The organism is Bartonella florencae, assembly GCF_000312525.1.
GTDB classification, from domain to species: domain Bacteria; phylum Pseudomonadota; class Alphaproteobacteria; order Rhizobiales; family Rhizobiaceae; genus Bartonella; species Bartonella florencae.
Genome location: NZ_HE997452.1, coordinates 104,519 through 162,189, shown reverse-complemented (window position 1 = coordinate 162,189; position 57,671 = coordinate 104,519). Strand labels below are relative to the sequence as shown.

General features: G+C 41.5%; 59 protein-coding genes, 1 tRNA gene and 2 pseudogenes. 49 read left to right on the top strand and 13 right to left on the bottom strand.

Annotated elements, in window-relative coordinates:
* The first annotated feature begins 271 nt into the window (after nt 1–271).
* The gene (locus BN202_RS03540; RefSeq protein WP_019219155.1) at nt 272–802 is read left to right on the top strand and encodes a GcrA family cell cycle regulator; all 531 of its coding nucleotides are present in this window, start codon (nt 272–274) and stop codon (nt 800–802) included.
* 496 nt (nt 803–1,298) lie between these two features.
* On the opposite strand, the gene BN202_RS03535 is transcribed toward BN202_RS03540, so the two are convergent.
* From BN202_RS03535 to ccmA, 5 genes are read right to left on the bottom strand one after another with little or no spacing between them, the layout of a single operon-like run.
* Nucleotides 1,299–1,817 (bottom strand): DsbE family thiol:disulfide interchange protein, encoded by a 519-nt coding sequence (locus BN202_RS03535; RefSeq protein WP_083859154.1) that lies wholly within the window; start codon nt 1,815–1,817, stop codon nt 1,299–1,301.
* 45 nt (nt 1,818–1,862) lie between these two features.
* Nucleotides 1,863–2,114: a heme exporter protein CcmD gene (locus BN202_RS10250; RefSeq protein ID WP_019219153.1), complete on the bottom strand. Its 252-nt coding sequence runs from the start codon at nt 2,112–2,114 to the stop codon at nt 1,863–1,865.
* 11 nt (nt 2,115–2,125) lie between these two features.
* Nucleotides 2,126–2,881 (bottom strand): heme ABC transporter permease, encoded by a 756-nt coding sequence (locus BN202_RS03525; RefSeq protein ID WP_083859158.1) that lies wholly within the window; start codon nt 2,879–2,881, stop codon nt 2,126–2,128.
* Between the two features lie 43 nt (nt 2,882–2,924).
* Complete coding sequence (gene ccmB, locus BN202_RS03520; protein WP_019219151.1) at nt 2,925–3,593, bottom strand: heme exporter protein CcmB; 669 nt, start codon at nt 3,591–3,593, stop codon at nt 2,925–2,927.
* Nucleotides 3,571–4,218: a heme ABC exporter ATP-binding protein CcmA gene (ccmA, locus tag BN202_RS03515; RefSeq protein ID WP_034987203.1), complete on the bottom strand. Its 648-nt coding sequence runs from the start codon at nt 4,216–4,218 to the stop codon at nt 3,571–3,573. Before ccmA ends, ccmB begins: the two co-directional genes overlap by 23 nt.
* 296 nt (nt 4,219–4,514) lie before the next feature.
* Here ccmA and acnA point away from each other — a divergent pair, with 296 nt between their 5' ends.
* From acnA to gpsA, 11 genes are all read left to right on the top strand, one after another.
* Nucleotides 4,515–7,202: an aconitate hydratase AcnA gene (acnA, locus tag BN202_RS03510; RefSeq protein ID WP_019219149.1), complete on the top strand. Its 2,688-nt coding sequence runs from the start codon at nt 4,515–4,517 to the stop codon at nt 7,200–7,202.
* Between the two features lie 218 nt (nt 7,203–7,420).
* On the top strand, nt 7,421–7,687 hold the full coding sequence (gene rpsT, locus BN202_RS03505) for a 30S ribosomal protein S20 (protein WP_019219148.1): 267 nt from the start codon (nt 7,421–7,423) through the stop codon (nt 7,685–7,687).
* Nucleotides 7,688–8,388: 701 nt separating this feature from the next.
* Nucleotides 8,389–9,960, top strand: a complete 1,572-nt coding sequence (dnaA, locus tag BN202_RS03495) for a chromosomal replication initiator protein DnaA (protein WP_034987199.1) — start codon at nt 8,389–8,391, stop codon at nt 9,958–9,960.
* A gap of 184 nt (nt 9,961–10,144) precedes the next feature.
* Nucleotides 10,145–11,266: a DNA polymerase III subunit beta gene (gene dnaN, locus BN202_RS03490; protein ID WP_019219145.1), complete on the top strand. Its 1,122-nt coding sequence runs from the start codon at nt 10,145–10,147 to the stop codon at nt 11,264–11,266.
* Between the two features lie 20 nt (nt 11,267–11,286).
* On the top strand, nt 11,287–12,420 hold the full coding sequence (gene recF / locus BN202_RS03485) for a DNA replication/repair protein RecF (protein ID WP_019219144.1): 1,134 nt from the start codon (nt 11,287–11,289) through the stop codon (nt 12,418–12,420).
* A gap of 50 nt (nt 12,421–12,470) precedes the next feature.
* On the top strand, nt 12,471–12,935 hold the full coding sequence (aroQ, locus tag BN202_RS03480; RefSeq protein WP_019219143.1) for a type II 3-dehydroquinate dehydratase: 465 nt from the start codon (nt 12,471–12,473) through the stop codon (nt 12,933–12,935).
* Between the two features lie 114 nt (nt 12,936–13,049).
* Nucleotides 13,050–14,021 (top strand): ubiquinol oxidase subunit II, encoded by a 972-nt coding sequence (gene cyoA / locus BN202_RS03475; RefSeq protein ID WP_019219142.1) that lies wholly within the window; start codon nt 13,050–13,052, stop codon nt 14,019–14,021.
* Between the two features lie 73 nt (nt 14,022–14,094).
* A complete protein-coding gene (gene cyoB, locus BN202_RS03470; RefSeq protein WP_019219141.1) occupies nt 14,095–16,113 on the top strand; it encodes a cytochrome o ubiquinol oxidase subunit I in 2,019 nt (672 codons plus the stop codon).
* On the top strand, nt 16,110–16,775 hold the full coding sequence (locus BN202_RS03465) for a cytochrome (ubi)quinol oxidase subunit III (protein WP_019219140.1): 666 nt from the start codon (nt 16,110–16,112) through the stop codon (nt 16,773–16,775). Before cyoB ends, BN202_RS03465 begins: the two co-directional genes overlap by 4 nt.
* A complete protein-coding gene (gene cyoD, locus BN202_RS03460) occupies nt 16,775–17,311 on the top strand; it encodes a cytochrome o ubiquinol oxidase subunit IV (RefSeq protein WP_019219139.1) in 537 nt (178 codons plus the stop codon). The genes BN202_RS03465 and cyoD overlap by 1 nt, the downstream gene beginning before the upstream one ends.
* Nucleotides 17,312–17,651: 340 nt before the next feature.
* Nucleotides 17,652–18,674, top strand: coding sequence for an NAD(P)H-dependent glycerol-3-phosphate dehydrogenase (gpsA, locus tag BN202_RS03455; protein ID WP_034987195.1), 1,023 nt, complete (start codon nt 17,652–17,654; stop codon nt 18,672–18,674).
* A 292-nt stretch (nt 18,675–18,966) separates the two neighbouring features.
* Here gpsA and fabI read toward each other — a convergent pair whose 3' ends face one another.
* From fabI to fabA, 3 genes are read right to left on the bottom strand one after another with little or no spacing between them, the layout of a single operon-like run.
* A complete protein-coding gene (gene fabI / locus BN202_RS03450) occupies nt 18,967–19,785 on the bottom strand; it encodes an enoyl-ACP reductase FabI (RefSeq protein ID WP_019219137.1) in 819 nt (272 codons plus the stop codon).
* Between the two features lie 49 nt (nt 19,786–19,834).
* Nucleotides 19,835–21,055: a beta-ketoacyl-ACP synthase I gene (gene fabB, locus BN202_RS03445; RefSeq protein ID WP_019219136.1), complete on the bottom strand. Its 1,221-nt coding sequence runs from the start codon at nt 21,053–21,055 to the stop codon at nt 19,835–19,837.
* A gap of 56 nt (nt 21,056–21,111) precedes the next feature.
* Nucleotides 21,112–21,621: a 3-hydroxyacyl-[acyl-carrier-protein] dehydratase FabA gene (gene fabA, locus BN202_RS03440; RefSeq protein WP_019219135.1), complete on the bottom strand. Its 510-nt coding sequence runs from the start codon at nt 21,619–21,621 to the stop codon at nt 21,112–21,114.
* A 228-nt stretch (nt 21,622–21,849) separates the two neighbouring features.
* On the opposite strand from fabA, the gene irrA reads away from it, so the two are divergent.
* A complete protein-coding gene (gene irrA, locus BN202_RS03435) occupies nt 21,850–22,344 on the top strand; it encodes an iron response transcriptional regulator IrrA (RefSeq protein ID WP_034987403.1) in 495 nt (164 codons plus the stop codon).
* A gap of 740 nt (nt 22,345–23,084) precedes the next feature.
* Here irrA and BN202_RS03430 read toward each other — a convergent pair.
* The 4 genes and pseudogenes from BN202_RS03430 to BN202_RS03415 form a co-directional block, all read right to left on the bottom strand.
* Nucleotides 23,085–23,654 carry an SH3 domain-containing protein gene (locus tag BN202_RS03430; RefSeq protein ID WP_019219133.1) on the bottom strand — a complete coding sequence of 190 codons (570 nt, stop codon included), beginning with the start codon at nt 23,652–23,654 and terminating at the stop codon, nt 23,085–23,087.
* Nucleotides 23,655–24,901: 1,247 nt separating this feature from the next.
* Nucleotides 24,902–25,135, bottom strand: a complete 234-nt coding sequence (gene rpsU, locus BN202_RS03425; RefSeq protein WP_019219132.1) for a 30S ribosomal protein S21 — start codon at nt 25,133–25,135, stop codon at nt 24,902–24,904.
* 220 nt (nt 25,136–25,355) lie between these two features.
* Nucleotides 25,356–27,028: pseudogene (locus BN202_RS03420) on the bottom strand (formate--tetrahydrofolate ligase).
* Nucleotides 27,029–27,651: 623 nt separating this feature from the next.
* Nucleotides 27,652–27,728 (bottom strand) — tRNA-Arg (locus BN202_RS03415).
* 363 nt (nt 27,729–28,091) lie between these two features.
* Here BN202_RS03415 and BN202_RS03410 point away from each other — a divergent pair.
* The 3 genes from BN202_RS03410 (at nt 28,092) to pgi (ending at nt 34,225) form a co-directional block, all read left to right on the top strand.
* The gene (locus tag BN202_RS03410) at nt 28,092–29,231 is read left to right on the top strand and encodes an efflux RND transporter periplasmic adaptor subunit (RefSeq protein ID WP_019219131.1); all 1,140 of its coding nucleotides are present in this window, start codon (nt 28,092–28,094) and stop codon (nt 29,229–29,231) included.
* Nucleotides 29,231–32,365 (top strand): efflux RND transporter permease subunit, encoded by a 3,135-nt coding sequence (locus BN202_RS03405; RefSeq protein ID WP_019219130.1) that lies wholly within the window; start codon nt 29,231–29,233, stop codon nt 32,363–32,365. The genes BN202_RS03410 and BN202_RS03405 overlap by 1 nt, the downstream gene beginning before the upstream one ends.
* Before the next feature lie 195 nt (nt 32,366–32,560).
* On the top strand, nt 32,561–34,225 hold the full coding sequence (gene pgi / locus BN202_RS03400; RefSeq protein WP_019219129.1) for a glucose-6-phosphate isomerase: 1,665 nt from the start codon (nt 32,561–32,563) through the stop codon (nt 34,223–34,225).
* Between the two features lie 897 nt (nt 34,226–35,122).
* On the opposite strand, the gene BN202_RS03395 is transcribed toward pgi, so the two are convergent.
* Complete coding sequence (locus BN202_RS03395) at nt 35,123–35,653, bottom strand: helix-turn-helix domain-containing protein (protein ID WP_034987401.1); 531 nt, start codon at nt 35,651–35,653, stop codon at nt 35,123–35,125.
* Between the two features lie 153 nt (nt 35,654–35,806).
* On the opposite strand from BN202_RS03395, the gene BN202_RS03390 reads away from it, so the two are divergent.
* The 33 genes and pseudogenes from BN202_RS03390 to BN202_RS03235 all read left to right on the top strand — a co-directional run.
* Nucleotides 35,807–36,112 carry a helix-turn-helix domain-containing protein gene (locus BN202_RS03390; protein WP_005864619.1) on the top strand — a complete coding sequence of 102 codons (306 nt, stop codon included), beginning with the start codon at nt 35,807–35,809 and terminating at the stop codon, nt 36,110–36,112.
* Nucleotides 36,113–36,185: 73 nt separating this feature from the next.
* A complete protein-coding gene (locus tag BN202_RS09905; RefSeq protein WP_019219127.1) occupies nt 36,186–36,323 on the top strand; it encodes a hypothetical protein in 138 nt (45 codons plus the stop codon).
* Entirely contained in the window at nt 36,307–36,705 is a 399-nt protein-coding gene (locus BN202_RS03385) for a hypothetical protein (RefSeq protein ID WP_019219126.1), read from the top strand. Before BN202_RS09905 ends, BN202_RS03385 begins: the two co-directional genes overlap by 17 nt.
* Nucleotides 36,705–37,679 carry a ParB/RepB/Spo0J family partition protein gene (locus tag BN202_RS03380; protein ID WP_019219125.1) on the top strand — a complete coding sequence of 325 codons (975 nt, stop codon included), beginning with the start codon at nt 36,705–36,707 and terminating at the stop codon, nt 37,677–37,679. The genes BN202_RS03385 and BN202_RS03380 overlap by 1 nt, the downstream gene beginning before the upstream one ends.
* The gene (locus tag BN202_RS03375) at nt 37,676–38,134 is read left to right on the top strand and encodes a hypothetical protein (RefSeq protein ID WP_019219124.1); all 459 of its coding nucleotides are present in this window, start codon (nt 37,676–37,678) and stop codon (nt 38,132–38,134) included. The genes BN202_RS03380 and BN202_RS03375 overlap by 4 nt, the downstream gene beginning before the upstream one ends.
* Nucleotides 38,131–40,128, top strand: a complete 1,998-nt coding sequence (locus tag BN202_RS03370) for a transposase domain-containing protein (protein ID WP_019219123.1) — start codon at nt 38,131–38,133, stop codon at nt 40,126–40,128. Before BN202_RS03375 ends, BN202_RS03370 begins: the two co-directional genes overlap by 4 nt.
* 343 nt (nt 40,129–40,471) lie before the next feature.
* A pseudogene (locus BN202_RS03365) lies at nt 40,472–41,502 on the top strand (AAA family ATPase).
* Nucleotides 41,499–41,762, top strand: coding sequence for a hypothetical protein (locus BN202_RS03360; RefSeq protein WP_019219122.1), 264 nt, complete (start codon nt 41,499–41,501; stop codon nt 41,760–41,762). Before BN202_RS03365 ends, BN202_RS03360 begins: the two are co-directional and overlap by 4 nt.
* Nucleotides 41,762–42,031, top strand: coding sequence for a hypothetical protein (locus BN202_RS03355; RefSeq protein ID WP_034987188.1), 270 nt, complete (start codon nt 41,762–41,764; stop codon nt 42,029–42,031). Before BN202_RS03360 ends, BN202_RS03355 begins: the two co-directional genes overlap by 1 nt.
* The gene (locus BN202_RS03350; RefSeq protein ID WP_019219120.1) at nt 42,024–42,647 is read left to right on the top strand and encodes a DUF3164 family protein; all 624 of its coding nucleotides are present in this window, start codon (nt 42,024–42,026) and stop codon (nt 42,645–42,647) included. Before BN202_RS03355 ends, BN202_RS03350 begins: the two co-directional genes overlap by 8 nt.
* Nucleotides 42,648–42,655: 8 nt before the next feature.
* Nucleotides 42,656–43,273 carry a phage protein GemA/Gp16 family protein gene (locus BN202_RS03345; protein WP_019219119.1) on the top strand — a complete coding sequence of 206 codons (618 nt, stop codon included), beginning with the start codon at nt 42,656–42,658 and terminating at the stop codon, nt 43,271–43,273.
* Between the two features lie 6 nt (nt 43,274–43,279).
* Nucleotides 43,280–43,696: a helix-turn-helix domain-containing protein gene (locus tag BN202_RS03340; RefSeq protein ID WP_019219118.1), complete on the top strand. Its 417-nt coding sequence runs from the start codon at nt 43,280–43,282 to the stop codon at nt 43,694–43,696.
* Between the two features lie 78 nt (nt 43,697–43,774).
* Entirely contained in the window at nt 43,775–44,356 is a 582-nt protein-coding gene (locus BN202_RS03335; protein WP_019219117.1) for a glycoside hydrolase family 19 protein, read from the top strand.
* On the top strand, nt 44,353–44,625 hold the full coding sequence (locus tag BN202_RS03330; RefSeq protein WP_019219116.1) for a hypothetical protein: 273 nt from the start codon (nt 44,353–44,355) through the stop codon (nt 44,623–44,625). The genes BN202_RS03335 and BN202_RS03330 overlap by 4 nt, the downstream gene beginning before the upstream one ends.
* Nucleotides 44,626–44,631: 6 nt before the next feature.
* Entirely contained in the window at nt 44,632–44,970 is a 339-nt protein-coding gene (locus BN202_RS03325; protein WP_019219115.1) for a hypothetical protein, read from the top strand.
* On the top strand, nt 44,936–45,175 hold the full coding sequence (locus BN202_RS03320; protein WP_034987182.1) for a hypothetical protein: 240 nt from the start codon (nt 44,936–44,938) through the stop codon (nt 45,173–45,175). Before BN202_RS03325 ends, BN202_RS03320 begins: the two co-directional genes overlap by 35 nt.
* Nucleotides 45,172–45,486, top strand: a complete 315-nt coding sequence (locus BN202_RS03315) for a DUF2730 family protein (protein WP_019219113.1) — start codon at nt 45,172–45,174, stop codon at nt 45,484–45,486. The genes BN202_RS03320 and BN202_RS03315 overlap by 4 nt, the downstream gene beginning before the upstream one ends.
* Nucleotides 45,483–45,839: a VpaChn25_0724 family phage protein gene (locus tag BN202_RS03310; protein ID WP_019219112.1), complete on the top strand. Its 357-nt coding sequence runs from the start codon at nt 45,483–45,485 to the stop codon at nt 45,837–45,839. The genes BN202_RS03315 and BN202_RS03310 overlap by 4 nt, the downstream gene beginning before the upstream one ends.
* A complete protein-coding gene (locus BN202_RS03305) occupies nt 45,802–46,383 on the top strand; it encodes a phage protein Gp27 family protein (RefSeq protein WP_019219111.1) in 582 nt (193 codons plus the stop codon). The genes BN202_RS03310 and BN202_RS03305 overlap by 38 nt, the downstream gene beginning before the upstream one ends.
* On the top strand, nt 46,376–48,016 hold the full coding sequence (locus tag BN202_RS03300) for a hypothetical protein (protein WP_019219110.1): 1,641 nt from the start codon (nt 46,376–46,378) through the stop codon (nt 48,014–48,016). Before BN202_RS03305 ends, BN202_RS03300 begins: the two co-directional genes overlap by 8 nt.
* A 12-nt stretch (nt 48,017–48,028) precedes the next feature.
* The gene (locus tag BN202_RS03295) at nt 48,029–49,630 is read left to right on the top strand and encodes a DUF935 domain-containing protein (protein ID WP_019219109.1); all 1,602 of its coding nucleotides are present in this window, start codon (nt 48,029–48,031) and stop codon (nt 49,628–49,630) included.
* Nucleotides 49,623–50,828, top strand: coding sequence for a phage minor head protein (locus BN202_RS03290; RefSeq protein WP_019219108.1), 1,206 nt, complete (start codon nt 49,623–49,625; stop codon nt 50,826–50,828). Before BN202_RS03295 ends, BN202_RS03290 begins: the two co-directional genes overlap by 8 nt.
* A gap of 435 nt (nt 50,829–51,263) precedes the next feature.
* The gene (locus tag BN202_RS03285) at nt 51,264–52,322 is read left to right on the top strand and encodes a phage protease (RefSeq protein ID WP_019219107.1); all 1,059 of its coding nucleotides are present in this window, start codon (nt 51,264–51,266) and stop codon (nt 52,320–52,322) included.
* Nucleotides 52,319–52,660: a DUF2190 family protein gene (locus BN202_RS03280; RefSeq protein WP_019219106.1), complete on the top strand. Its 342-nt coding sequence runs from the start codon at nt 52,319–52,321 to the stop codon at nt 52,658–52,660. The genes BN202_RS03285 and BN202_RS03280 overlap by 4 nt, the downstream gene beginning before the upstream one ends.
* A 12-nt stretch (nt 52,661–52,672) precedes the next feature.
* The gene (locus BN202_RS03275; RefSeq protein WP_034987178.1) at nt 52,673–53,638 is read left to right on the top strand and encodes a major capsid protein; all 966 of its coding nucleotides are present in this window, start codon (nt 52,673–52,675) and stop codon (nt 53,636–53,638) included.
* Nucleotides 53,639–53,649: 11 nt separating this feature from the next.
* Nucleotides 53,650–54,072: a gp436 family protein gene (locus tag BN202_RS03270; RefSeq protein WP_019219104.1), complete on the top strand. Its 423-nt coding sequence runs from the start codon at nt 53,650–53,652 to the stop codon at nt 54,070–54,072.
* 1 nt (nt 54,073) lies between these two features.
* Nucleotides 54,074–54,568, top strand: a complete 495-nt coding sequence (locus BN202_RS03265; RefSeq protein ID WP_019219103.1) for a phage virion morphogenesis protein — start codon at nt 54,074–54,076, stop codon at nt 54,566–54,568.
* Complete coding sequence (locus BN202_RS03260; RefSeq protein ID WP_019219102.1) at nt 54,565–55,092, top strand: hypothetical protein; 528 nt, start codon at nt 54,565–54,567, stop codon at nt 55,090–55,092. Before BN202_RS03265 ends, BN202_RS03260 begins: the two co-directional genes overlap by 4 nt.
* A complete protein-coding gene (locus BN202_RS03255; protein ID WP_019219101.1) occupies nt 55,089–55,682 on the top strand; it encodes a phage baseplate assembly protein V in 594 nt (197 codons plus the stop codon). Before BN202_RS03260 ends, BN202_RS03255 begins: the two co-directional genes overlap by 4 nt.
* Nucleotides 55,683–55,694: 12 nt before the next feature.
* Nucleotides 55,695–55,877 carry a hypothetical protein gene (locus BN202_RS03250; protein ID WP_019219100.1) on the top strand — a complete coding sequence of 61 codons (183 nt, stop codon included), beginning with the start codon at nt 55,695–55,697 and terminating at the stop codon, nt 55,875–55,877.
* 3 nt (nt 55,878–55,880) lie between these two features.
* Nucleotides 55,881–56,267, top strand: coding sequence for a GPW/gp25 family protein (locus BN202_RS03245; protein WP_019219099.1), 387 nt, complete (start codon nt 55,881–55,883; stop codon nt 56,265–56,267).
* Nucleotides 56,254–57,120, top strand: a complete 867-nt coding sequence (locus BN202_RS03240; RefSeq protein ID WP_019219098.1) for a baseplate J/gp47 family protein — start codon at nt 56,254–56,256, stop codon at nt 57,118–57,120. Before BN202_RS03245 ends, BN202_RS03240 begins: the two co-directional genes overlap by 14 nt.
* Nucleotides 57,120–57,671 (top strand): phage tail protein (locus tag BN202_RS03235; protein WP_019219097.1); only part of this gene is annotated, 552 nt, incomplete at its 3' end. The genes BN202_RS03240 and BN202_RS03235, both read left to right, overlap by 1 nt.

The window sequence follows — 57,671 nt, the reverse complement described above, 5'->3', positions numbered from 1 at the left end:
ATAGTTTGGTTTGTACTTTATTTGCAAGTTGGGGAAAACATTCTAAATAAGCTCTTCAAGAGGGAAAGACTCTTGTCAGAGAGTTGGTGCATATTGTAGTTTAAATCAGCAAGCAAGGTTGTGTTTAGATTTTTAAATTTCATAGGTTGAGTGAAGTTTTTGTGCTTGGGGTGGAGGATAGAATTTTTCATTCGGCTTATTGAAAAAGTTATTCAAACCTTTGAAGATGCAAAGGGGGCATCTCAATGGGGTGATAAAATGGAGTGCTGATATGGGTTGGACAGATGAACGCGTTGAACTTCTGAAGAAGTTCTGGAGTGAGGGCTTAAGTGCAAGTCAGATTGCAGCTCAGTTAGGTGGGGTCAGCAGGAATGCAGTAATCGGTAAAGTGCATCGGTTAAAGTTACCGGGGCGTGGTAAAACAGCACAAGGGGGGGCGCGTGCACAAAAGACATCTGCTGCTAGCCCATCATCTACGCGTATGCGTCGCACACCATCGACGGTATTGCCAACGAATTCTACATCTTGCAGTGTTGGAGTAACGGCTTTAAAGGTGGAGTTGGTAGCTGAGGATGTAAAAGAAACCAGTGTGCCTGAAAAACCAAATGTTGTTGTGCCTATATCACGCCATCTTAATCTTTTGCAATTGAGTGAGAATACATGCAGATGGCCCGTTGGAGATCCTTTATCATCAGATTTTCATTTTTGTGGTGCCGATTCCGGTGAAAATAGCCCTTATTGTACTTTTCATGCTAAAATAGCATTTCAGCCAATATCTGAAAGACGGCGGATAAGGGTGTAATGTTTGCAATGGTACCTCATATTGCTTTTCCTACCTAATCACGCATTATAATCTGCTACGAAAGAGGAATATACAAAAGTAGAACCTTTGGTGAATATAGAGTTTTTTCTATCAGAGGATACATCAAAGTATTATTTTTCGTATATTGCGTGTTTACATACTATCGAGGTGCAATTTTTTCTGTTTTCATTCATGCACTTTTAAAAAAATCTTTCTTTACTTTAAATCCTATCTGCCCATGGTAGTATAATAAGAGGTCTATTGTTTACTGCCATTTTTACCCTTATGAAGCTATAAACCAGTATCATTATCAACCGCAACTCTGCACTTAGTTTTGCGTAAGTGTTTTTATCCATAAGTTAGCCTTGTTTATAGAGTGCAAGGAAATAATTTTGATTGATACACCATCAACAGGTTTGTTATGAGGGATAACAATATTTGGGGTTCTCATTCAAGTTGAAAAGTAATGAATTATCTTTATCAATCAATGTATTGATTATTCTATTGTTATAGCTTTTTCAATTTTTGGCAAGATTTTTTTCTGATAAATTTGCCATGTTAAAGGGCCAACATGTTTAGCAATAATAATGCTTTCTTTATTCAAAAGAAAGGTTTCTGGTGGTCCATATACGCCCCAGTTAATAGCGGTGTGCCCTGAAGCATCAAAGCCAATAGCTTTAAAAGGGTTACCGAAATTGTTCAGAAAGCGTTGAGCGTTTTCTTTGCTATCTTTATAATTAATGCCAATAAGATCAAAACGGTGGTCTTGTGTAATTTTCATCAGAAGTGAATGCTCTTGACGACACGGTAAGCACCAAGAACCCCAAAAATTGACTAATGTGACGCGTCCTTTAAATTGTTCTGACTGGAGAAGATATTTTTCACGATCAAGGAGGGGAAGATTTATTTGAGGGGCAGGTTTTTCAGGGAATGTGTTTGCTAATAGAGAATTATTATTGGAGTATTTGTTCGTCGTAAAGTAAAAGAAAAGCAGAGTGAGAAGAAGAAAAAACACAAATGGCCCAGAAAGACAAAGAAAGGGATATAAAAATGTATTTTTTTAAATTTTGGAAGAGTGTTTTTCATTATGTTTTTCTTTCCAAAAAAGCTCTTTTTTATTCAACTGTTGTAGGATTTTTTTTTGATATAGGGCTTTGCAAAGGATATGTGCAATAAGACCTAAAAGGGTAATTGCGGAAAGCATATAGCTCAAAACAACAATTTGCTCGTGGAGAAGTGTACCAAGGAACCGATCAATTTGCTGAGAGATATTTCCTAAAAATCTGCTGTGAATGCTATTGCGCTCGAGCATGGTGAAGATTCCTAATGTTGCACACGACGGGTTTTTTTTATCTGAAGTATTTGGATATGACGGCTATTGATCTCGTTGCGCATAGCCATCAAATAGAGCCAAACAAACATAAAACTAAAACAAAATATCATTGTTATGAGAGGCCATAACATGGTGTGCTCGATTGTTGGTCCTCCTGAACGTAAAAGCGATGCGGATTGATGGAGTGTATTCCACCAATTAACTGAAAATTTTATAATAGGTATATTTACCAGTCCAACGAGTGTGAGAATTGCTGTGGCACGTGCAGCTTTTGCTTGATTATGAAAAGCACGAGCAAGCATAATAATGGCAAGGTAGATAAAGAACAGAATCAAAACCGATGTTAACCGTGCATCCCATACCCACCATGTTCCCCATGTGGGGCGTCCCCAAAGGGCACCTGTTACCAGTGCCAAGGCTGTGAAAATTGCTCCAATGGGAGCACCACATTTCAGTGCTATATCAGCAAGATGATACCTTCCGATCAGACTTCCTAAAGCAGCAGCACTTATGATGATATAACAAAATGTAGAGAGCCATGCAAAGGGAACATGAATATACATAATCTTAACAGTAATGCCTTGCTGATAGTCATCAGGAGAATGAATAATTAGAATAAATCCTAAGATCAGAAGGCACAATATTATACCAGTTAACCAAGGCAAAACGACACTGCTTATTTTCATAAAACAGGTTACACTTTTCGGGAGTAATTTTATTTTATATGTGCGAGATATTTCGTTCATAAGATTTATAATAGGCAGAGTTTTGCTGTGCGGCAATCATCTTTTACTCTTCTGATAAAAGCTTGAGTGTTCTAGCAGCAACAAAAGAGCTAAAAAGGCTTAAAAGCAGAGAAAAAGCGATGAGGAAAATTAGGGGAGTGAGAGAAGAGATATCTGGATTTTGGGGAGCTGTAGCAGCTGAAACGCCAAAAATCATGATGGGAATAATCCAAGGTAAGATAATGATAAAAATGAGGAGAGTACTGTTTGACAATGACGTTGCAAGGGCAGCTCCTATAGCACCAATAAAAATAATAGCAGGTGTTCCACATAGAAGGGTGAGTATTGTTATAAAAATTGTCATTGCATCTAAATAGAGCATGAATGCTAAAATCGGAGTAGCTGCAATAAGGGGGAGCATGGTTGCTACCCAATGAGCCAAGCATTTGGTCAATATAATCAGCATAAAACTTTGCCTTTGTCCAGAAAGAATGAATTGATCAAGATTTCCATCATCATAATCAGCTTGAAAAAGCTTATTAAGATTAAGCAGCCCTGCGAGAAGAGCTCCAAACCATAATATTCCAGGACCTATTTGTGCAAGGACTTTAGGATTTGGTCCAATGGCGAATGGGGTTATCATAATAACAGCGATGAAAAATAATAGCCCTGTTAATGAAGAAGCTTGTGGAGCTAAAGTTAATTTAAGGTCACGCCAAAACAGTGCTTTCATTATTTTCTCTCTTGTGAGGAGGTAAGAATTTTTCCAGAGCAATTTTATGGTTTTCTGGAATACCGAGGGAATTATGGGTTGCAGCAATAATCATACCGCCTTGGTTTAGATGGCGCTGAAAAATATAAGAAAGAAGAGTTTGAGCATGGCTATCGATTCCTGATAGTGGTTCATCTAAAATCCAAATAGGACGATAAGAAAGTAAAAGGCGAGCAAGGGCTACACGTCTTTTTTGTCCGGTTGAGAGAACATTAAAGGGTAAGTGCTCAAAATCAGAAAGACCAATATCTGCAAGGGCTTCACGGGGATGGTATAGATGTTGTCCATAAAATGCTGACCAAAATTGTAGATTATCGATGACAGATAAGAAAGGTTTCATAGCGTTTTGGGGACCAAGATAATGGCATGCAGTTGCTACAGGGTATGTTTGTTCTTGATCTTTAAGTATAATATTCCCTTCAGTAGCTTTAAGAAGCCCAACAATGATTCGCAGTAATGTAGATTTTCCGATTCCATTTGGCCCCATGATTGTCATAAGTTGCTGCGGGAACAAACAAAAAGAAAAGCCTTGAAACAGAATTTCTTCGTTTCTGTGTGCTGCTAAATCTGTGCCCGATAACACCATACGTTTGTCCATTTTGCTTTTATTTCTGTAATTTATTACATTATAAATAAAAAAACATGTTTTTTATGTAATTGTACCTAGAATAGTTCTAGAAATAGTTCTATAAGGCATCTATTACATCAAGATCTGGTGGAGAACAGTTTTTGGCGCCGATTTCCGAATTTACCGATGAAAAGGTGGAGGAGGAAATGGATGGCGGATGTGATTTCGTCTGCACTCAAGCTACGACCTTGACTCGTAGTTTGTGTTGTTCATTCCAGGGAATTGGATGGTTTGTAGTATGAGGGTGGACAGTCATGACTCAAATTGATAGCTTTAATTGTCGAAGAACTTTAAATATTTGTGACAAGAAATATACTTATTATAGCTTGATCGAAGCGGAGAAGAATGGACTCAATGGCGTTTCTCATCTGCCGTTTTCGATGAAAGTGATTCTGGAGAATTTATTACGCTTTGAAGATGGTCGCACGGTTAAAAAAGAGGACATCTTAAACGTTGCTAAGTGGCTAAATGACAAAGGCAGCGCAGGCGCAGAAATCGCCTACCGTCCTGCACGCGTCCTTATGCAAGACTTCACAGGAGTTCCTGCGGTGGTTGATCTTTCTGCAATGCGCGACGCTATGGTTAAACTTGGAGGAAGTGCTGAAAAAATCAATCCTCTCATTCCCGTTGATCTTGTTATCGACCATTCAATTATTGTTGATGATTTTGGCAATCCTATGGCTTTCAAGGAAAATGTTGAGCGTGAATATGAACGCAATGGTGAGCGCTATCGTTTTTTAAAATGGGGGCAGCAAGCGTTTCAGAATTTTCGTGTTGTGCCTCCAGGAACAGGGATTTGTCACCAAGTTAATCTAGAATATTTAGCGCAATGTGTGTGGTTGAAAAATGAGGAGCAGCATCAGACAGTTTATCCTGATACCTGTGTGGGAACTGATTCACATACGACGATGGTGAATGGTTTGGGTGTTTTAGGTTGGGGCGTTGGTGGTATTGAAGCTGAAGCGGCAATGTTGGGGCAGCCCGTTTCTATGTTGTTGCCTGAAGTGATTGGTTTCCGTCTAACAGGTAAACTTAAAGAAGGTGTAACGGCTACTGATTTAGTATTAACGGTAACACAAATTCTACGCAAGAAGGGTGTTGTTGGTAAATTTGTTGAGTTTTTTGGTCCTGGTCTGGAACATATGACACTTGCTGATCGAGCAACGATTGCGAATATGGCTCCCGAATATGGAGCAACCTGTGGTTTTTTCCCAATTGATAAGGAAACCGTACGTTATCTTCATATGACAGGGCGTGATGAAAATCGGATAGCGTTAGTGGAAGCTTATTCTAGAGCACAAGGGATGTGGCATGATGAAGCTGTAATCAATCCGGTCTTTAGTGATACAATAGAATTAGATATGGGAAGCGTTGTGCCTTCTATGGCTGGTCCTAAACGTCCTGAAGGGCGTATTGCATTGGAAAGTGTTGGTCAAGGTTTTGATAAGGCTCTGATTGAGGATTATAAGAAAACTTCAGGGCAAGATGAGCGTTATCAAGTTGAAGATAAAGAATATGCACTTGGTCACGGCGATGTGGTGATTGCTGCAATTACCTCTTGTACAAATACCTCAAATCCAAGCGTTCTGATTGCTGCAGGTCTTTTGGCGCGTAATGCTGTGGTGAAAGGTCTCAAGAGTAAACCATGGGTTAAGACTTCTCTTGCGCCTGGCTCACAGGTTGTTGAAGCCTACCTTCGCAATTCAGGTCTGCAAAGGGATTTGGATGCACTTGGATTTAATTTAGTGGGATTTGGATGCACGACATGTATTGGGAATTCTGGTCCTTTACATCCAGCTATTTCCAAAACAATTAATAATAATGGTTTAATTGCGGCTGCGGTTCTTTCTGGGAATCGTAATTTTGAAGGGCGTGTTTCACCTGATGTGCAAGCAAATTATTTAGCTTCACCACCGTTGGTTGTTGCACATGCGTTAGCAGGAACGGTGCGTAAAGATTTAACGAAGGAGCCCCTTGGAGAAGGTTCAGATGGTCAACCAGTCTATTTGAGAGACATTTGGCCTACCTCTCAAGAAATACAGATGTTTATCGAAAAGAATGTGACGCGTAAGATTTTTGCCGAAAAATATGCTGATGTGTTTAAGGGAGACGAAAATTGGCAAAAAGTTCAGGTTCCAACGGGTGCAACCTATTCTTGGGATGAGCAATCGACATATGTGCGTAATCCACCATATTTTGAGGATATGCGGAAAATTCCTGATATCTTACCAGATATTAAGGATGCACGGATTTTAGGTTTGTTTGGTGATAAAATCACGACGGATCATATTTCTCCTGCTGGTTCTATTAAGATTGATTCTCCTGCTGGTAAATATTTGACAGATCATGGGGTTAAAGTGGTCGATTTTAACCAGTATGGAACGCGTCGTGGGAATCATGAAGTAATGATGCGTGGAACTTTTGCCAATATTCGTATTCGTAACTTCATGTTAGGAGAAAATGGTCGTGAAGGAGGCTATACGGTTCATTATCCATCAGGAATAGAACAAGCGATTTATGACGCAGCCATGACATATAAACGGGAAGAGATTCCACTGGTTATTTTTGCTGGTATTGAATACGGCAATGGATCCTCTCGTGATTGGGCGGCTAAGGGCACCAACCTTCTTGGTGTAAAAGCAGTAATTGCTCAGTCTTTTGAGCGGATTCATCGCTCTAATCTTGTTGGGATGGGAATTGTTCCTTTTGTGTTTGAAGAGGGGACGAGCTGGAGATCTTTGGGCTTAAAGGGGGATGAAAAGGTAACAATTGAAGGGATTCATAACTTGAGACCCCGTCAAAAGACTTTTGCCACAATCACTTTTTCTGATGGAGTAGTAAAAACTGTTCCATTATTGTGCCGTGTTGATACTGAAGATGAGTTGGATTATTTGCATCACGGTGGAATTTTGCAATATGTTTTGCGTAATCTGGCAGTTTGAATCGCGTTTATGCGTTTAGGAGTCTCTTTAAAAGATTGAAGTGTTAGGTTTCATTTTTTATGCTTACCTTTGAAAATTCGATTGACGTCGGCTTAAGGATTGCGTTATAGAACAACCAGTTATTAGCAACTTTATAGTATTGCTTGAATTGGATTTATTTGGATTGGTAGTATCATTGGTACTCACTCTATCCAATGCGTTGAAAGAGAGATATATTTATGGCGAATACACCTTCCGCTCGTAAAGCGGTGCGCAAAGTTGCGGCACGCACGCAGGTTAACAGGGCCCGTCGTTCACGCGTTCGTACTTTTATGCGTAAATTTGATGATGCTTTGGCTGGTGGCGATAAGGCGTCTGCAGAAATAGCGTTTAAGAGTTTTGAACCTGAAATTATGCGTGCGGTTTCTAAAGGGGTTTTTCATAAAAATGCTGCTGCGCGAAAGGTATCGCGTTTAGCAAAGCGTTTGAAATCGCTTAGCGTTTAATTTTTTCTATTATTATGAAAAATGACACCAGCATCCACGGGTGCTGGTTTTTTTATTTTCCCAAAATATTCTACTTTATAAAGTAGGGGAATCAGTAGCGATTCTCTCCATGAAAAAGAGAAGAAGGTTTATAGAGTTTGTATGGTTATCCACAAGCTTTGTGGATTTTTACAGAGTCTTTTTTGTCAAGCATATTTATTTTTTTTTTAAATCCGAAAGAATTCTTTAATTATTGGTAAAATTAGAGAAAAAAATGAATTGAATCAATTATTTTTCTCATTTCTCGTTTATGCAAGTTGGTTTATAGGCATTTTTGATTTTATTTTGACCTCTTGCATTTTACCTCTGCTGTTTTGTATGGTTCTTACAGAAACTAAAAGAGGACAGGGTTTATATCAGTTTGTTATCCTGTATCACGCTTGAGTGGAAGATGCTTTGGCTTAGGCTGTTATGGGCTCTCATGTTGGATAGATTTTCTAACGTTTTTTTAGTTTTTTTCGTTGGTATGTTGGTCATTTTTAAAGAATGGCGCGTATCGCGAATACAAGTGAATCTTATTGGTCATCTTTGTTGGTGGGGTTGTAATGAGACTATCCTAGGGGAGGATAAGTAATCTTGTTTGGGGTAGGGTGTTTTGCCTTTGCTAAGTTGGTTTTTAGTTGTTTTGGCATAACGGATTTTTGTTTTTATCAGGATGAAAGATGGTGGATAAATTGAACTCTAAAGCTAGTTCCTTTAAAAGGGTTTCGGTGAATATCCTGTCGGCAGAAAAAATTATAAAGATGACGGATAGTGGTGGAGCAGTAAATACAAATGCTAATGCTTCTGGAGAATTTCCTATTATTTCGGAGGAGGAAGGTGCGGCAGCTTTCGCGCGTGTGATGGCACAATTAAAGGTACAGGTTGGTATTGAGGCTTATACCAGTTGGTTTGGTCGCGTGAAACTTGCTGAATATAGCCGTAATTTAGTGAAACTCTCTGTTCCTACAGCCTTTTTACGCTCATGGATTAATAATCACTACGGTTCTCTTTTGACAAATTTATGGAAACAAGAAAATTCAGCAATTCTTCGCGTTGAAGTTGTTGTTCGGGGTATGAAGCGTGTTTCTGGCGGGGTGGTTTGTAAAACAAGTGCAGCTCCTGTTGTTGTGGAGGAGCAAGCAACTGCATCCTTTGTTGAGAGTTATACAGAGAAAGCTATCAAGAGTGTTCAAACAGGTGTTTTTGGTTCACCGCTTGATTCTCGCTATAGTTTTGAAAATTTTGTGGAGGGTGCTTCTAATCGTGTTGCTTTAGCAGCTGCCCGTTCGATTGCAGAAGGGCATAAAAGTGCTTTAAGATTTAATCCTCTTTTTATTCATGCATCTGTTGGTTTGGGAAAAACACATTTGCTTCAAGCTATTGCGGCTACAGCACTAAAGCGTTTGACATCTGCGCGAGTTATTTATCTCACTGCTGAATATTTTATGTGGCGTTTTGCAACGGCTATTCGTGATAATGATGCTCTTTCTTTTAAAGAACAGCTTCGTGATATTGATCTTCTCATTATTGATGATATGCAATTTTTGCAAGGGAAGTCGATTCAGCATGAATTTTGTCATTTACTGAATATGTTGCTTGATAGTGCCAAACAAGTTGTTGTTGCGGCGGATCGTCCGCCAGCAGAATTAGAATCACTTGATCTTCGGGTTCGGTCGCGTCTTCAAGGAGGAGTTGCTCTTGAAATTGAAGCACCAGATTATGAAATGCGTTTGAAAATGCTACAGCAGCGATTGAAGGTTGCACAACAAGACGATAGCATGCTTTCAATTTCTGATGATATTCTGGAGTATATTGCTAGAACAGTTTTAGGGTCAGGACGCGATATTGAAGGAGCATTTAATCAACTCTTGTTCCGCCAATCATTTGAATCGGATTTATCTTTAGAGCGGATTGATGAGTTGTTAGGTCATTTGACGCGTTCTGGCGAGCCTAAGCGCATTCGGATCGAGGAAATTCAGCGCACGGTTGCGCGCCATTATAATGTTTCTAAACAGGATTTGTTGTCTAATCGTCGAACCCGTACAGTTGTAAAGCCACGGCAAGTTGCTATGTATTTAGCAAAAATGTTAACGCCTCGCTCACTACCAGAGATTGGACGTCGTTTTGGTGGTCGTGATCATACGACAGTTTTACACGCTGTTCGTAAAATTGAAGATTTAATTTGTGGCGATCAGACGTTGGCCAAAGAGCTTGAGTTGTTGAAGCGGTTGATTGGCGAACAGGCTGCATAATATTTACAATCTTTCCTTTATCTTGAGAAAGATATTGTAGGAGAAGAGATAAGATGGCTACTTTTTATAGGGAGTCACTTGCCATTTTAAAACAGGTTAAATAAAATCCGACAGATGATTCTTAAGGGGATAGGTTATTTCTAGGGAATTTCTATAGTTTTTTGTAAATTGTAACGGAGATTTTATGCGTATTATCGTTGATCGCAGTCAATTTCTTAAATCTCTTGGTCGTGTTCACCGTGTTGTGGAGCGTCGAAATGCCGTTCCTATTTTATCTAATGTGTTGATTGATGCAGAAAATGGCAATGTGAAATTAAAAGCAACGGATCTTGATTTAGAGGTTACGGAATCTTTTACAGTCAATGTTGAACAAGCGGGGGCAATAACTGTTCCGGCATATTTGTTGTACGATATAGTTCGAAAACTTCCTGATGGCAGTGAGATTGTCTTATCCGTTGATGAGAATCAAGCAAGCACTATGTCTGTTGTTTCGGGTTGTGCACATTTTCAGCTTCAATGTCTTCCGAAAATAGATTTTCCAGAGTCTCTTCCTGGTCAATTTGGTTGCCGTTTTTTTCTCTCCGCATCAGGGTTAAAGCATTTACTTGATTGTACGCAATTTGCCATTTCTACTGAGGAAACGCGTTATTATCTTAATGGTATTTATTTTCATGTTATTAATGATGGTGTTTTGAAACTGCGTTTGGTTGCGACTGATGGTCATCGTCTAGCACAAGTTGATATGGATGCTCCTGCAGGTATTGGTGATATGCCAGGTGTTATTATTCCTCGTAAGGCTGTAGGAGAGTTACAAAAGCTTCTTTCAGAAGAAATTAATGGTGATGTATGTGTAGAACTCTCAGAGACAAAGATTCGTTTCTCTGTAGGTTCAGTGGTTTTTACATCAAAATTAATTGATGGAACATTTCCAGATTATCAACGTGTTATTCCTCTTGGAAATAATAAAAAGCTGATTGTCAACAGACAGGATTTTTCTTCTGCTGTTGACCGTGTTTCAACAATTTCGAGTGACCGTGGGCGTGCAGTAAAGTTAACGATTGAGCATGGGCAATTGAAGCTTGTCGTTAATAATCCTGATTCGGGTAGTGCAGAAGATCAATTAGCAGCAACTTATACCTCTGATCCACTTGAGATAGGGTTTAATTCACGTTATCTTTTGGATATTGCTGGGCAACTTTCGAGTGATGAGATGGTTTTTATGTTGGCAGAAGCTGGAGCACCAGCTCTCATTCGTGATAATAATGATGCGAATGCACTTTATGTGCTGATGCCCATTCGCGTTTAGGGGCAATTATTTTGCAATGCATGGCTGGTCATGTGCACAAAGTGGCAGTGAGACAGCTGAGGCTTTTGCGGTATCGCAATTATTCTTCCTTGAATATTCATTTTTCGGGTCAGCATGTTGTTTTTACTGGTCACAATGGTGCTGGTAAGACAAATCTTTTAGAGGCGTTATCTTTTCTTTCCCCAGGTCGTGGTTTACGGCGTGCAGCTTATTCTGATGTTAGTTTTGCAGATGGTAAAGGCGATGGATTTGTCGTCTTTGCTCGTCTTGAATGTGTTCTTTATGGTGAAGTAAATATTGGTACAACTTTAGAAATTGGTGATAACAGCCGCAAAATACATATTAATGGCGTGAATGAGACAGGGGATAGCTTAACAGATTATTGTCATATTAGTGTCCTAGCTCCTTCTATGGATGGGCTTTTTATAGACTCCTCGCTTGAGCGGCGCCGTTTTTTAGATCGTATGGTTTTAGCTATTGATCCTTTACATAGTCGCCGCATAGCAGATTATGATAAGGTTATGCGTGCACGCAATCGTTTATTTTTGGATGGAAATGAAGATTATGCTTGGTTTGATGCTTTAGAAAAACAAATGGCAGAGCTAGCGGCAGCTATTGCTGCGGCACGTATCGATGTGATTCGACTTTTAAATGATATGTTTGCACAAATGCCGTCTCAGAGAGTTTTCCCAAGGGCTTTTTTGCAAATTGATGGTTTTTTAGAAGAAGCTCTGAATAAACTATCAGCGGTTGAGGTTGAAGAACAATTTTTTCATCGGTTGCGGCATAACCGCACAATAGATCGTGCTGCTGGGCGGGCATTAGAAGGGCCGCATCGCACAGATTTGCAGGTTTTTTATGCTGATAAAAATATGGCTGCAACATCTTGCTCTACGGGTGAACAGAAGGCGCTGCTAACAGGTTTGGTTTTGTGTCATGCACGTTTAACAAGCATGATATCAGAGAGAACTCCCATTCTTCTTCTTGATGAAATAGCAGCACATCTTGATTCTCATCGGCGTACTGCTTTATTTGATATTCTTGATGATTTAGGGGGGCAAACATTTATGACAGGAACAGATCGCGTTTTATTTGATGCTTTAAAAGGACGGGCAGAGTTTTTTGAGATTAAAGATGGGACTTTATTGCAGTAAAAACTTACTAAATTTTTTATAAATGATTGATCAAGAAGAAGAGGCTTATTATGTCTACAATCATAACGATTTTAAATGGTCCTAATTTAAATTTTCTTGGGAAACGTGAGCCAGAAATTTACGGAACTGAAACTCTAGAAGATATTGAAAAATTTTGTAGGCAATGGGCAAAAAGAGCCGGTGTAACAGTACATTTTTATCAAAGTAATTATGAAGGACAATTGGTTGAGTGGATACAGGAATCAATTGGAGTAAGTGCGGGTTTGATTATCAATCCCGCTGCTTATAGTCACACATCTGTTGCAATTCTTGATGCTTTAAAAATGTTTACAGGGACAAAAGTAGAGATTCATTTGTCTCATATTTATCAGCGTGAAGCTTTTCGTCACCATTCTTATACGTCTGCTGGTGTGGATGCGGTTATTACCGGTTGTGGGGCGGATGGGTATTGGTTTGCGCTCGAATATATCGCTAAAAAGCTTAAATTTGGCACAGAGGGATCAAAACTTGTATAATATCGATAAGGGTGTTTGAATTTACTTGATAATTCTTTTTAAATAGGTAAGCATATCATTAAGATTTTGTCATTTTTTGATGACAACTTCTGATTATATTATGGGGCAGGTGAAATGAGAAACTTTGTTAAACAAATAAAGATGCTCGTAGTTTTAGGGGTAGTGTTACTTTTATCAGGTTGTAAGTGGGACGTTCTTCACCCGGCGGGGTATGTTGCGCGGCAACAGCTTATTTTGATTGTTATTTGTGTTGTTGTTATGCTTTGTGTTGTGATTCCCGTTATGGTGGGTGTGGTATTTTTGGCCATTAAATATCGTGCATCGAACACCACTGGAGAATATTTACCTGAATGGGGGCATTCAAATAAAATTGAAGCATTTATGTGGGGTATTCCAGTCGTTATCGTGTTGGTTTTAGGTACGTTAACAGCCTATTACACTTATAAACTTGAACCAGAAAATCCGCTTCCAGTGGAAATTGTTGGTGAAGGAAAGCCGCTGCAAGTAGATGTTGTGGCTCTTGATTGGAAATGGCTCTTTATTTATCCTGAATATGGTGTTGCATCCATCAATGAAATTTATGTGCCTGAAGGTCGTCAGGTTTTGTTGCAGTTGACATCAGAGAGTTCTGTTAATGCTTTTTGGGTACCACAAGTGGGCACAGTTCTTTACGCTATGCCGCAAATGAATTCTAAATTGCATTTAGTAGCTGATAAGCAAGGGGTATTCAAAGGGACTTCGGCAAATTACAGTGGTGATGGTTTCGCAGGGATGCGGTTTAAATGGCATTCTGTATCTTTGCAGGATTTTGATAATTGGATTACTAAAGCTCGGACTCATGGTCAAGTTCTTGATCGTGTATCTTATCGTCAGCTTTCTGTTGCGCCTCGTATGGGCGATATTGCTGCAAAAGAAAAGGATGCAGAGGTACGTTATTTTGCACCTGTTGAGAAGCGGCTTTACTACCGGATTGTTAACCGATGTGTTGATGAAAATACGGTGTGTAATGAAGACTTAATGAAGCGTGCTGCTGCTCAGACACTTTGGGGTGCACTTTGTTCAGTTTTTGATCCTGGTGCTATTTAAAGCATCAATTGAGAAAGAGACCTTTAAACATAAGGTCTCTTTGGAATGAAATTTATCTTATATGGGTTAAGAAATGTTTGGAAGACTTACAGATCCTACGGCTGGTGCTTTTCATGCACTGGCACATGAACCGATTGTTTTGTACACATGTATTGCGATTGGGGTGGTTGGTTTAATTGCTGTTCTTGCTTTGACATTGCTTCGATGGTGGGGAGTTTTATGGCGAAATTGGATTACAACAGTTGACCATAAACGTATTGGCATTATGTACATCGTGCTTGGTATTATTATGCTTGTTCGCGGTTTCGCGGATGCAATTATGATGCGAACGCATCAAGCTTTGGCTCTTGGAAGTGAAACAGCGGGTTATTTGCCTCCTGAGCATTTTGATCAGATTTTTTCGGCCCATGGTACAATTATGATTTTCTTCATGGCGACACCGATTTTATTTGGTCTTTTCAATTATCTTATACCACTTCAAATTGGTGCTCGTGATGTTGCTTTTCCTTTTGCGAATAATTTAGGTTTTTGGATTACAGCAGCAGGAGCGATATTGATTAACATATCATTAGGTATTGGAAATTTTGGTCGAGGTGGCTGGTTGATGTATCCACCTTTCGCAGAGTTGCAAAACAGTCCAGATACAGGGGTGGATTATTATTTGTGGTCACTTCAACTTTCTGGTATTGCAACGACGATGGGAGCGATCAATTTTGTTGCAACCATTATTAAAATGCGTGCTCCTGGGATGACAATGATGAAAATGCCCGTCTTTTGTTGGAGCGCTTTCGTTAGCAATATCCTTATTTTAGTTATTTATCCTGTCCTAACTGTCGCATTTGCACTTTTAGCATGTGACCGTTATTTGGGTATGAATTTTTTCACCAATGTTGGTGGCGGAAATCCGATGGTATGGATTAACTATGTTTGGATTTTTGGTCATCCTGAAGTTTATGTTTTGGTTGTTCCTGCTTTTGGGATTGTTTCTGAGGTTGTCTCAACTTTTTCTTCAAAGCGCCTCTTTGGTTATACTTCAATGGTATGGGCCATGTTGGTTATTTTGATTCTTTCACTTCTTGTTTGGGGGCATCATTTCTTTACGATGGGTGGAGGTGAGGCTGTAAATACCTTCTTTGGTATTGCCACGATGATTATCGCCGTTCCCACGGGTGTAAAAGTTTTTAATTGGTTGCTAACCATGTATAAAGGAAAGATACGCTTTGAGCCTCCAATGCTTTGGTGCATGGGAATGATCTTTACGTTTGTTGGTGGTGGATTAACGGGTGTTCTCTTATCTATTGTGCCTGCTGATTGGCAGTTTCATAATTCGCTCTTTTTAGTAGCGCATTTCCACCATACAATTATTGGGGGTGTAGTGTTTTCTTATTTAGCTGGGCTTGCTTTTTGGTTTCCGAAGGTTTTCGGTTATAAACCGAATCGAGCACTTGGTATTGCATCTTTTTGGTGTTGGTTCATTGGTTTTTACCTTGCTTTTTTTCCAGTTTATGCGCTTGGGCTAATGGGTGCAACACGTCGTCTTCAACATTATATGGAACCTAGTTGGCAACCAATGTTTATGATTGCTGCACTGGGGGCCGTTATTATCTTGCTTGGTATTCTTTGTTTTGTGCTGCAAGTTGTTTTGGCGATTTGGTATGGTATCAAACATAAGGGACGCTTACCAATAACATTAAATGATTCTTGGGGTGATGCACGGACTCTTGAATGGTCTACTTCTTCACCTCCTCCTTCTTACAATTTTGCGATAATTCCGAGAGTAGAAACTGATGATGCTTATTGGAATATGAAGAAAAGTGGTTATCAACGTCCTACAAGTGGATTTACGAAAATTCATATGCCATCGAATACATCGGCTGGAGTTATTGCGGGACTTTTCTCATTAGTTGTTGGTTTTGCGCTTGTTTGGCATATTTGGTGGCTTGTTGCGATCGGGCTGGTTGGTTTTATTGCAACACTTTTGTGTCATTCATTAACAGGTGATCATCATGGTTATTATATTCCAGCTGAAGAAGTACAAAAAACTGAAGATGCCTTTACAGCCGTTCTTAAAGAGCAAGGAGTAACAGTATGAGTGCAGTGACAATGAATAATGCTCACATTGATGAGCACCATCATGACAATAGTTCTGTTATGACGTTTGGATTTTGGGTCTATATTCTTTCGGATTTGATTCTCTTTTCAACACTTTTTTCAGCCTTTACTGTTTTTTCTGCTTCTTATGGTGGAGGAAAAGCAGGCAGTGAATTTATTGATTTAAAATTTGTTTTGGTTGAGACTGCCATTTTATTGATATCATCGATTACTTATGGGTTTGTTATGGTACAAGCGCATAAAGGTAATCTCAGTGGTGTACGTTTATGGATGGCCATTACCTTTGTACTTGGAGGCTGCTTTATTGGAATGGAAATTTATGAATTCCATGAGCTTTTAAGTGAGGTATTTTATTACGATCCTACTGCTTATGCTGGTATTGATCCTGCAACAGGTTTAAAATTTTTTGGAAAAGAAATTTTATCTGCTTATTGGTCAGCATTTTTTGCCTTGGTTGGCACCCATGGTCTTCATGTGAGTGTTGGTCTTCTCTGGATGGTGGTGATGTTTTTTCATCTACGTCGGAGTGGTTTAGATCGGGATAATAAAACGCGTCTAACATGCCTTTCAATTTTCTGGCATTTACTTGATATTGTGTGGGTTGGTGTTTTCACCATGGTTTATTTGTTAGGAGCATTGTAATGAGCGTGCATAATGAAACACATGGTCCCAGTACTGGTTCCTATTTAATTGGCTTTATTCTAGCTGTATTCTTCACTTTAGGTTCTTTTATTCCTGTGATGTATGGGATGATGGAAGGCTGGACAATTAGCACAAAGGTTGCATATCTTATTGGGATGGCAATTATTCAGATTATTGTGCAGATTGTTTTCTTTTTGCACTTAAGTTCTGGTCCAGATGCTAAATGGAATTTAAGCGCTTTGTGGTTTGCGGCCATTTGCGTTGTGATTATTATTGGAGGTACTTGGTGGGCTATTTCCCATTTGAATTATAATATGATGGGTGGTTCAGGGCGTATTGTTGAGCCGGAAAAAGTACAAGGAGATAGTTCTGTATCGACGGAAAAATTATCAGATACACAAAAACCAGTGGGAGATTTATTAAACACTCAGGTATCCAAGGAACAAGATCCAAATACACCATCTTCTATAGAGCAGGCACCAAGGGTAGAAATGCCCATGGAACAAGTACCGAATACGCAAACGCCTGTACAGTAAAATTATTAAGAATAAAAATATCCATAGAGCCAATGCCAAGTGCATTGGCTCTTTTTTTATGAGTATTCGTCACAAACAAGTTTATGGAATGTGAGGTAGTTGATAAATAAGGGGTAGGAAGTAACCATTTAAAGAGGATCATTTTGGATGTGTTTTTATATTGTAAACAGAAAGTTCATAGATAAATTTAGTGAAATCTTTACTGAAATTTGAGATAAAAAATGATTTTTATACAGTTCAAGACAGGGGAGCATGAGAATTTTGACAGGGTTTCATGTTGTGTTAGAATAAAATCATGAGAGATTAAAAGTAAAAATTTGGAGAATAATCAAAAAATTTGATGAAACCCGTTTCGATGACAATTATTGGTGCTGGTTCTTTTGGCACGGCATTAGCTGTCGCTCTTGCTCGTAACGATCACCGTGTTTTACTTTGGGGGCACAATCCTCAACATATCAGAGCATTACAAAAATATCGTTGCAATCAGAAATTTTTACCCGATATTCGCTTTCCTGAGAATTTATTCCCTGAGGCTTCGCTTGAAACTGCAATAGCGGCAAGCCATGATATATTAATCGCTGTACCAAGCCATGTGTTTCATCAGGTATTATACAATATCCAACCTTATTTGGATCAACATTCACGTATTATTTGGGCCACAAAAGGCTTGGAGCATGGGACAGGACGTATCTTACAAGAAGTTGCTCGCGAGATTTTAGGGAATAAAATCCCTTTAGCTGTTTTTTCTGGACCAACTTTTGCCAAGGAGCTTGCTATCGGTCTGCCTACTGCAATTACGGTGGCAGCTTCTGATGCTGAATTTAGTGAAGAGCTACAGCAACTTTTCCATTTTGATAAAAGTTTTAGAGTTTATAAAAATTCTGATATGATAGGTGTTCAATTAGGTGGGGCAGTCAAAAATGTTATTGCTATCGGTGCGGGAATATCAGATGGTATGGGGTTTGGGGCAAATGCTCGAATAGCACTTATCACGCGAGGATTAGCGGAAATCAGTCGTTTGGGTGTCGCTATGGGTGCTGAGCTTTCCACATTTATGGGTATGACAGGTTTAGGTGATTTGGTTTTGACATGTACTGATAATCAATCGCGCAATCGTCGTTTTGGTATGCTTCTTGGTCAAGGAATGAATACAAAAGAAGCAGAAAAACAGATTGGCCAAGTTGTTGAAGGTTACTTAAATACCGAAGAAGTGTATAGATTAGCACGGCGTATCAAGGTGGAAATGCCCATTACAGAACAAATTTATCAAGTCTTATTTTGCGATAAAAGTGTAGTTGATGCAGCCAATACATTATTGAGAAGAACACTCAAAGATGAGATGCATGATACAGTATGCTTTTAAATTTTTCAAAAAGATATGGCGATCATATATCATATAATAGAATAGCTCACAATATATGACGTAAACCATGAGACAAAGCACAAAATTTTAGCAAACTAGAAAGCGAGAGAAGAGCATTTTTTATGCAATATAACTTAAAAATAAAAAACTTGATCGCTATCTAATTCACATTTTAAAAAATAAACTATTTGCTCTCATGACAAATGTTATAGACAAAAAGAGCGCATCTAATATATTTTTAAAAGCTATGCAAATGGTTATTTTTACACTTTTTTAAAAGCATTATGGACAGTTATTCTCCCCGTATTTCCTCACTTTGTTTTAATTCTTCAAGTGTTGGCATAGACATAATATTATAACCTGAGTCAACATAATGAATTTCACCAGTAACACCTGATGATAAATCAGAGAGAAGGTAAAGAGCAGATTTACCAATTTCATGAATGTTTACGGTGCGGCGCAATGGAGCATTACGGCGTTGATACGAAAAAATCGCACGTGCAGATGCAATGCCATTACCCGCTAAAGTTCTTACAGGTCCAGCTGAAATTGCATTAACGCGAATATTCTGCGGACCAAAATCTGCTGCTAAATAACGTACCATAGCTTCTAAAGCAGCTTTAGCAACACCCATGATATTGTAATTAGGAACAACTTGTTGTGAAGCTCCATAGGTGAGTGTTAAAAGTGCGCCTCCATTCGGCATAAGTTTACCGGCACGCTGGGCAATTTCAGTAAAAGAATAAGCCGAAATAAGCATCGTACGTTTAAAATTCTCGCGTGTTGTAACATCAACGTAGCGCCCTTTTAATTGATTTTTATCTGAAAAACCAATGGCATGCACAACAAAATCAATTGTTTTCCATTCTTTTTCAAGATATTCAAAGACATGGTCGACACTTTCAATTTTTTCAACATCACATTCAAGCAACAATTTACAACCAAGCTGCTTTGCTAGAGGTTGAACCCGTTTTCCAAAAGCCTCTCCTTGATAGGTAAATGCTAATTCGGCTCCTGCTTGTGCTAGCTGGCATGCAATGCCCCATGCAATCGAATGGTCATTTGCAACCCCCATAATAAGGCCACGTTTGCCCTCCATCAAACCTTTCATATTATTCTCCGTAAGACCGTGCTTTTTTCAACCAGCTAAGAACTCCTATTTATGCATAGCGTTGAAAAATGAGCGTTGCATTGGTACCGCCAAAACCAAATGTATTTGACAATACAGTATTAAGTTGTTGATGATCAAGGCGTTCACGAACGATTGGCATATCAGCAAAAGCTGGGTCAAGTTCTTCAATATGAGCACTCTCACAAATAAAATCATGATTCATCATTAACAGTGTATAGATTGCCTCGTGAACACCTGCTGCTCCCAAGGAATGACCTGTCAGAGATTTTGTAGCAGAAATTGGTGGACATTGATCACCTGCTCCAAAGATATGACGAATAGCTTCTATTTCTGGAGGATCACCAACAGGTGTTGCTGTTGCATGGGGATTAATATAATCAATTTTATTATTTACAGTTGCAAGTGCCATGCGCATGCACCGTTCTGCTCCCTCACCAGATGGGGCAACCATGTCATGTCCATCAGATGTAGCACCATATCCAACAATTTCCCCGTAGATTTTTGCACCACGTGCTTTAGCAAGCTCAAGTTCTTCAAGAACCAAAACACCTGCTCCACCAGCAATAACAAATCCATCACGATTAACATCATAGGCACGTGAAGCCTTTTCTGGTGTATCATTATATTTACTGGACATAGCGCCCATGGCATCGAAGAGTACAGATAATGTCCAGTCCAGATCTTCGCAACCACCAGCAAAGACACGATCTTGCCTGCCATATTGTATTAATTCATAAGCATTGCCAATACAATGATTAGAGGTAGCACAAGCCGAAGAGATTGAATAATTCACGCCTTTAATTTTAAAAAAAGTTGCAAGCGTTGCGGATGCTGTAGAACTCATTGCTTTAGGCACAATAAAAGGACCTACACGTTTTGGGCCTTTTTGACGCGTGATGTCAGCAGCTTCAACGATGGATTGCGTTGAAGCTCCTCCAGAACCCATAATGATGCCTGTATGTTCATTTGATATTTCATGAGGCTCTAAACCCGCATCAGCGATTGCTTGATCCATAGCGATATGATTCCAAGCAGTTCCACGTCCATGAAAGCGCAAAGCACGCCGATCAACCAATTCCTCTATATTAACATCAGGTTTGCCATAAACTCTGCTACGAAAACCTAACTCAGCATATTGGGGTGCATAAGAAATTCCTGATTTTGCTTCATACAAACTGGTTAAAACAGCCTCTGGATTATTTCCAATTGCGGAGACAATTCCCATTCCAGTTACAACAACTCGACGCATCCATACCTCCTTGTTCTATAAAGAATAACAAAATGTTCCTTTTAGTGGAAATGATTCTAGTCTTCTTTAAATAAAGCAACACGTAAATCGCTTGCTTTATAGATAGTTTCTCCATCTGCTTTTACCCATCCATCAGCTATACCTAGTACCAAATTCCCACGCCGGATGCGTTTAAAATCTATTCCATATTCAAGAAGTTTGGTTTTTGGAGTCACCATACCGGATAATTTTACTTCACCTGTTGATATAGCCCTCCCTTTTCCTAATTCACCTAACCAACCGAGAAAAAAACCTGTTAACTGCCACATACCATCTAAACCGAGACATCCTGGCATGACTGGATCACCTATAAAGTGACAGTCAAAAAACCAGAGGTCTGGAGTAATGTCAAATTCAGCACGAACCATTCCTTTATTATATTCACCGCTAGTTTCACTGATCTGGGTGATTCGATGAATCATTAACATTGGTGGTGCTGGTAATTGTGCATTACCCTTGCCAAACATTTCGCCGCGAGCGCAGCTTAAAAGTTCTTCATAAGTGTAGTGAGACTTTTGTTCAGCCATTGTTACTCCATTTATTTACGTATATTTTGACTTCTGCGCTTTTCTCAATTTACTTTTAGAGCAAATTTTAAAGAGAGGGAAATGATTTTATATCATTTTTAATGACAAAAGCCCTTTTTTATGTATCCTGCGTGAGTGGTTATTTAAAAATGGAGTATAAAAATTGTATCGTATCCTTTCCATTTTTTTATTTTAACCTTATTTGAAAAAAATATTGTGGTTTTTAATATGTCAGTGAGCGCAGACAATTTAGATTTGAATGAAGAACAACAAACCGTGAAAGATTGTGGGAAAGTTATACGTTATTATTCCGCCTCTATGTTGGAAAAACGTTTACGTCAAAATGGCTTGCGACCAACACGCCAGCGGTTGGAACTTGCTAATATGATTTTTTCTCAAGGCAACCGTCATATCGCCGCTGAAGAGCTCTATGAAGAGGCAAGTAGATTGGGTGTACCTGTCTCTTTAGCAACGGTTTATAATACGCTTCATCAATTTACGGAAGCAGGGTTATTACGGATTATTGCCGTAGAAGGTTCCAAAACTTGGTTTGATACTAATACATCGGATCATTATCATTTTTATATAGAAGGTGAAAATCGTATTCTTGATATTCCTTGCAATTTAGAAGAAGCTCCTATTATTGGAAATTTGCCTAAACCGCCGGAAGGGATGGAAATTTCGCATGTTGATTTGATAGTTCGGTTAAAACCAAAGAGCTGATTTTATGATTCAGTTATTTTGTAGAACATCATCATTGAAGATTATAATGTAAGGCCTATAAAGTTTTAAGCGAGAGTATCTCGTTAGATAACATATTGATTTGTTATGTTGAATAATTATTTTTTAACTTGAATTATAATTCCGAAGACAGTGTAATTTTCTCATCATACACTCTCTCACATTAAATCAATTAAAATCAACTTTTTGCGTGCAATAAGCAATAAGGAGAGTTGGTATGTGAGTAGCGTTTAAGAAAGGAATAAAATGCTTCTTATGAATGCTCTCAGGTGCTAAGGGCTTGCCAATATTGGAGGCTTGCATATTATGATGGTATCAGATTGCATCTTTATAAATATAAAGGTGGTGGTATATAATGATTTTACCATTATACCATTTATGGTCTACTGTCGTAAAAGGGGTTTATGAGCATTGAGACATATTTCTTTAAAGAAAGCGTGTGAATTGGCAACACAACGGTGTTTTTTGGCATTTTGTTTTGCACAAGGGGAGTGACCTTCTTAGAGAGTACGGTGAATTTAGGATAGGGGCTTTATCCATAGAGCCTATGAATTGAATTATATAAGTGGTTAAGTCAAGTGGAATCGCAGAAAAGCCGGACTGTGTACAGATCAGTACAGGTAGTAATTCCGTTGCCTTAGAGTGAGAAGAAAGCCAAAGAACAGAGAAGAATAACAAAGAATAAAAATTAAACTTATTTGATTTAAAGATTCATCAACTTTTTATTTTTCTATTTTTTCATCAGGATAGATTCCCCATAACTGAGTTTGGTGAAGCCATCCTCGAATATTATTAATATTTAGTTCGCACCAATGTCCATTGCATTGGCGAATATTGCCAATGACGTTAGGTTCTACTTCTGCCACCAGTTCTGCATTTTCTGTAGGGTTTTTGCGTAGCATCAGCCTTTTTGTTTTATCTTTTTGCCATGGAATAGTTATAGCGGTCCGTTTTCCTGATAGAAGCGATTGGTATACCCAGCCTTCATCACCTTCGGCGTCACGAATTTTGCGCCATTGATCGTATTCTTGGATGATTTCAATAGGAAGGCCCTGTTTTTTATAAGTAAAGATAATAGAGTAATTGCTTCCTGGTCCGATGCGCACATTCACACGGGTAGGTTTAATGGAAGCAAATCGTGGAAGTGGTAAGCCACTTTGTCCTAGATTTTCCCCAGAATTTTTATTGAGTGTTTGTGCGTGCAGAAAACGAGGGAAACTGAATATCAAGAATCCTGCTATGGAGAAATGTAATGTAAGCACTAAAAATCGGAACCAATAAGAATATTGCACACTTAAACCTTTTATTTCTTTTTTATATTGGCAATTTAAGATCTGGAAGATAGTGAAAACTGATAAAAGAGCTATGACACACTGCTAGTTAAAGAGATCTAAACAATGCAGAAATTGTTACAAAAATTATAGGATAAGTTAAGATAAAAATTTAAACATTCTTAATGTTTTCTTTATTTACAAAAATGTGTTTTTAGATCGTTCGTGACATCTCATGGAGTGTATGATTGCAATAAATATTGAAGATATTTTAGGTTCGTCCGTGTTATATCTGTTTTTGTATGACAGATTGGGGGGGAGTATTATATCTCTTTATCTGATTTGTTTTATAAATGATGCTACAGTTATACTGGTATTATCAAAAAATTGTTCAATAACAGGTCAGTAAAGAGATCAGCAGATAACTTGAAGAGTAGCTTTAGGATGAATAAAATATGTATTCGTAAATCAACCAAATGCAAAAGTATTCTGTAATATTGAGAATAAGCCAAGATACGAGGAACTAAATTATTATTTCACAAACATAAGGTGATTCTTTATACCTACGTTTCTTACAAGCTTTTCAAGTTATAAAGTAAGTGCTATCCAGTTTGGCAATGCTATAAGCATAGGAAGAGGCATAAGGGTTCTATAAATGCCTATTAGTTCCAGAAATGAGACGAGAAACTCTATTGTTATGAAATACTAAAAGTTATAGAATTTATCATCTCATTTAATGAATGTTGAAGAGGAAAGTTGTGTGATCGATATTATATTCTTTGTGCACACAATTACATATTGTGATAGTTGGCTTATATTTCCCGATTTGAGTTGATTGAGAGAGTCTGAATGCTTAGATATCACTGTGCACCACCATCCTTACTCTTATGAAGAAGCAAGCCAGCACGATCATACTTTTTACGAGCCCCCAATATTGACAGCCAGTAGCATCTGAGAGTGCTCGTAAGAGATATTTCTTTCTCAAACACCCTATACCCACACACCAGCTCCATTTGTGATGCGCAAGGAAACAATTTTAATTTTTAATTGGTTTTATAAGAGGGTTTGAAATAAGAGAATTTTACGATACTGGGAATCTGATTCACTATAAAAGAATAAATTATTATTAAAAATCAATGCATTGCTTAAAAAAATAGAGGAATAATTACAGCGATAAAGAAAAACCGTTTACCATATCAAACAAACTAGCCTAATGATTTATCCATTCAACTGCTTATATGACTCTTTAAGATGCCAACAAACATCTACTATCTTACTGCAGAAGTCCGACCGTTACTAACAAAACCTTCCCTTTGTGCACGCTTACGAGCAAGCTTGCGTGTACGGCGAACAGCTTCAGCCTTTTCACGAGCACGTTTTTCTGATGGTTTTTCATAATAACCACGCATTTTCATTTCACGGAAGATACCTTCACGTTGCATCTTTTTTTTCAACGCGCGTAGCGCTTGATCAATATTATTATCACGAACGAGTACTTGCACTATTTATCCTGCTTTGTTTCAGTTTTATAAATAATAGGAAAAAACCCACTCTCTTTTAAAGAGATATCCAAAAGGACACATATCATATATACATACCATACATACAATACGCACCTACATATCACATAAAGAAGGTGTTTGTCTATATCGCTTTTTAAAATTCTATTTTTTTGTTATTAGGTGCTATCCGTAATGAATGATGGAGCTTATGGGTATAAGCTTATGAAAGCCCTTGTATCTGATCATTTTCGTCAAGATAAATTTTCTCAGCGCTAGGGCAATGCGGTAAGCCAGGCATAGTCATGACATTTCCGCAAATGACAACAATAAAACCTGCACCTGCCAACAGACGAACTTCACGTACAGGAATTTCAAAATCAACAGGAGCGCCGTATTGAGTGGGATCAGCAGAAAAGGAATAGGGTGTTTTTGCCATACAAATAGGGTATGCACCATAACCTTCTTTTTCCCAACATTCAAGCTGTTTGAGAAGAGGGTCAGCGATTACAGCTCCACGACCACCATAGAGATTTTTTACAATAGCGTTAATTTTTTGAACGAGTGGCAGTGTGTCTTGATACAGAACTTTAAAATGGCAATCTTTTTCTTCAATCAAAGTAACAAGTTCTTGTGCAAGTGCTACTGCGCCTTTTCCACCTTGTTTCCAATGTTTGCAGACAATGGCTTTGTGTCCAGTTGTTGCAACTATTTTTTGTAATGTGCTTATTTCAGCATCGCTATCGGTATCAAAATGATTAAGAGCGATAACACAGGGGATGCCATAGTGCTCCATGTTTTTGATATGTCGTAAAAGGTTAGCTGCTCCCTCTTGTAAAGCTGTAATATTCTCCTCTGTCAGCTTCTTTTTGTCCACACCACCATGCATTTTTAATGCGCGAATTGTTGTGACAATCACTGTTGCGCTTGGTGCGATCCCTGCTTGTCGACATTTAATATTGAAGAATTTTTCTGCTCCAAGATCTGCTCCAAAACCTGCTTCTGTGACAACATAATCGGCGAGTTTTAAAGCGGTTTTTGTTGCTATAACTGAATTACAGCCATGAGCAATATTGGCAAAAGGACCTCCGTGAACAAGAACAGGGTTATTTTCAATTGTTTGTACAAGGTTGGGTTGCATGGCATCTTTAAGGAGAACAGTCATTGCCCCTTCCGCATTGAGATCAGCAACTGTCACAGGTGTTTTATCATAACGATAGGCAACAATAATTTTTTTGAGTCTTTGCGTAAGATTTTCTAAATTTTCGGCCAGGCAAAAAAGTGCCATAATTTCTGATGCAACAGTAATATCAAAACCTGTTTGACGAGGAAAACCGTTAGTGACCCCACCTAGGGAAGTAACAATATCGCGCAATGCACGATCATTCATGTCAAGGACTCGTCTCCAAACAATACGGCGGGGATCAATATTCAAATTATTTCCCCAGTAAATATGATTGTCTATCATTGCGGCGAGAAGATTATGAACAGCCGTAATCGCATGAAAATCACCAGTAAAATGCAAATTAAGGTCATCCATCGGTACAACTTGGGCATAGCCACCTCCAGCAGCACCACCTTTTATACCAAAACAGGGACCTAAAGATGGTTCTCTCAAGGCGGCTATAGTTTTTTTCCGATAAGATTGAGAGCATCATTGAGACCAACTGTTGTTGTCGTTTTTCCTTCTCCAGCAGGTGTTGGGTTAATAGCCGTAACGAGGATAAGTTTACCATCCGGATTTTTATTGAGTGATTTTATATATGCAGAAGAAATTTTAGCTTTATCATGTCCATAAGGAATAAGATCTTCATGTGTAATACCAATTTTTTTGGCAATTTCAGTAATATGTTTCTTTTGAGCAGAACGAGCAATTTCAATATCTGTTTTAGGCATGGCAAAATTCTTTAAACTTGGCTTTTGTTGACATTAAGAGTGTGTACTATCATCAGACGAGAGAACCTATAGAATATAGAGTTGGAAGATATCATAGAGGTCGATAACATACTGTGCAAGAGGGAAAACCAAAGCGGAAAAAATCAAGCAATTTTATTATTTTTATGAAAAAGAATCGCGAGATTTTTCGTTTTCACAAGCTTAGAAAGAATGGAGGATTTTTAAAAAAACGATACCACAGTCTTAAATTTTTCATGGGGACGTCCTGTATTTATTGTTTTCTTGATTTCCAAATAGTCCATTCTTTCAGGTTTTCTATATCTTGATAAGAAAGGCCGTCATAACTCTGGAGGTTTTGTGAAAGAAGTTTTTGTTAAAATTCTAAAGGCTCTTAAAATTAAAATAAAGAGAAGAATATTTTGTTTTGAGTCATTACAAGGTAACAGAATTCTTTAGAGGCATAAAAACATATTGGAAATCTGATGCATTTAAAAACATTTCAGGAAGTCTTTTTGATTTACAATCAAAAGAATGGATATTCTGTTTTCTAGCAATGCAATCATTACAGAATGGTAAATATTCCAACAAAGAAGCATCCTCTTAAATAATGAGGAATGAGAGAGTGGCGCACCCGAAGAGATTCGAACTCCTGACCCCCAGATTCGTAGTCTGGTGCTCTATCCAGCTGAGCTACGGGTGCATAGATTTTCAATTTTCCATCTTATTATGACAAAGGGTTCCTAATCGTTTCATAGAGGAATTGCAAGTGAAACTTGGTGAAAATAAAAATTTTATCTTTCTGTTAATGTGAGCTTTTTAAAAAAGCTTCTCTATATTTCTGATTTTGCTGAGATTTTTTATAATAGTTTCTTTGATATGTGAACGATAGTTAACTTGACGTTTTAATTTACGAAAGATAGTCAAATAAAAGATGAGATATGTTTTTTACAGGGGGGTAAGTTTATACTATCTGCAGTTCGGTTTTTATATGAAATTCGGATTTAACTGTTGAGGACTGTTTCAGAAAAGTTAACATATTCATTGGTGCAACAAGGTTAGAGGTATGGAGCTGTTAAAAAAGACCTTTCCATGGGTATTTCTCATTCTCATTTTGATGATTACTTATTGGGCAGGGAAACAAAGTTCACAACAACGCATTTCTATCGTGGATAAAGCCACAAATGCATCACATGAAATCTCAAAAACACCGGCGGAACGACCGCCAATGAATGTGGTTGTTGATCTTGTGAAAATTGAAGATTTTTATGAACAGCTAAATGCGCTTGGCAGTGGAAAAGCATTAGCTTCTGTGGAATTGACACCTTGGTCATCAGGTATTGTTGATAAGATTTTTGTGTCAGCTGGTATGAGAGTACAAGCAGGTGATGTGCTTATAAAACTCGATTCTAAAAAAGAACAAATAGCAGCTGAAAAAGCAAAAGTACAACGTGATAATAGTGCATTAACACTTTCTCGTATCCTTAAATTACGTATGAGCAAGACGGCAACAGAGGTTCAAGAAATTACTGCCCGCTTAGAGTTGGATAACACAAATTTGGCTTTACGTAATGCTGAATTAGAACTTGATCGGCGGACAATTCGTTCACCAATTAGCGGAATTGTTGGTATTTTACCCATTGATGAGGGGAATGCTGTGACGGTTAATACTGTCATAGGCCGGATTGAAAATAGAGAACGTATTTTAGTTGATATATGGGTTCCTGAACGCTATGCATCGTATATCCATAAAGGGGATAAGGTCACGGCAACATTAACGGCACAGCCAGATAAGACTTTTGTTGGTCATATTTATGCGATTGATAATATTGTTGATTCAGAAAGTCGCACACTTCATATCCAAGTTGAAATCAATAACGAAAGAGATATCCTCATGTCTGGTATGTCTTTTACAGCAACGCTTAAATTTCATGGTGGTTCTTTCCCTGTGGTAAATCCTCTTGCCATTCAATGGAATAATAAAGGATCATTCGTTTGGCGTGTAAGAGAGGGAAAAGTAGAGTCCATTCCCGTATCAATTGTTCAGCATAAAGCAGATCAGGTGTTAGTTAAAGCGCCTTTGGAAAATGATGATAAAGTTGTGATTCAAGGGGTTCAGATGCTCTATCCAGGAAGCAGGGTTATTTTTAATGATGTTACAGCCCATCAACAAAAACAATCAGAAGCTAATGGGCAGGATATATAATGGCTGGAGAGTTGAAAACAGAACCTCTTTTAGCACAGTCAAAACAAGGTGGTTATATTGCGTTATTTATTCGCAGACCAGTTTTAACCTTTGTCTTGAATGCGATGATTTTGCTTGCAGGGTTTGCTGCATGGATGAATGTGGATGTGCGTGAATTACCAGATGTAGATATACCAGTGACGACGATAGTGACAACTTTTTCTGGTGCATCAGCAGAAACCATTGATCGTGAAATTACAAAAGTTATAGAGGATACAGTATCTCGTGTTGCAGGAGTGAAGACGATTTCTTCAACATCTTCTTTTGGTCGTTCTCGTGTACAGATTATGTTCCATGTGGGTGTTGATTTGAATGTTGCTGCCTCTGATCTTCGAGAAGCTCTCTCTCGCATTTCATATGCTCTTCCTCAAGATGCAGATGCTCCTTTGATTATCAAAGCAGATGCAGATGCATCTGCAATGATGTATATCGTTGTCACTTCATCAACAATGAATATTGATGATTTGACAACAATTGTAGATGAGAAAATTGTTGACGCAATTTCTGCGGTTGAAGGTGTTGGTGATGTGCAAATTGCCAGTGCACATACAAAGATTTTTCAAGTTGATATTGATCAAGCAAAACTCGCGAGTTACGGTTTGACAGTAGCAGATATTTCGCGTGTTCTTTCTAATATGTCTATCGATGCACCTGTAGGATCATTACGTAATTCTAAACAGGCTTTAGTTGTGCGTGCAACCGCTCGTTTGACGACACCAGAAGCTTTTGAAAAAGTTATATTAAAACCTCATGTACGCGTTGGCGATGTTGCACATGTGACTTTATCACCGGATACAGAAAAGGTTATTCTTCGCATTAATGGTAAAACAGGCGTTGGATTAGGCATTGTACGTAAAGCACAATCTAACACTCTTAGTATTTCTGAAGGGGTTCAAGAAGTTCTCAAACATCTTAAAACTATCCTTCCACCTTCTGTCCATGTAGATATTATTAATGATGATGCAATCTTTATTAAAAGTGCACTTCATGAGGTTGGGGTCGCGTTATTCATTGCTGTATTGAGCGTTATTCTTGTCATTTTTCTTTTCTTAAGAGATTTTCGTATAACACTTGTTCCTGCTTTATCTATTCCAATCGCTTTGATTGGTACAATTGCTGCCATTTATCTTGTAGGGTTTTCATTGAATATTCTCACCTTTTTAGGGCTTGTTTTAGCAACAGGTCTTGTCGTGGATGATGCCATAGTTGTTTTAGAAAACATTGTTCGGTGGCGAAATATGGGATTAGGAACCCGATCGGCAGCAGTTTTAGGAACGCGAGAAGTGTTTTTTGCTGTTGTGGCAACGACATTGACTTTGGTTGCTGTTTTTGTGCCAATTTCTTTTCTTCCTGGGCAAGTAGGTGGACTTTTTAGGGAATTTGGTTTTGTTTTAGCTGTTTCTGTACTGTTTTCTTCTATTGTTGCGTTGACTCTTTGTCCTATGCTTGTTTCACGCTTTCTTAAAGCACAAGTTAAAGGAAATGAAGAAAAAAAATATCGTTTCATTTTTCTAGACAATTTAGGAGCGTTTTTCAGCAGAAATTATGCTTATTATTTGCATAAATGTTTAACTCATCCTTGGATTGTCGTATTTGCATCACTTGTTTTTTTAGTGTTCTGTGCTGGAAGTTATATGAAAATACAAAAGGAGCTTACACCAGAAGAAGATAGAGGTGTTGTACTTATGGTTATTAATGGACCGCAGGGAGTTTCAACACAATATCTCAATGAGCAGGTTGAGCAAATTGCAGCAAGTTTAAAGCCACTGTATGATTCAGGTGAAATTGCTAACAGTTATTCCATTGCGGGAATTGGGGGATCACCTAATACAGCTTTTCTCGTTTTATTGTTTTCTCCTTGGGAGAAGCGTACGCGTAGCCAACAAGAAATTGTAAAAGATATTAATGTAAAATTGAAAGCTTTTCCGGCAGTATTTGCATTTGTTGCCCAAGGGAATTCTTTAGGAACTTCTGGAATTGGGCAAGGATTGCAATTTGCAATCCTTGGAAATAATTACACCAAATTGCAGTCTATTGCTGATAAGCTTGTCAATGTTTTGCAAAAAGATTCCCGTTTTATGCGTCCACGGCTTGCTATTGATGCAACACAACCACAATTTTTTATTGAAATTAATCGAGAAAGAGCGTCTGATTTAGGAATTAATGTCACCAATATTAGCGATGTTTTACAAACAATATTAGATGGAAAGAAAATAGGTTCTATTCATGTCAATAACCGCTCTTATGATGTAAAGCTTACTTCGCGTAAAAATCCTATTAACAATCCTGCTCATTTGGAAAATGTTTTCTTAAAAACAAAAGATAATAAATATGTTCCTCTCTCAGTTGTGGCAAATTTGCATGAAAAAGCTATTGCACCCCAATTAAAACGAGAAGAACGCATGAATGCTGTTGTTTTAAGCACCAATTTTGCCCCCACTTTTTCTTTAGGAGAAGCTTACCAGATTGTTCAAGAAAGTGCTTCTCCTCTGTTGTCTGATGGAGAGTATATTATTCCTTTAGGGAGTGCCGCAACGCTTAACGAAACCTTTTCAAATTTCATTATTGTTTTTGGTGTTGCTTTTATCATTATTTTATTGGTCTTAGCAGCGCAGTTTGAAAGTTTTGTTTCGGGTTTTATTATTATGGCTACTGTACCGTTAGGGCTTGGTTGTGCTGCAATTGCTATGCTTTTGAGCGGCGTAAGCCTTAATATTTATAGTCAAATTGGTTTGATTTTGTTGATTGGTATTATGGCTAAGAATGGTATTCTTATTGTTGAGTTTGCAGATCAGTTGCGTGATCAAGGTAAGAGTGTTCGTGACGCTATAGAAGAGGCAGCAAATATTCGTCTTCGTCCGGTTTGTATGACGATGATTTGCGCTATTTTAGGAGGTATTCCTTTGGTTTTAGCAAAAGGTGCTGGTGCAGAAGCGCGTATAGCCTTGGGTTGGGTAATTGTTGGTGGTTTAGGTTTGGCAACACTTGTCACCCTTTACGTAACACCTGTTGCTTATCTTTTACTTGGGCGTTTTATATCACCAAAAGCAGAAGAAAGCTTGCTTTTAGCAAAAGAATTAAGCCAAGTTAAATAATATTTTTGCTGGGAACTCTTTGATTTTTTTTACTATTGTTTTAAAAATGTCGTTTTCGGGTCTTATCTTTCCATTTTTGTACCCCTTCATTTTGTATGCGAGCAATAAAAATGGCTAACAATATAAGGAGGCGCTCTCTGTTTTGTTATTGTTTGTATATAAATTTCATTGCCTGTTATAATGGGGAATAAGACCATGGGAGATGGCTTATTGATTCAAAATAAAAAAGCTTTTGAGACAGCTTTGCAAGCTTTAAGAGAACATGCCACAAAGGATGGTGTATGTAATGTCCGTAGACATTTTTTAGAAGATTCGCAACGTTTTTCCCGTTTTTCTTTAAGGCTTGATGATCTCCTTTTTGATTTTTCAAAATGTGGTGTGACGTTAAAAACATTACAACTGCTAGATGATTTAGCTGTTGCAGCAGATGTATTAGGCAGGCGTGAAGCAATGTTTTCCGGTCAATCCATTAATACAACGGAAAAACGCTCAGTTCTTCATGTTGCATTACGTTTGCCTGCTGATGAAGTTTTCATGTTGGGTAACCATGATTTGGTTCAGGATATTCAGGCTGTTCTTCATGATATGGAAAAATTTTCTAAAGAAGTACGTAATGGCAGCTATAAGGGGGGCAGTGGCGAGAAGATAAGTGATATTGTTAACATTGGTATTGGTGGCTCTGATCTTGGACCTGCGATGGTTACACGTGCTTTGAAACCTTATCATGATGGTCCACATTGCCATTTTGTTTCTAATGCTGACAGTGCACACATTTCTGATATTCTCTCTGTTTTGAATCCGGCAACGACACTGTTTGTCATTGCTTCTAAGACCTTTACAACAGCAGAAATGATTGCAAATGCTCAAGTTGCGCGTCAATGGATTCGTTCACATTTAGGAGAAAAGGCTGTTGGTAGACATTTTGTTGCTGTTTCTAGTGCTCTTGATAAAGTGGCGAAATTTGACATAGATTTTGCAAGAGTTTTTCGATTTTGGGATTGGGTTGGAGGGCGTTATTCAATTTGGTCTGCCATTGGTCTTGTTGTGATGTTAGCAATAGGGGGGCAGAATTTTCGCCAATTTCTCAAGGGCGCGCTACAAATGGACCAACATTTTAAAATGGCGTCGTTGCATGAAAACATTCCTATTCGATTTGCTCTTTTAGGGTTTTGGCATCGTGTTATTTGTGGTTATACATCACGTGCTATCATTCCTTATGCACAGCGTTTGGGGCATTTTCCAGCTTATTTACAACAGCTTGATATGGAATCAAATGGTAAGCGTGTTTCTTTGGATGGCAAACCATTAAATTTTTCAAGTTGTCCGGTTGTTTGGGGGGATTCAGGGACAAATGGTCAACATGCTTTTTTTCAGCTTCTGCATCAAGGAACAGATGTTATTCCTGTAGAATTTATTTTATTTGTAAAAGGGCATGAGCAAAATTTACATTCTATGCATGAAATGTTGGTAGCGAACTGTTTAGCGCAATCAAAGGCTCTCATGAAAGGACGCAGTGTTGAAGATACTCGGCGTATCCTGTTAAAAAATGGTATGAGTGAGCATGAAGCAGATAATTTAGCGCCTCATAGAAGTTTTGAGGGAAACCGTCCCAATATTATATTGGTTCAGGATTTGTTGACACCTTTTGCGCTTGGTCGTCTCATTGCACTTTATGAGCATCGCATTTTTGTTGAAGGTATTTTGATGAACATTAATTCATTTGATCAATGGGGTGTAGAACTTGGTAAAGAATTAGCAAATGAACTGTTACCGATACTGCGTGGAGAAAACAAAGCAAATAAGCGCGATAGTTCAACATTAGGGTTATTAGCACATATTCAAGCAAGACGCGCAGAATAATACAGAATCCGCAAAGTCTTTTGTGTGGCACCATCTTTAAGCTTAGGAAGGTGCAAGCTAGCGTCATCATTCTTTCATCAATTCAAAATATCACGACAATTCTTGTATTTGAGAGCATCCACAATATTATAAATCATATGCTGTCTCAGTATAGTTTAAGAGTAGCTTTTTACTGGGGGAACAGGACGAATGAGATAGGAATGCATGATAATTCATTCTTTTATGCACATTTTTTACCATGAATACTTTATTTTCTAGATTGAGTTTTAGTGACTTTACAAGAAAATTTCTAACATCAAGGCATTTTGATTCTGAATCTCGACCATGATGTGAGAAACCAACAGCTTTTTGTGTGCTATGGATATTTCCCTTTAATGTTCTTTATTCTTTGAGAAAGTTTTTTTAAAATCTTTTGAAAGGGATGCATTGATGCACAGTGTAGTTTGACACTAGGTTTTGTACTAAGTGGGAAGAGGTGGGATTAGATAGGAATACGTGATAATTTATTGTTTTTATGTATAAAATTTAGCATTAAATGCGTGTTTTGTCAAATTGGATTTTGACACCTAAAATTGTAAAAAAGAGCTAAAAAGAGCGAAAATCGGAATTTGAGCGTAAAAATGCGAAAAGGCTTTGAAAGGTCTTTGAAAATCCTTTGAAGATTTTTAAAAAGTCTGTGAAAGCCCAGAAAACCGCCTTTGAAAAGCCTTTGAAAAAAATCCGATAAAGTGTGAAGCGCATTGCAAAATCAGCCAAAAATGATCAAAAAAGCAAAAAAGATATGCGCCATATGGCGCGTTTCTATTTTTTGTAAAAATAATTATTTAAAAACAATGCGTTATTTAAGTTTCTTAATGTAAAGAGAAACGCGCCTGTATTTTTCATATTAAAGGGGCATTAAGCCGTATCTTGTGTAGTTTCTAGATGTGCTCTTTCGGCTTCTATTTGGCGCTTTAAATGCAATTTTAGAAGAGGCAAGGTAAGCTCTATTTCTTCCGTGTCGTTGATGTCTTGAACCAGCTCTTGCAGTTTTTTATAAAGTTCCGCCGCGAGTTCCGCTATATCTTCAGGGGGGAGTTTTATATTTTCATCGCGATAGGTTGTATAAGCGATGCGACCAAGTTTTTTCATGAGACCAGCAGGAATAGTAGGTGCTTTAAAACCTGCTGCTTTTGCTTTTGCCATATCTGTAAACATTTCGCCTTCTCCAGTGACGAGCCAGTCTAAGGATATTCCACAGCGATCTTTATATATTCGCATTATAGATGCAGGGGGTTCTTGCAAACCCGTTTCATAATTACGCATAGTCGTTTCGGGGATTTCAAAATGTTTAGCAAATTGTTTGCGCTCCGTAAAACCAAGGGTGTGCCGTATTTCACGCAATCGTTTTGCGAGTTCTGTTGCAGGTTCTTTTTCAGGTCGTGCCAAAAAAATCACTCCAAATCCATTTTCGGTATTTACAAAAGCCGAATTTGGCATTATACCTCTAATTACCGCCCGCTATAGAGGGCAGATATTTTACAATTAACCCCACAAAAAACGGATAGTTGGAATATCCGTTTTAAGCAGGAGCGAAAGTTTATGACAACCACACAAACATGCATTCAAGTATGGGATCGCCATAGTATTTTAGCTGAGCTACGCCGCCGGAACATGACCTTGGCGGAGCTCGCGAAAGCTTATCAACTCTCGTCATCCAGTGTTCAACACATTTGGACACGGTCTAACGAGAAAGCCGAACGCGCCATTGCCGATTTTATCGGTTTGCCCGTCGAGCAGGTTTTTAGCGACCGCTACCCCAAAAGTCGCCGTCGCATTTTTAAAGCAGCAAAACATGCCAATACAGATTCGCGTGCGCATTCTGCTTTGCGCGGTAATGCTGCTTAAACTTCGTCACACGGCTCTGCGTGTTAGCGCATTTGCCATGTATTTAGATACCATAAGATAAAAAGGTTTATCAATGTCTAAAGATCAATACAAAATAGACAAGAAAGATTGCACACTGTTGCCTCATCAAGCAGCCGATTGGATGGGTTGTTTTTTAGGTTTTTGTGGTCAAGTTTTCTTTATCGGGGGTGGTTATGGTTGCGGCTTATAATTTATGGACCCCAGATGTCAGACGCGATATCGTTAATCCTTATTCCGAAGTTGAACGATTACAAATTATGCTTTCCTGTTCTTTTAAGGCAGTGAGTGGTGGATTTAGGCATGTACCAATCCGATATATTATTGACCCTCCGCATGGCTTATTTGATGCGGCATTAGCACGACAGATTGCTATTCATATTTTGCATTATCAGTTTGAGGTTCCACGGCGGCGTATTGTCGCTATACAAGAACGGCAACGGACTTCTATTTCTCTGTCACTCCAAGTGATTAATCGGCGGTTAATGGAACCAGTTTTTGCGAAAGCTTATCGAAGATGGGCGGGGCGTGCGATGGATTTGTTTTTACGAGAAATGGATAAGGCGGTTGGATAATGGCACGGTTTCAAGAGATTTCTTTAGATTTGATTGTTGTACCGGAGCGTATACGCCCTGTTGATGATGAGCATGCCAAGGCGCTTGCCCAATCGATGGCACGAGAAGGGTTGATGAATCCGATTACGGTGCGCCATACGCCCAATGCGAAAGAGGGGCATTATACGTTGATTGCGGGGGCGCATCGATTACGGGCGGCGGAGCTTTTAGGGTATAGCGCTATTGAAGCGGTTGTGGTGCAGGCAGATAAAGAAAATGCTGCGCTTTTAGAGGTTGCAGAGAATTTGTTTCGCAATGAATTGTCAGTGATTGACCGTGCGCTTTTTGTGCAGACGTATCGCGAATTGTGGGAAAAGAAGTATGGGGAGATTCAACGTGGTGGGGACCATGGTAATCAATATACAAAGGACAAAGTGGCAAAAGGACAAGTTGTCCCTTTGCCAAATGATGGCTCTTCAGAGCACAATGAAACTGGGGGTGAAGGGGATAAAAAATCAAAGGATCAAGTTGATCCTTTGATCGGTGATGAGAAATTAGGACAAGTTGTCCCTATTTCTCATACCGATAAAGATAGTGGCCAAGGAACAGTTTTATCTTTTGCCGAACATGTGGCGGACCGTATTGGTTTGTCTTCAAAATCAGTAAGACGTCTTAACAGCATTGCTCAGCATTTACAGCCGGAGTTGCGGTCTGTTTTGCGGGGGACTGCTTTGGCGGATAATCAAGCGCAGTTGTTGAAGTTGGCAAAGATGGAGCCGGTTGCGCAGCGACGGGTGGCGATTGCTTTGCAACAGGTTGAGGGGGATTTACGGCGGGCTGTTGATTTGGTCAATGGGATTAATATACCCCCGAAAGTTAATGAGCAGGAACGGGTTTTTGCTCAATTGTTGGGGGTATGGCAGAGAGCGGATGCACAGACACGGGCGCGGTTTTATGCTTATTTGAACAAGCAATCGGGGGAGGAGCAGGCATGAAGACGCGTGGTTCTCATCAACTTGATTTTTTTCAACGTCCGGTTTTCCCCTGTCGTGAACCTGTTGCGCAGATTGATTTAGGGCGGTTTCGCTCACGCATTAAGCGGGCGATGGCGCGGGCTTTGCGTGAATGCCGCTATGAGCGCAGTGAGATTGCAGAGCGTATGGCACATTATTTAGGCATTGGTTGTTTGAGTAAGGCGAGTTTGGATGCTTATGTAGCGGAAAGTAAGCAGGTGGATATTTCCTTGCCGCGCTTTAAAGCTTTTGTGCGGGCAACTGGCGCCTTTTGGCTTTGGGATGAGGTGGTGAGTGAAGATGGTTTGCTGTTGTTGCAAGGGGATGAAGCACGTTTGGCAGAAATTGCACGATTGCAGCAGGAACAGCGTGAGATTGCGGCGCGGTTGAAAGCCATGCGTGCGGTTCCGGTTCGCATTAAAAGGGGGCAGCCATGAAAGAGTGGTTTAGTATTGCTGAATTAGCCAAGGCGGCTTTGCCAGGATTGCCGCAAAGTAAGGGCGGATTGCGTAAAATTTTGGCGACCACATGGCGTCATCAAAGTGAATTGATACGTAAAGTTAAAGGCGTTTCTCGTCCTGTTGTGGAGATTCACATTTCTTTATTGCCGGAGGGAGCGCGGGCGGCGTTGTTGTTGCGGGCGGGGAGTGTTGATGTTTTGCGCAAGGCAGAGGAAAAGAGACAAAAAGAAGCGCTTTGGGCGCGTTATGAAGGGCTTTCAAAGGTGCATAAAAGCCGTTGTGAACAGCGTTTGAAGGCACTTTGTTATATGGAGGACTTACTCCATGCTGGTATGGGGGTGCATGATGCAGCAAGTTTGTGCGCGGTGCAATTTGGGGTTAGCCGGATGTCGCTTTTTAATTGGCGGCAGATGGTTGAAGGGTATGAGCGCCCTGATTGGTTGGCAGCGCTTGCGCCTTGTTATGGTGAGGAGACTGTTTCGCCGTTTGCACCCTGTCATGAAGAGGCTTTTGAGGTTTTATGTTCGGACTATTTACGCCCTTCACGTCCTGCATTTTCGGCATGTTATCGGCGGATGGTTGGGGTTGCGCGGGAGAAAGGTTGGGCGCCGATCCCTTCAGAGCGGGCGTTACGCCGTCGTTTTAAGGCGCAAGTTTCCAAGGCGGTTGTAGCGTTAGCGCGTGAGGGCGAGGAGAAGGCAAAAAAGCTTTATCCCGCACAACGGCGTGATCGGCGTGCCTTGCATGCAATGGAAGCGGTGAATATGGACGGGCATAAGTTGGATGTTTTTGTGCGTGTTCCTTGGACAGAAAAGCCTGTGCGGCTTTATCTGATTGCCATTCAAGACCTTTATTCAGGCAAGATTTTATCGTGGCGCTTATCGGATGCTGAGACTTGGGAAATCGTACGTTTGGTGATTGGGGATATGGTGGAGGCTTATGGAATACCAGAGCGCATGACTTTGGATAATGGGCGTGCTTTTACCAGCAAATGGATTTCTGGAGGCGTGCAAAACCGCTTTCGTTTTAAGATTAAGGCGGATGAACCGCAGGGTCTTTTGACCAGTTTGGGTATTCAATTGCAATGGACGACCCCTTATAGCGGACAGTCTAAACCGATTGAGCGGGCATGGCGTGATTTGGCAGAGGCGATTTCAAAACACCCGTTATGTGCGGGGGCTTATACGGGTAATAAACCGGATGCAAAGCCTGAAGATTATGGCAAGCGCGCGATGGAATTGGAAGAATTTAAAACCCATGTTGGGGCGCAGATTGTGGCGCATAATGCGCAAGAAGGACGCAAGGCGCTGACATGTGCGGGGCGCAGTTTTGATGAGACCTTTACTGAGAGTTTGCAAGCCGAGGGGACGATTGTTCGGCAAGCAAGTGCAGCTCAGAGGGCTTTATGGCTTTTGACTTCAGAGGCGTTGCGTACGCAAAAGGGGACAGGTGAGATTCATTTTTATGGCAATCGTTATTGGGCGCGGGCGTTGAATAGCTATGCGGGGCAAAAGGTGATTGTACGCTTTGACTCGGATAATTTGCATCAAGATTTACGGGTTTATGATTTGAATAATCAGTTGCTTTGTTTGGCGCCTTGCCTTGCGGATGTGGGTTTTTACGACCAGCAGGCGGCGCGTTTGAATGGGCGTTTGCGTAAAGAATATGTGAAGGCTGTTAAAGCAGAAAAGCAGTTGGCGGCAAAGCTTGCGCCGGATCAGTTGGCGGATGTTTATGCAAAAGTTGCAAGGAGGGGTGATGATGCAAAGTCCAAGCGTCCTGTTTCCCCAAAGGTGAGCCGTTTGATGCCAAAGAATGCGGGGAATCTGGCTTTAAAGGCTCATGATGCAGTTTTAGGGGATGATGAGGCTTTGGATTCCGGAGAGTTTAGTCAACATTTGCACCAAGCTTTAAGGCGCCTTAGCGCTTCAAGTGAGGCGCATGAAGTGATTAAGTTTCCTAGAAGATAAGAAAAGAGAGGGGGGGACTTATAAGAGTGCCTATAAGGGGGGCTGGTTTTGTATCGCGTACCAGCTTGAAGCGTTAACAAAGAAAGGGGGGAGGAGAAGTCTTAATCCATTTCAATATTTTAAATCAATACAATTAAGTTTTCAGGTGTTTTTGCCTTGATTTGAGCGCGAAGCCTTGAAATTAGCAAGTTCCCCGATGTGTAAGAAAGAGAGGGGGATTTGTCAGGTTAGCCGTTTTAGTATCGCGTACGGCTTTAAATGTTCATTGAAGACAAAAGACAAGGGGCAAGATTTTAGCCCTTCCCCTTGTCGATGTCTAAATCAATACGAAAGGGGAATATATATGAAGTACACGATAAATGCAACCGTTGATAAAAATCCTTGGGAGCGACCAAAAAACAGCCCGATGGGACAGCACAAAACCGCAATAGTGATGATATTGCTTTATGGGATGCGCTTGTGGATTCCGTGCGCGCTTTAGGACGGACGAATGGCTGGACTAAAGCAGAAGTAGCGCGGCGCATAGGTATGCCGGATGGCACCTTTTCGCAGTGGTATGCGGGCAGTTATGCGGGGCAATTGGGCAAGCAAAATGCCAAAGTTCAACAATGGGTTGAAGCGTTAAAAGAAACGGCAGGGCTTTTGGAGATGATCCCTGAAAAGCCTGCATTTCAAAAGAACCGTATAGCTTGTGAAATCATTGACACGTTAACACTGGCACAAAGTACGGGGGATATGGTGATGATTACCCTTGATGCGGGCAGTGGCAAAACGGAAACTTGCCGCCATTACCGCGCCACCCGCCCGCATGTTTATCTGGTCACAGCAAGCCCGCATACACGCAGTGTTCATGGTATTTTGAATGATATGGCAGCAGAATTGGACGTGGTGGAATATAATCCCACCCGCTTAACCCGTGCCATTGGCAAGAGATTAGAGCGTGTGGGTGGTGGAACATTGTTGATCGTTGATGAGGCGCAAAATTTAACGGATGAGGCGATTAATCAGTTACGTCATTTTGTTGATATCAATGGTACGGGGCTTGCTTTGGTTGGCAATGATGAGATTTCGGGGCGTCTCGTGCATCGTCAAAATGGACCTTCTTATGCACAAATTAAAAGTCGTTTGGCGATGCATTTGAAACGTCGCAAACCTTATAGTGAGGATATTGCGGCGCGCATTCACGATTGGGGGATTGAAGATGCTGGGGCGATAAAGTTTTTGACCGGTATTGGTTTGAAAGCTGGGGCTTTACGGCAGATTGATAAAACCATGATGTTGGCGCGCATGGCAGCCCTTGGGGATGAGAGTGAGGTGACGCTTAAACATGTCAAAGCCGCATGGAAAAACCGTAATGTGGAGGAATTGGCATGATGAGCTTAAGCCCTAAGGAATTATCCGATACGCTTGTTGGTCTTTATGATGATTATCAATGCGGTTTGGATATTAGCCAAGAACTTAAATTGTGTGTGGATTTGGCATTATCGCTTGAATTGGAGTTGAGTGTTCACCGTTTGGGTGAAGCGGGTGCAGTTTTGGAAGCCCAAGTTTCAGAAGTTTTGAGTGAGTGTGACAGCACTGATGCGGATAAGAGCAATCGTGTGATTTATATGGATTTTGGAGGCGGAAAATGATGGAACGGAACCCTTATATGGTGAGAGATTGCTTGATTGCTTTGCGCTCTGGCTTTTTGAAGCATGAACTGAATGGGATTTTTTTGCATGGACAAGATGTGAGAGAATTGAATGATTATTTACGGCGCTTAGCGGGCTATAACCACATTTTAGGACATGAACTTATGCGGTGTCGTTGGCAATTGAAAGCGGGATGTGCGCCTCATTCAGGTGAAGTTTTGCCGTTTCGTCGTTTTCAGGAAAAGAAGGAGGAGTTTTGCGATGAATAAACAGATTGAACTTGAAGGCACGCATTATATGAAGGATGCGAAAGGGGCTTTGGTGCCGGTGGATATGATCCGCCCTGCGGATTTGCTGGAAGATGAGACGGTGCGGAAGGTTATGGGGTATGCGAAGGAGTTATCGGCAAGGATTGCGCGTTTTAACAACCATACGATTGCGGATTTGAGTGATTTTGATAATTTGCTTGCGCAAGAATATGGTGTAGCGCGGCGTGGTAAAAAGGGCAATTGTACTTACACAAGTTTTGATGGTTTGCAGCGTATTAAGGTGCAGGTACAAGAAAGCTTTGATTTTGGACCGCAATTGCAAATTGCCAAAAGCCTTCTTGATGAGTGTTTGAATGAATGGTCTGCGGATGCGCGCCCTGAAATCCGTGCGATTATTACGCGTGCTTTTAATACGGATAAGGAAGGCAAGGTGAATCGGGGCGAAATTTTTATGCTGTTGCGCTTGGATATCAGTGATCCCCGCTGGAGAGAAGCAATGCGGGCAATCCGTGAAGCCATCCGTGTGACGACCTCTAAGGAATATGTGCGTTTTTATGAACGAGACACATTAGAAAGTCCTTGGCGTGCGGTGACCCTTGATATGGCTAAGACGTGAGGGAAACCATGTCTTTAGCGGCTATTCATATGAGCAAACGCGCGTTAGGTCTTGATGATGAGACCTATCGCGCACTGCTTTATCGTCTGACAGGCAAGTACTCGGCAAAAGATTTGAGTGTTTTAGAGAAGCGTTTGGTGATGGATGAGATGCGCGCGTGTGGTTTTCAACCAAAAGCTAAGCTTTTAGAGGGCAAATATGCCAAAAAGCTTCAAGCTTTATGGATTGCAGGGTGGAATCTTGGCATCATTCGTGATCGTTCAGATCAAGCCTTGGTGCGTTTTGTCAAAAGACAGACAGGGATTGATCATATTCGCTTTTTACGCGATAGCGATGATGCGTGTAGAGCTATTGAGGCGTTGAAAAGCTGGTTGCAGCGTGAGGGTGGGGTTGACTGGAAGGGGAAAAAGATTCAAGATTCCTGGCAAAAGATGCCAGGATATTTAATTTTGCGTGCCCAATGGAAGCGTTTGAATCCCGATGTTGTATTTGACCTTGGGGCTTTTCATCAAAGTGTTGTGGCGTTAAGTGGTAAAGCTTTGGGCGAGATGAGTGGGGGCGATTTTATAGAAGTGATGAATGTTTGGGGGCGGATTATTCGTCAAGGTGTTAAAAGCGAGGGGTAAGCATGCATGCACGAGGAAGTCTATAGCGATTTTCCTGCCTTATTGCGTGAAATAGCCGCTGTTGCGGGCAGTGAGGCAGCATGGAATATGATGCGGGCTTTTGGCGGGCGAGAAGTTTATATCCCTGGGCGTCTTGAGAATGCGGATTGGTTGATTGAAATTGTTGGGTTTGAAGAGGCGGAGCAATTGATCAAGTATTTTTGTTTTAATGGTTCTGGTGTGCGCCTTCTTATCCCCCTTGGTAGAGATGCTGAACGTCGGCAAAAAATGGTCAAAGCCTTGCAAAAAGGCTGGTCGGTGGATGCAGCGGCTGCGGTTTCTGGTATGCATGTGCGCACAGCTTATCGCTTAAAGAAGAGAATTTCTTCACGAGAACCCCAAGGTTTGTTATTTCCAGAACTTTATGAGTGTTGTGATATTTGACTGACAGTGTCAGGCTTATATTGGAGGGGTGAGATTTCATAAACTGCGAATGAATTTTATTCATTGAGCGGTTTTTTTATGATTTCAATAGATGCTTCTTTTCTTCATCAACTTGCGCCTAAATTGGCGCATCATGCGCGCCAAGATTATATTATTGTTGAGATGGCACGTTTCTTGCCTGAAGTTTTGTCTTATGGGGCACTCACGACACCTTTGCGTATTGCACATTTTTTAAGCCAATGTGCCCATGAGAGTGATGGCTTTTTTACCCTTTGTGAATATGCCTCAGGGCGCGCTTATGAAGGACGGCGTGATTTAGGCAATGTCAACCCTGGTGATGGTGTGCGCTTTAAGGGGCGTGGTTTGATCCAATTGACGGGGCGTAATAATTATCGCCGTTTTAGCAAGTTTTGGGGCTTAGTCGATGAACAAGCGGTTGATTGTGAAGCTTTTCCAGAAGTGCTGGAAAAATTTCCGGCAGCGCTTTGGTCTGCCATTTGGTTTTGGCAGAGGAACGGCTTGAATAAGTTAGCAGATCAAGATGATTTGCTTAGAATTACCAAAGCGATTAATGGTGGGAAAAATGGTCTTGTTCAGCGTTTAACGTATCTTAATCAGGCCAAAAAGCTTTTGGGGCTTTCATGCGAGGTGACGTCATGAAGCCATCGTATCGGGGGTCTCGGCGTTATTTATGGTGGTCCTTTTGGTTTGCTTGGGGGGTTATTTTTTTGCTCATTTTGGGAGGTTTGTTTGGAGCACCCCGTATTGTTGATATGGCGGCGATTTCTATTCCTTCGATGGTGGCAATTATTGTTGGGAATTTGGGAGTGCATCGCGGTTTTGGTTCTTTGGATTTTTCCAATAGAAAGCGTTTTAATCCTCCTGAGAGCGGGAAATACGGGTGCAATGATGGGTTATGGAGGGGGTGAAGGTGAATGTTTAATCCTTCTTTAAAGCTGTCTTTTGGGGTGCTTTTTTTTGCGCTTTTCCTTTTCATGTTGTTTGGTTGGATGAAGGGGCAAGTTTTAAAAGCAGAAAAAGCGCGTGATGTGTATTGGCGCTTAGAAATTGCCAAGATTTCCCTACAAGCAGAGTTTGAGCAGCAACAGCAAAGAGAGGCAGCACAAAGAGCAGAGCTGCAAGCACAAGGGGTGATTTCTGCTTTAAGACAAAGGCTTACAAAAATGGAGGAGGTCAATGCAGTATTGCCAACTACTGGCGGTGGCATTGGGCTTGAGCGTGTGCGCTTGCTCAACACCCAAGCCAAGGGATAGTTTTGCTTATCAGTTTTTATCGGTTGAATTGCCGCCTGTTGTTCGCATGGTGTGTGCCCGCCCTTCTTTGTTGCCCGAACGCGCTTTGAATGCACGCGAAGTGGTGCATTATTGGAGCCGTGATCGTGCTGCTTTATTGATCTGCGAACAGCACAGACGAGCAGCTGTCAAAGCCATTTTAATGAAGTCAAGGAGGGGTTCGTGAATTTGGATATTAGTGTGGCCAATGGTTGGTTGTCTTTGCTTTTATCGGTTGTTGCGATTTGTGGTGTTTTGAGAGCTTATTTTTCTTCTGGCGCTAAGGAAATGCTGAAAGATATCGTTGCGCTTAAAGAGCGTGTGCAAAAATTAGAAACAGAGATGGATTTTTTGCCAGATCGTGATGCTTTGCAAAGGTTGGAAGTGAATCTGGAACGCTTAGATGGTCGTCTCAACACGCTTTCTGCGCAATTACAACCGGTGGCAGCCATAGGTGAGCGCTTGCAAGAGTTTTTACTGGAGAATGCCAAGAAATGAAAGCAGATATGGATAAAATCATCCGTGAAGAAGCGCGGTTGATTATTTTAAAAGGGCTTGCTTGTGAGCGGAGCGAAACGTTATCGAGTGCGATGATTGAGCGGCTTTTATACAGTTATGGTATTCGGCGTGATCGCGATTTTGTGCACAATGAACTGGCTTTTATGGAAGATCAAGGCGCTGTTACATTAAAATGTGTGGGGTCTGTTTTGCTTGTAGCTTTAACAGAACGGGGGGCGCGTCATTTAGATCGTAGTTTTTCCATTGAAGGGATTAAGCGCCCCAAACGTTCATCGATAAAAGACGAGGTGAGGGATGCGCAAGGTCGGGCGTGGACGCTTAACGGCGATTGATTTATTGCCACAAGCTTGTGATCAAATTATTGCAGAGGCGGCTGAAGCTTTAAATGGGCGTGAAAAGACGCAAAAAGCCATTTATGATGAGTTTAAAGCAGCTTTGAAGGCTTTAAAAAAAGAAATGGGTCTCAATTTTTCTATTCCCTCTTTTTCCAGTTTTAATCGTTATTCTTTGCGGCTCGCGGTGATGTCACGGCGCTTAGAACAAACGCGTGAAATAGCAGCAAGCCTCTCTCAGCGCTTTGATGCCAAAGCTTCTGATAATATTACTCTGTTAACAGCTGCAGCGATTAAAGAGCTTATTTTTTCCACGTTAAGCAGTGGGAAAAGCCTTTCGCCAAAGGCTGCCCAAGAGTTGGCTAATGCGCTTAAAGGGGTTTTGGCTGCTGAACATTTATCTACGACCAGACGGCAAAGATTAGAGAAGGATTTTACAAGTAAGGCAAGTAAAGCGGTTGATGTAGCAGCGGCAGCAGCGGGGCTCTCAGAAGAGACGGCAAGGGCTATTCGTGCGCAAGTGTTGGGGATAAAACATGGTTGAAGGGTGTGAGGCTTTTGAACAGACTCCTTTAAACAATGATGCAAATGGTGATCGGTTGGGTTTTGATCTTTGGCAGACAAGTGCTTTTCCAAAAGAGAAAGATCCCTTAGCTGAAGGGGTTTTGATGGCGCATCAACGGGCATGGATTGAGGATAAATCTCCCTTAAAGTTGGTTGAGAAAGGGCGCCGGACCGGCATTACTTTTGCAGAGGCTCTAGATGATACGCTGATTGCGGCGGCAACGTTTAAGGCGGGGGGCGATAATGTTTTTTACATTGGTGATACCAAAGAAAAGGGGCGTGAATTTATTGGCTATGTGAGCAATTTTGCGAGAGTACTTACCAGCCACAGTGGGGATGTGGAAGAATTTTTATTTCCAGATCAAAAAGAGGATGGGTCGACAAAATATATCTCTGCTTATCGGGTACGCTTTGCTTCGGGGTTTCGCATTGAAGCGCTTTCAAGCCGCCCTGAAAATATTCGCGGACTACAGGGCATTGTGGTGATTGATGAGGCAGCGTTTCATCAAGATGTGCGCGCTGTTTTGGATGCGGTGAATGCCTTGTTGATTTGGGGCGGTAAAATCCGTGTGATCTCAACACACAATGGGGTGCTTAATCCTTTCAATGAACTGATCCGTGAGGCGCGTGCAGGCAAAGTTCCTTTTTCTCTGCATCGTTACCCCTTTGGTGAGGCTGTTAAAAATGGCTTGTTTAAACGGGTTTGCGCCATGAAGGGGGAGGGGTGGAGTAGGGAAGCAGAACAACAATGGGAAGAGCAGATCCGTGCTTCTTATGGGGTGCGTTTGAGTGCTATGCGGCAAGAATTGGATGCTATACCGGCTGATCAAGAAGGGGCAGCTTTAACGCGCTTGCAGATTGAAAATTGTTGTGTACCAGATATTGCGGTGTTGCGTTTTGCTTGTGTAGATCAGTTTAAGAACCAATCGGATGATCAACGAAGTCAAGTGGCGTTTTCTTGGTGTGAGAAGCATGTAAAGCCTCTGCATGTTCGGCTTGATCGGCGGCGCCAACATGTTTTTGGCGTTGATTTTGCGCGTTCAGGCGATGCCACCTCGATTGTGGTGATGGAAGTGGGACAAGATTTGGTACGCCGTGTACGGTTTATGGTGGAATTGCGCAATATGCCGTTTGATCAACAAAGAGAGATTTTATTTTATGGGGTTAGTGGATTGCCACGTTTGTTAGGGGGCGCGTTAGATGCGCGGGGCAATGGGGCTTATTTAGCCGAAAAAGCAGCGCAGCGTTATGGGGCGTGTGTGAGGGAAGTACAATTGTCGCAAAGTTGGTATGGCAAAGAAATGCCGGCTTATTTGGAAGCCTTTGGGGATGGGTCTATTGTTTTGCCGCGCGATAGTGATATTGTGGCGGATCATCAAGCACTTGCTTATGTCAATGGCATTGTGAAAATTCCAGACAATCATCGTTTTAAAGGCAGTGATGGTTTTATGCGCCATGGGGATAGTGCTATTGCTTGCGCTTTGGCTTATTTTGCTAGCCGCCAGACGCCGGAAATTTACGAATATACGCCTGTGAGAGAGGTTTATAGCTTTGATGAAAGTCCGCTCTTTTCACCCGCTTTTGTTTCAACGATGCGATCAAAGATTTATTAAGGGAATTGTGAGATGGTAAAACTGGTTGATCAATGGGGTAGGGCGCTTCATATAAAGGGATTGGAACGGGAAGTGGCAAGCCCAAGCATTGGTGGTGTTCGTGATGTATGGTCACAAACCATTGTCAGTGGTCTCACCCCTCTTCAACTTGCCGATATTTTGCAACAGGCAGCACGGGGGCATCCAGAGCAGTTTTTCCAACTCGCGGATGATATGGAAGAGCGTGATTTGCATTATCGTGCGGTGCTTGGCATGCGTAAAAATGCCCTCACGGGGGTGGAGCCTGGGGTGATTGCGGCAAGCAACAGTGCACAGGATAAAAGAATAGCCGATGCGGTGCGCGAAGTGATTAGCGCGCCTACTTTTGTTGATGATTATGTGGCGGATTTGTTAGATGCCTTGGGCAAAGGCTATGCGGTTGTTGAAACCTTGTGGGATAAGAGTGCCAAAGAATGGTGGCCGGTTGCATGGAGGTGGCGTGATCAGCGGTTTTTTCAATTGGATAGGCGAGACGGTTTTCATTTGCGTTTAAAAGAAGAGGGATCTTTGCACGGAAGTGAACTGCCTGCTTATAAATTTTCCATTCACAGACCAAAGTTAAAAAGTGGATTGCCAATCCGTTCTGGGCTTGCCAGACTTGCGGCTTGGGCATTTTTGTTTAAGTCTTATACCTTGAAAGATTGGATGGCTTTCTTAGAAGTTTATGGCATGCCTTTGCGTGTAGGTAAATATGGTGCGAGCTCTTCTGAAGCAGAGCGGCGGGTTCTTATTCAAGCGGTACGTGATTTATCCAGTGATGCGGCGGCGATTATTCCCAAAGAGATGGAGATTGAGTTTATTGAAGCGGCAGGAGGCAGTGGCAATGCGGTTTTTGCCGCAAAGGCGGAATATTTAGATCGACAGATCTCTAAAGGGGTGTTGGGGCAAACCATGACGACGGATGATGGGGCGTCTTTTTCGCAAGCCCGCATCCATGAAAATGTGCGCCATGATATTGCCAGAGCTGATGCACGGCAATTGGCTTTGACAGCTAATCGTGATTTGATTGTACCTTTTGTTGAGATTAATTTTGGGCGCCAAGAGCGCTACCCCCTTGTCTATTGGCCGATTTCGGAAAATGAAGATATTAAAGCGATTAGTGATGCTTTAGAAAAACTTGTGCCTCTAGGATTGCGTGTTGGGGCGCAAGAAGTACGCAATAAGATTGGCTTTTCGCAACCAAAAAGGGAAGAAGATGTTTTAAAGGCTCCTGATAATGCGCCTGATGATGAGAGGGGACAAGAGGATGGTGCGGGGCAACAAAAAGCTCATGTTTGTGCTGATTGTGGGGGGGCTTTTGATGTTTCTGTGACAAGAGAGGGTAAGAGTGGAAAAGAGCAGAGTGGAAAACATCACGACGAATTGGATCGGCTTTCGAGTGAGGCTTTAAGTGACTGGGAAGAGGATTTAGAACCCCTTTTAGAGCCTTTTAAAAAGCTTGTGAGAGAGGCTAAAAGTTATGAGGATATCCTCAAAGGCTTAGATGAATTGTTGGGCGAGATGGATCATCATGCTTTGGCAGCACGCTTGGCAAAGGTGCAAATGATTGCGCGGGGACTGGGGTATCATGGATGAGGAACTTTTTAAAACAGCACCCAAAGAGGTCACCCGTTATTTTGCCGCCAAAAATATTGTTCCAAGCTTTGATTGGCGGGATATAGCACCAGAAGAGCATGCCTTTTCCTTTACGGTGGCAAAATCAGTAGGCTATGACATTTTAGAGGATTTTAAACAAGCGGTTGGAGACGCTATCAAGCATCAAGTTCCTTTTCAGGATTTTCAAAAAAATTTGATGCCGATTTTACAGGAAAAGGGCTGGTGGGGGAAAAAGACCAGCATTGACCCGAAAACGGGTGAAAAAAGTGTGGTGCAATTGGGCAGCCCGCGGCGTTTAGAAACGGTCTATTGGGCCAATACCATGAGTGCCCATGCGGCAGGTGAATGGGAACGTACACAAAATAATAAAGAGTTTTTGCCTTATCTGACCTATGCGTTGTCGAGTTCAGAACATAAGCGTTTAGAACATGAAAGTTGGGTGGGTTTTACGGCACCGGTTGATGATCCCATTTGGGATTGGCTTTATCCCCCCAATGGCTGGCGATGTAAATGCAGTGTGCGGCAGGTAAGCCGTTATGAGGCAGACAATTTAGGCTATGAAGAGGGGGCAGCACCACCCCATGTGGAGACGCGGGTTTGGCGCAATAAGCGGACGGGGCTTGTTGAAAAGATACCCGTAGGCATTGATCCTGGATGGCATTCTAACCCCGGGAAACATCGCGCGCAAAATTTAAGCAATTTTTTAAGTGATAAAATTTCCCTAATGGGGGACAATCGCAAACGCATTGCTATTGAAGATATTGTGGGCTCACCGCTTTTGGAAGCGATGTTTGAAGGACATATGCCTCGTGGATTTCTTCCCATAGCCCCAATGATAGAAAAGGTGCGTGATGTTTTTGGTGGGGACAATTCTCTTATTCGTTTATCTTCAGACAGTGTGAAACATATTTTGTTAGAGCATCAAGCGCGGTCTCTTTACTTGGAGGATTTTCGTGGTGCCATTCAAACCTTCATAAAACCCTATGGTATCATCAGACGCAAAGATGTGCCGAGTGTTTTGTTTTTTGGTGAAAGTGGTGGGGCGTGGTGGCGCTTTGTGGTCAAATGGGTAGCAAGCAAACAAGAATGGTGGCTGACCTCCATGCATAAAAAGAGCTTCAGAGAAATTCAACGTTTGTTACATGTTGCTGAAAAGAAGGGCGAGAGGTTGTTATAAAGAGAACAACAGGAAGAAAGTCCTATGATTTTAACGGAAAAGAGGCGAGGAAAATGAGAAGGCGTGGAGGGCGGTCAACTCCTCGCAGGTCCGGTAAAACCGTCCTGGTATAACTGGCTCACGCCTCGCGGGTAATCTAACAGTTTAAACATTCAAAAGCAATCTTTAAAAAAAACGCGTTTTGAGAGAGGCTTTTTGTATTAAGACGATAATTTGTACCTTAAGATCTCTAACGGCGCTCTATCGCCTTTGAAGTGCCTTTGAAAACGATTTTATGAGAGGGTTTGGTATTGGGGTTTCTCTTACAGGCTATAAGAGGGAAAAAAAGTGCTTTTTTTAAGAAGTGCTCTTTTGACTGACACTGTCAGGCTTATGAGTTGAAGGGGATTTCGTGCATTGTATTGCCAATGATAATTGTAAAGCAATAGGCAATGTATGGAACAGGAATTTCACGAAGATCAAGAAGATGGGCATGCTGAAGGATGTCATGACGAGATATTTCATGCCGCGTTCATAGATCTTTGCCCAGACGTTTTATGCCAAGACGGCACCGTTAGCCAAGCACCGGAATGGGTGCAGTTGTTGCCCAAAGCGCCAAATGTGAAGGCGCGTGATGGACGGGAATGGCATTATGACCCACAAAGGATTTTAAAGGCTTTTGCAGCCAATAAAGGACCGCTTGTGATTGATTATGAGCATGGTCAACATCACAGAGCGAGGAACGGCTTGGAAGCGCCGGCAAGCGGCTGGATTGAAGAACTCGCAGAGCGGGATGGTGCGATTTGGGGTCGGGTTAAATGGACCGATATGGCAGCTAAAAAGATTGTAGGGCGGGAATATCGCTATCTTTCCCCTGAGTTTCGTCATTCTAAAAATGGTGAGATTTTAAGTTTGGCAGGGGCAGGGCTGGTGAACCGTCCTGCCCTTGTGATGACGGCTTTAAGCCGTGAACACCCTTTAACCCCCCCTTTGATACCTCTTGTGGTGTCCCCAACAACCTTGACGGAGAAAATGATGGATTTAACAGCCATTGCCAGTGCTTTGGAGCTGGCAGAAGATGCAAAACCTGCAGAAATTTTAGCAAGCATTGCAACACGTGAAAAAGAACGGGTGGAATTAAATGCTCAATTAACAAAAGCGCGAGAAGATTTAGCACTTTTGCGGGAAGAGCAAAAAAAGGCGACGATTGAGGGTCTTTTAGACAAAGCGATTGAAGAGGGCAAGATTTTGCCGGCTGCGCGTGAAGAATATCGTGCCCTTTGTACCCTTGAAGGGGGCATGGAACATTTTCAAACTTTGGTTGAGAAATTGCCCGTTCTCGCATCGACAAGCCCTTTAGAAACATGTGCCTTGGTGCAAGAACATCAGCTTGCGCCAGAAGATATTGCACTTGCTGCACGCCATTATCAACAAGAGCAGAAAGCACAAGGCTTCGACATCACCATTAGCCAAGCGGTTGATTATATTTCTGAACAAAAGGAACGCCAATCATGAGTACGACGATTTTGATTAAATCTTTTCGCACTGCAGCAGAGATCTCTCCTTATTTTATTGTTGCAGCGCGCAGTGATGGAATGGTGGCAACGGCTACTGGGAAGGCTGATAAATTATTAGGCACTGCCGGCTCTTGTAAAGCAAAGGCTGGCGAAATGATCGATGTTGCTCAATGCGGTTGGGGCGAAGTGGTTTGTGGAGGCAATGTTTCCTTTGGTGACTTTTTAACCTCTGACCCCAAGGGGCAGGCTATTAAGGCAGAAGCCGCAGACCGCACCATTGGCATTGCCATGAGTGATGGTTCTGCTGGTGATGTTATTTCTTTTAAAATTAATTAATCGAGGCTTATGATGAACAGACCTTTTCCCATTGATCCAACCCTTACCGCTATTGCTATTGGGTATCGCAATCCAGCAGGTTCTCTTATTGGCGATAAAGTTTTGCCCCGTGTTTGTGTTTTAAGTGAAGTGTTTAAATATAGTGAATTTCCGCTCGCGGAAAGTTTTACGGTCCCTGAGCTTGAAATTGGACGGAAAGGACGCCCGAATGTGGTGGAATTTTCTGCCTTTGAACGGGAAGCCAGTGTGAGAGATTACGGGCTTGATGACCTTATTCCCAATTCAGATATTGAAGCAGCAGCCCGCGCACGGGCAGAAAAGCGCTCTCGTTATAACCCTGAAAAGACCGCTGTAGAGGGGCTTGCCAATTTGCTGGAATTGGGGCGTGAAGTGCGTGTTGCAGAACTTGTGCAAAACAATAAAAATTATGCACCAGAGCGGGTGATGACGCTTAAGGGTGAGGATAAATTCAGTGATTATGACAAATCAGACCCTTATGCCACCTTAGATGAGGCGAAGGATAAGGCTCTCGTCTATACGCCCAACACCATTGTGATGGGTAAAGTTGTTTGGTCAAAACTCAAACGTCATCCCAAAATCATCAAAGCCGTTAAGGGGGGTGGCACTGCTGATGGTTTTGTGACCAAAGCGCAATTTGCTGATCTGATGGAAATACACCCCGATCGTTTACTCATTGGTGAATCGCAAGTGAATTTAGCTCGCAAAGGGCGTACGGCGCAATTGGCGCGCGTTTGGGGCAATAAGATTGCTCTGCTTTATATTGATCCCACCAAGCAACAGGCGGATGGTTCGGTCATCAGTTGGGGCTTTAGTGCTCAATTGGGCGAGCGTATCTCTGGGGTGATCTCTGATCCAGATATTGGTTTATCGGGTGGTAAACGGGTGCGTGTGGGTGAACGGGTGTGCGAATTGGTTGCCGCAAAAGATGCCGGTGTATTGCTGCAAGATGTTGTTTAAGGAAAAGACTAATGGCGTATGCAAGCAAAACATTGATTGAAGAGCTCTGGGGTGATGATTTCTTGAAAGACTTATGTGCTTTTGATGATGAGGCTGATCCAATGCTTTTCGATCAAGCCATTGCCCTTGCTCTAAACCAAGCAAGCGGTGAGATTGATGTGCATCTCTCTCATCGCTACTTGGTCCCCATTGCTGGACAGCCGGCGGCTCTTGGCATGATCTGTGTCAATATTGCTGTTTATAATTTAGCCATACGCCATACGGCACTGACCACGACCATTGAAGATCGTTACAAACAGGCGGTTGAACTCTTGAAACGCATTGCGGAAGGCAAAGCGGGTTTAGGCATAGATGAGCCTAAAATTATGAGCGAAGATGGTCCCGTGCGTGATGGGGCTTTTTTCCATGCTAAGCCGCGTTTGATGGGAAGATAACATGTCTGTTTCAACCCATATTGAGATTAAAGAGAGCGGGCTTGAAGCGGCTTTATCCTTTTTGCAAAAGGGAGCTGATAGCTCGATGGGGACTTTGGCACAAGGGGTTGGGCGTCTCATCCAAGAAAGCACAAGGCGGCGGATTCAAAGCGAAAAAAATTCTCCCCAAGGAGAAAAGTGGAAAAACAATCATGCTCGCACCTCCATTCTTTATGCCAGTGGGGCACTCTCACGCTCTATTGATATGAAAGCCTCACCAGAACAGGTGATTGTGGGCTCTGGGTTGGTTTATGCGCGGATTCATCAATTGGGTGGGGTTATTCGCCCGAAAAATGGCAAAACCCTACGCTTTTTCTTGAGAAGCAGCAAGGCACAGCGCTTTGTTTGTGTGCCTCAAGTGACCATGCCGGCGCGCCCCTATTTAGGGCTTTCAGAACACAATAAAGTGGAAATTATCAAAGCAGCAGAAGATTGGCTGGGAAGGGTCTTTTCATGAGTCAAACAGTCAAACAAGCAGGGCGTATTAATGCGTTTCGTGAGGCGGTGATAAGGAGCCTTAAAAGCGCTCTGCCGGATGTGCGCGATTGTGCCTGCCAATTTGGGCGTTTTAACTTGGAAGAACTTGAAACACAAATGCTTGTTGCGCCAGCAATACGTGTTGCAGTGTTAGAAAGCCGCTTAAGTTCTGTTGCTTCTGGTCAGATCAGTGCAGAGCTTCATTTAGGGGCATTTATTATCACCACGGGCAAGGAACGGGATGTTTCCAGTTGGCTTTTGGCAGAAGCGATAGGGGTTTTATGCCATAGCGGACAATTGTGGGGGTTAACGCATGTAAGCGCCCCGCAGGATGTGTCAATTGACCCCATTATTTCTGCGGCGATTAAGCAGCGCGGTGTATCGATTAGTGTGGTGGAATGGCATCAAGATTTGCATCATTTAGGACAAGATATTTTTGCGGGTGAAGACAAACGACAACTTAAAGCCGGATTGATCTCATGTGATGATGAGGTGTGTTCATGAATGATGCGCATTTGTTGGGCGAGACTTTTCGGCAAATCATGAAGCGCCTTGATGCGCTTGAACGCTGTCTTGCCAACCAGCACATGATGGGGCGGGTGGCGCAAATTGATGGACATAGGGTGCGGGTCAAACTTTCTTGTGAAAGTGCCAATGGTCAAGCAGTTTTATCGCCTTGGCTACAAGCACAAGAAGCGGCTGGTGCTGTTTCAAGCAATATGCCTTTAAACATTGGTGATCCGGTGCGCTTGTTAAACCCCCATGGCGAAATTGGCTCTGCGTCTCTGGTGGTGCGCGATAGCTATAGTGACGATGCACAAAACCAGGCGCGCTCGCCGCAAGAGCTTGCGCTTTGTTATGCAGGTGGTGCACTGCGAATGACTAAAGATGAACTTATTCTCTCCCATGGTGAAAACCAAATCCGTTTGAGTGCACAAGGGCTCATGCTTTGTCACCAATCAACCCGTGTTGAATTAACGGGCAGTGTGCAGATTGAAGCAGAAGATTTAAAGCACAATCAAAAATCTGTTGGAGCAAGCCACAAACATGGTGGGGTCAAAATGGGGACCTCCACAACCTCTAGTCCTCTTTAAAGGAGCTTTATGATGCGTGAGAAAACTTATGTTATTTTAACCAATGCCGATTTTGTGGCAGGTCAACGTTCACCGGGGAAAGGTGAGGAAATTCGTTTAAGTGAAGAGGCGGCAAAATATCCGCTTCTTCTTGGTCAGATTGCTGAAAAACCAGCTCCAACCGTATCTCTTACAAAAACAACAAAGGGGGCTTAAATCATGCGTTGTGGGATGAGCGAAAAGGATGGCTCTCTCTTATATGGCTTTGCGCATTGCCAACAATCCATTCATAAATGTTTGATGACACGGGTGGGAACACGGGTCTTGCGTCGCCATTATGGGTGTGGTGTCAAAGATTTCCAAGATGCCAATGCCAATCCTGCAACGATTTTACGTCTTTATCAAGAAATTGTGCAAGCGCTCGATGATCCAGAATGCGGAGAACCTGGGTTTTCGCTGCAGAGAATTGATTTAATCAAAGCAACGCGTGAGGGAACATTCCACTTTGTTTTAAGGGGCATTTTTTATCCCGATGGGCATTTGGGGGATTGGTCCCATGGGCAAGAGAGGCAATTTCCGCTAGAGGTCTCCTATGGCAGAGCCTGAATATTTATCCCTTTCACAACGCTCGCTACCACAAGTGATTGAAGAGCTTTCTGTTGAAGCCATTTTAGAGCAAAAGATCACGCGTTTGACTGAGCTTTTTGCGGCGCATCATATCCCTTACAATGTGGAAAAGACCGCTTATGATCCCGTGGTCATTCAATTACAAGCGGCTGCTTATGAAGAATTGCTGTTGCGCCAGCGGATCAATGAAGTGGCACGGGATAATTTGCTCGAATTTGCGCATGGCACAAGTTTGGACCATTTGGGGGATTTTCATGGGGTCACGCGCCTTTTAGATGAGGATGATGAGCGTTTTCGCCGCCGCATTCGTTTAAGCCGGCAAGGGCATTCTACAGGGGGCACAGCACCCCGCTATCAATATTTTGCTCTCTCCAGTGATATCCGTGTCAAAGATGCTTTTGTTTACCGTGTGGGCAAAAGCCCGCTTATTCATGTGGCTCTTTTTAGTGATGCCCCTTCAGGAGTGGCCGATGAGGCTTTGATTGCCAAGGTTCAAGCAGCCCTTGATGCCCCCCATGTTAAAATGACCAATGATACCCTCTTGGTCAAAAGTGCCATCCAGCGGGTGATTGATATTTCGGCTAACCTTTGGTTGTTACCCGGTGAGCGAGAACAGCTTTTAGAAAGGGCAGAGCAGAATTTAAGAGAAGAATGGGCGCGTGCAGGCAGACTTGGGCGTGATCTATATTCAAGTTGGATATTAAGCCGCCTCATGGTTGAAGGTGTACACCATGTGGAGGTTACAAAGCCACAGGAAGATATTCTTGTTGCTCCACATGAGGCGGTAGCACTAGGGGAAATTACTTTATCATTACGGGGGGATGCTTATTGATGCTTTCCTCACTTTTGCCCCCAAATTCAAGCTTGTTTGAACGCTGTTTGGCTGGGGCCATGGCTCTTTCCCCGCAAGTCAAAAGGGCTCTTGAAGATATTGTGCGTGCCAAATTGATCACGCGTCCCCCTTCTTGGTTACCCTTCTTAATTGACGAATATGGTTTACAAGAACTCACCCCTTATGTTCCAAACCTCTATGATCTTCTTGACCAAGGACTTGAATGGCAGCGGATACGTGGCTCTGTAGCGGCAATTGATATGGGTCTTCAATGGCTTGGACTCTCAGTACATTTTACACCCGCGTGGTCAGAGCGTGCATGGTGGAATTCCTTCCAACTTGAATTTGATCACTTGCCTGAACGAGGTGATCTTGAGGCAATTGAAGCCATTGTCGACCTTTCCAAAAGCTTGCGCTCTGATTTTCGCCGCGGTGTCATTGGTTATGATGTGGGGGCTATACAAGCCAATATGTCAAGGCTTGATGACAGCATGCTGGATTTTGAGAGTGGAATCCGTCTTAAAGCTCTTGGCACACTGTTTTCTTTTGGA

Bases quoted from the DNA above. Each gene is read 5' to 3' on its own strand.
- BN202_RS03335 (WP_019219117.1), top strand. From the start codon at position 43,775: ATGATTTCAATAGATGCTTCTTTTCTTCATCAACTTGCGCCTAAATTG.
- BN202_RS03330 (WP_019219116.1), top strand. From the start codon at position 44,353: ATGAAGCCATCGTATCGGGGGTCTCGGCGTTATTTATGGTGGTCCTTT.
- BN202_RS03540 (WP_019219155.1), top strand. From the start codon at position 272: ATGGGTTGGACAGATGAACGCGTTGAACTTCTGAAGAAGTTCTGGAGT.
- BN202_RS03250 (WP_019219100.1), top strand. From the start codon at position 55,695: ATGCGTGAGAAAACTTATGTTATTTTAACCAATGCCGATTTTGTGGCA.
- gpsA (WP_034987195.1), top strand. From the start codon at position 17,652: ATGAAACCCGTTTCGATGACAATTATTGGTGCTGGTTCTTTTGGCACG.
- BN202_RS03375 (WP_019219124.1), top strand. From the start codon at position 37,676: ATGAAGACGCGTGGTTCTCATCAACTTGATTTTTTTCAACGTCCGGTT.
- BN202_RS03285 (WP_019219107.1), top strand. From the start codon at position 51,264: ATGGAACAGGAATTTCACGAAGATCAAGAAGATGGGCATGCTGAAGGA.
- recF (WP_019219144.1), top strand. From the start codon at position 11,287: ATGGCTGGTCATGTGCACAAAGTGGCAGTGAGACAGCTGAGGCTTTTG.
- BN202_RS03310 (WP_019219112.1), top strand. From the start codon at position 45,483: ATGAAAGCAGATATGGATAAAATCATCCGTGAAGAAGCGCGGTTGATT.
- ccmB (WP_019219151.1), bottom strand. From the start codon at position 3,593: ATGAAAGCACTGTTTTGGCGTGACCTTAAATTAACTTTAGCTCCACAA.
- BN202_RS03350 (WP_019219120.1), top strand. From the start codon at position 42,024: ATGAATAAACAGATTGAACTTGAAGGCACGCATTATATGAAGGATGCG.
- fabI (WP_019219137.1), bottom strand. From the start codon at position 19,785: ATGAAAGGTTTGATGGAGGGCAAACGTGGCCTTATTATGGGGGTTGCA.
- rpsT (WP_019219148.1), top strand. From the start codon at position 7,421: ATGGCGAATACACCTTCCGCTCGTAAAGCGGTGCGCAAAGTTGCGGCA.
- cyoB (WP_019219141.1), top strand. From the start codon at position 14,095: ATGTTTGGAAGACTTACAGATCCTACGGCTGGTGCTTTTCATGCACTG.
- BN202_RS03355 (WP_034987188.1), top strand. From the start codon at position 41,762: ATGGAACGGAACCCTTATATGGTGAGAGATTGCTTGATTGCTTTGCGC.
- dnaN (WP_019219145.1), top strand. From the start codon at position 10,145: ATGCGTATTATCGTTGATCGCAGTCAATTTCTTAAATCTCTTGGTCGT.
- ccmA (WP_034987203.1), bottom strand. From the start codon at position 4,218: ATGGTGTTATCGGGCACAGATTTAGCAGCACACAGAAACGAAGAAATT.
- BN202_RS03390 (WP_005864619.1), top strand. From the start codon at position 35,807: ATGACAACCACACAAACATGCATTCAAGTATGGGATCGCCATAGTATT.
- BN202_RS09905 (WP_019219127.1), top strand. From the start codon at position 36,186: ATGTCTAAAGATCAATACAAAATAGACAAGAAAGATTGCACACTGTTG.
- BN202_RS03260 (WP_019219102.1), top strand. From the start codon at position 54,565: ATGAGTCAAACAGTCAAACAAGCAGGGCGTATTAATGCGTTTCGTGAG.
- cyoA (WP_019219142.1), top strand. From the start codon at position 13,050: ATGAGAAACTTTGTTAAACAAATAAAGATGCTCGTAGTTTTAGGGGTA.
- BN202_RS03340 (WP_019219118.1), top strand. From the start codon at position 43,280: ATGCACGAGGAAGTCTATAGCGATTTTCCTGCCTTATTGCGTGAAATA.
- fabB (WP_019219136.1), bottom strand. From the start codon at position 21,055: ATGCGTCGAGTTGTTGTAACTGGAATGGGAATTGTCTCCGCAATTGGA.
- BN202_RS03345 (WP_019219119.1), top strand. From the start codon at position 42,656: ATGTCTTTAGCGGCTATTCATATGAGCAAACGCGCGTTAGGTCTTGAT.
- BN202_RS03410 (WP_019219131.1), top strand. From the start codon at position 28,092: ATGGAGCTGTTAAAAAAGACCTTTCCATGGGTATTTCTCATTCTCATT.
- BN202_RS03380 (WP_019219125.1), top strand. From the start codon at position 36,705: ATGGCACGGTTTCAAGAGATTTCTTTAGATTTGATTGTTGTACCGGAG.
- BN202_RS03405 (WP_019219130.1), top strand. From the start codon at position 29,231: ATGGCTGGAGAGTTGAAAACAGAACCTCTTTTAGCACAGTCAAAACAA.
- aroQ (WP_019219143.1), top strand. From the start codon at position 12,471: ATGTCTACAATCATAACGATTTTAAATGGTCCTAATTTAAATTTTCTT.
- BN202_RS03525 (WP_083859158.1), bottom strand. From the start codon at position 2,881: ATGAACGAAATATCTCGCACATATAAAATAAAATTACTCCCGAAAAGT.
- BN202_RS03240 (WP_019219098.1), top strand. From the start codon at position 56,254: ATGGCAGAGCCTGAATATTTATCCCTTTCACAACGCTCGCTACCACAA.
- BN202_RS03245 (WP_019219099.1), top strand. From the start codon at position 55,881: ATGCGTTGTGGGATGAGCGAAAAGGATGGCTCTCTCTTATATGGCTTT.
- pgi (WP_019219129.1), top strand. From the start codon at position 32,561: ATGGGAGATGGCTTATTGATTCAAAATAAAAAAGCTTTTGAGACAGCT.
- irrA (WP_034987403.1), top strand. From the start codon at position 21,850: ATGTCAGTGAGCGCAGACAATTTAGATTTGAATGAAGAACAACAAACC.
- BN202_RS03255 (WP_019219101.1), top strand. From the start codon at position 55,089: ATGAATGATGCGCATTTGTTGGGCGAGACTTTTCGGCAAATCATGAAG.
- BN202_RS03270 (WP_019219104.1), top strand. From the start codon at position 53,650: ATGGCGTATGCAAGCAAAACATTGATTGAAGAGCTCTGGGGTGATGAT.
- BN202_RS03280 (WP_019219106.1), top strand. From the start codon at position 52,319: ATGAGTACGACGATTTTGATTAAATCTTTTCGCACTGCAGCAGAGATC.
- BN202_RS03360 (WP_019219122.1), top strand. From the start codon at position 41,499: ATGATGAGCTTAAGCCCTAAGGAATTATCCGATACGCTTGTTGGTCTT.
- BN202_RS03265 (WP_019219103.1), top strand. From the start codon at position 54,074: ATGTCTGTTTCAACCCATATTGAGATTAAAGAGAGCGGGCTTGAAGCG.
- dnaA (WP_034987199.1), top strand. From the start codon at position 8,389: ATGGTGGATAAATTGAACTCTAAAGCTAGTTCCTTTAAAAGGGTTTCG.
- acnA (WP_019219149.1), top strand. From the start codon at position 4,515: ATGACTCAAATTGATAGCTTTAATTGTCGAAGAACTTTAAATATTTGT.
- BN202_RS03465 (WP_019219140.1), top strand. From the start codon at position 16,110: ATGAGTGCAGTGACAATGAATAATGCTCACATTGATGAGCACCATCAT.
- BN202_RS10250 (WP_019219153.1), bottom strand. From the start codon at position 2,114: ATGCTCGAGCGCAATAGCATTCACAGCAGATTTTTAGGAAATATCTCT.
- BN202_RS03370 (WP_019219123.1), top strand. From the start codon at position 38,131: ATGAAAGAGTGGTTTAGTATTGCTGAATTAGCCAAGGCGGCTTTGCCA.
- BN202_RS03295 (WP_019219109.1), top strand. From the start codon at position 48,029: ATGGTAAAACTGGTTGATCAATGGGGTAGGGCGCTTCATATAAAGGGA.
- BN202_RS03325 (WP_019219115.1), top strand. From the start codon at position 44,632: ATGTTTAATCCTTCTTTAAAGCTGTCTTTTGGGGTGCTTTTTTTTGCG.
- BN202_RS03275 (WP_034987178.1), top strand. From the start codon at position 52,673: ATGAACAGACCTTTTCCCATTGATCCAACCCTTACCGCTATTGCTATT.
- BN202_RS03305 (WP_019219111.1), top strand. From the start codon at position 45,802: ATGCGCAAGGTCGGGCGTGGACGCTTAACGGCGATTGATTTATTGCCA.
- BN202_RS03385 (WP_019219126.1), top strand. From the start codon at position 36,307: ATGGTTGCGGCTTATAATTTATGGACCCCAGATGTCAGACGCGATATC.
- BN202_RS03290 (WP_019219108.1), top strand. From the start codon at position 49,623: ATGGATGAGGAACTTTTTAAAACAGCACCCAAAGAGGTCACCCGTTAT.
- fabA (WP_019219135.1), bottom strand. From the start codon at position 21,621: ATGGCTGAACAAAAGTCTCACTACACTTATGAAGAACTTTTAAGCTGC.
- BN202_RS03300 (WP_019219110.1), top strand. From the start codon at position 46,376: ATGGTTGAAGGGTGTGAGGCTTTTGAACAGACTCCTTTAAACAATGAT.
- cyoD (WP_019219139.1), top strand. From the start codon at position 16,775: ATGAGCGTGCATAATGAAACACATGGTCCCAGTACTGGTTCCTATTTA.